This is a genomic window from Leptospira sarikeiensis, from assembly GCF_004769615.1.
Taxonomy (GTDB): Bacteria; Spirochaetota; Leptospiria; order Leptospirales; family Leptospiraceae; genus Leptospira_B; species Leptospira_B sarikeiensis.
Genome location: NZ_RQGF01000011.1, coordinates 1 through 51,008 on the forward strand (window position 1 = coordinate 1; position 51,008 = coordinate 51,008).

A 51,008-nucleotide genomic window follows, 5' to 3' on the forward strand; every position below is an offset into this window, starting at 1 on the left:
AATTTAAATCACATATCTTTGGTTTTTCGCAACCATTATTCTATACTTAGAAACACGGCACGCAAAGGCGCGAAGAATAAGAAGATCATTATCTAAAAGGAAAAAATTTATTTAATCAAAACGAAAATTGAGAATATAATAAAGAAGAATCTTTTTCCCTTCGCGCCTTTGCGTGCCGTGTTTCTAAGTATAGAATAATGGTTGCGAAAAACCAAAGATATGTGATTTAAATTGGATCGAATGAGAGTAAAAGATGAGTAAGACCAATCCGAAGGTGGATGAATTCTTAAATAACGCAGAAAGATGGGGAAAGGAGCTTAAAAAACTCCGAACAATTCTCCTGGATGCTGGATTGACAGAAGAATTAAAATGGAGCTCTCCTTGTTATTCATTCCAAAAGAAGAATATAGCGATCATAGGAGAACTAAAAGAATACTGTGTTCTCAGTTTTTTCAAAGGAGCCTTATTAAAAGACCCAAAGGGGATCCTTCAAAAACCGGGAGAGAATACAAGGTCGGCTAAGATCATCCCGTTCACAAGTGTTTCCGAAATAAATAAGATCGAGCCGGTTATCAAATCCTATATCCAAGAAGCCATCGAAGTGGAAAAGTCCGGCTTAAAAGTGGATTTTAAAAAAGACCGAAACCCGATCCCGGAAGAATTACAAAAGAAGATGGATAAGGAGCCAAAATTCAAAAAGGCTTTCGAAGCTTTAACTCCTGGAAGACAGAGAGGTTATATTCTACACTTTTCAGCACCTAAACAATCTTTAACAAGGGAATCTAGAATTGAGAAATGCAAAGAGAAAATCCTGAAAGGAAAAGGACTGAATGATTGGTAGAAGAAATAGGTTTCCTACAATAAAGGTCTTCAATTCTCCAAAAATAAACCGTATAAAGAAGATATTTAGCAATATTTCTATCTCTGTGTTCTCAGTGAACTCTGTGTTCTCAGTGAACTCTGTGTTCTCAGTGAACTCTGTGTGAACTCAAAGAGTAATAAATTTCGCAGGGAGCCCAGAGAGGGTTTGATTTTTAAGGTTCTAATACTTGAGAGCAGCAACAAGGTCCTTCTCTGTCCTGCCCAATCGACTTGACCATTGCCCAATCCTTTGTTCAATAAAACATATAAATTGTATGTTATAACATACAAAGTTCTTTCCATTCTTCAAAAGGCTCCAAGGATTCAACCCAATCGGTAGGAGAATATTTATGGCAAATACTGTATTTGAAAGCAAAGCATCTTGGGCAGGTGGACTCAAATTGAATCTTCAGTCCAGAGATCATAAATGGGTTGTAGATGAACCTCAAGCATTGGGCGGAACAGATCAGGGACCAAATCCCGTAGAACTTGTGTTAGGTGGACTTGCAAGTTGTGTCGGAGTACTCGTTTCTTTATATGCACCAGCTCATAAAGTGGAATTAAAAGACTTCCAAGTGTTTGTAGAAGGGGATTTGGACCTGGATGGATTTCAGGAACTTGCACCTGTTCGCCCTGGATTCTCACAAATCAGATATAGAGTGGATATTCAAACGGATTCTCCTAAAGAAAACGTAGACTCACTCTTACAACATATCGAAAGAATCTGCCCTGTGAAGGATACATTATCCGGCGTTGGAGTATTCTCTAAAAATTCCAATCCGTCAGTTGCAGCCTAAAGAAAAAACTCCGGGCCGTGTCTTTCTGATCTCGGTCCGGAAATTTCTTTAATCCTTCAAAGTTTCCCCTTTAAAAGAACACCTAGTTGTAATATTCCAGTCATCCGCTTGTTGTAGATAGTACGTAAGCTCTTAGATGTTAAATTTTTTGACATAATATGGTAAGGAAATCCCGGTTTCAGGACGAAACTAATTAAGGAACCGGCGGGTCTTACCTTCCAAGACGAAAAAAGGAGGTTTCGAATGTTTCAATCCGAAAGAGAGAAAAACGAAAAAAGCCAATTCCAATCTTCAGGACCGATCCTGGTTAGAAAAGAATTCTATCGTTCCGAATCTGCAAACTACTCTTCCAAAAAAGCGGAGAGTAAGAATGAAAAGATGATCAGACTTAAACCGGATCTATACGACAAATAGATCCTTCTACAAAATTTCCGAAAGCCTACCCAAGACCAGATCGTTCTGCTCAGGTCTTCCGATCGTGATCCTCAAAGCATTCAATCCGTAACTTTTCAAATTCCTTAATATGATCCCTTCTTTCAGAAGTGTTTCGAAAGTTTGGGTGGAATTCAGTTTTGCTGAATCCAATTTGATCGTGATAAAATTCGCAAAAGATTCGAAGTAGAAAAAACCTTTTTCTTTCGCGAAGTTCTCGTATCTCGACATTTCATTTAGATTGGACTTCAGATAATTTTCCACAAATTCCCGATCTGAAAGAGCTGTAGTCGCAGCCAGTTGGGAAAGTTGTGAAACGTTAAAAGGAGGTCTGAGCTTATAAAAAGCTCGGATCATTTCTTCCGATCCGATCCCATACCCGATCCTCATTCCACCCAATCCATAAATTTTAGAAAATGTATTCGTATACAATACATTCGGGAATTTAGAGATCAACTCTGAGGCAGGAACTTCTTTCTTTAGATCTCTTGTTTTTCCGAATTCCATATAGGCGGCGTCTACGACTACCATTGTGTCCGGAGAGATCTTTTCTAAAAATGAATACAGATCCGATTTATCTAATGCATCTCCAATCGGATTACAAGGAGTGCAGATGAATATGATCTTAGGAGAATGTTTTTTGTATAAATCTAAAAATTGGTTTAGATCATGTGTTTCGGACTCTGTGTGGATTGTTTCCGCACCGCATTGTCCCGCGTAGATCGTATACATGGAGAATGTTTTGCCGTTTTGTAGGATCTTATCCCCGGGATTCAAAACGGATCTGGTAGCAAAATCGAAGATCTGATCACTACCATTTCCTTGTATTACGTTTTTTGCATCTACTCCATGGTTCTTTGCAAGAGCTTCCTTTAGGGCCCTATACGAATCGTCAGGATACAACGGCATCTTATACACCGCGTCTTTGACGACCTGTGAAACCTTGGGAGATACCCCATACGGATTTTCGTTAGAAGCGAGTTTTACTACTTTGTCCGGAGAAATTCCGTATTCTCGTACTACTAATTCGATCGGTTTTCCGGCTTCGTAGGCCGGGATTTTGTCTAAGGCGGGTTGAAAACGCATCTCTCTCCAGAAAAAATCGGGCTTAGGATTCTTCCAATCGTTTTTGTTCTACGAGCCTTTGGTATAAACTCTGGAAGTCCCTGAAAAAATGGGATTCGCTCAAAGCGTATTCCGTTACGATCCTTCTGGTTTCTTCCTGGCCGAGTAAGGCTCTATCGGATGCGAGCATTTTGGCTCCACCATCTAAAAGTAGATCCCTAAAATAATGATTATTGAATATGTTTGGAGTTTCCGTAAAAGATCCCTTGGAATGCCAACCTAATGTATGAACCCCTAAGAGTAGGACAGTATCTCTTACTGAAAATTCCATCATAGAGAAATAATCCAAAGAGTCTTTTATGTTTGGACTATCTACAGGCATAAGCATTCTTCCGCTCGGATAGTTTGAATCCTGTCTTCCTGGAAGAATATGTACCAGAGGGCCTCCCGCTTTTTGAATAGCTAAGGCCCCAGAGAGAGCGACCATATCCGAAAAGGAAGGAACTCCTACTCTTCCTTCTTTTTCCATCTCTTCTCTCAAATGGATAATTGTTTCTAATTGTTTATGGATCCCGCGATTATGTTCGTCGTTTAAGATACTTGGAAAACGGATCGAACCTTCTAATCCTAACCATTCTCCGTCCGCAGAGAATATGGAAGCCGCGTGGAATACCATACGTAACCATGCTCCCGCTTCTGTAGGATCTATTTTATCCCAGATCCTGTATCTGGTTTCTTCCCAAACGCTTCCTTCACAATTGGATTTGGTCCCGAGCACTTCATGGACACGATAGTTCCCGGTTTTACCTTTTAACTTTGTTTCGAAACTTCTTCCTTTCTGGATCCTTTCCTGAACGGACTCATACACTTTTTGTGAAATAAGGATTTTTGCTCCTGCTTTTTTGGTAGTTGTCTCTATTCTACTCGCGGAGTTTACAGTATCTCCGATCGCGGTGAATGACATGCTTAAAGGATGTCCTAACTTTCCAAGGATCGCAGTTCCGTAATTGATCCCGATCCCTATTTCGAATTCGGAACCCAAATGGTTTTGCAAATATTGGTTTAGGCTTTCGAGTTCTCCTCTCATTTCGAGAGCGGAGCGGATTGCATTCAGATTAGTTCGAACAGGATCCGGATCATCTAAACCGAAGATCGCCATGAGTCCATCTCCGATATACTTATCTATCATTCCTCCATACTTCAGGACCTTGTCTCCCATTCTATAGAAGTAGCGGTTCAAAATATGGATCACGTCGTATGGAAGATGTTTTTCAGAAAAACTTGTAAAACCTCTAATATCGCTGAATAAGATCGCAACAGGTCTTTCTATCCCGGAAATAAAATCTGAAAAAGTGGAGGCTAATGTTTGGTCCGCTTCATCGATCACTAATCTGCGGATCACTATATCCCCATTCGTTTTTGTTTGGCAGGCAAGTCTAACGTTGTCCGGAAAACCTTTCTTTTGCGCAAGTGCGGTTTCTTTTTCATTCCTAGGCAGAAGATATTCATCTCCATCTTGAACGATAATCCTACAAGTAGAGCAGCGTGCGTTACCCCCACATGCGTGTATATGAGGGATCCCCGCATCTAAGGAAATTTGTAATAGGGACTTGCTTGAATCGGAAGGTTCTATGAATACTTCTTTGTCATTCTCGAAAATAATTTTTATCATAAATCTGGGAGATCTTTCGGGCTATTTACCTGATCCGCGGTTCTTGGTTTTTGTTCTTTTTTCGTTTGTCTGAAAAATAGGACGAGACTACATTTAGGACCGTTCTATACATTCGTTCAGAATAAAAATATTCGGCCTCGCGGTCCGGATATTCTTTTTTTTGCGTCTAATACCAAGTCCTCCCGAGTATCCGATAGTGAATGCCCAAGAAAATGGATCTTCCGAAGAATTGCCGAAGAGATCGGTAATTTTATGCGTCGATGACGAGCTCATCATATTACGGGGATTAAAGGAACAATTAAAGTCCGCCTTCGGCAAAGAATACCAAATCGAAGCTGCTGATAGCGCCGAACTCGCTCTACAGATAGTGGATGAGTGCAATCAGGCGGGCATTCATATTCCTGCAATATTAAGCGACCAGGTAATGCCCGGGATTAGAGGAGATGAGTTCCTTATCCAGGTACAGGAAACAAATCCGAACACAAGAAAGATCATGCTTACCGGTCAGGCAACTGCAGAGTCTGTGGGAAATGCGTTAAATAGAGCCAACCTTTACAGATATCTTTCTAAACCCTGGGACTCTAACGATCTACTGATGACTGTAAAAGAAGCGGTCCGTTCCTACGAGTCGGATATCTCTCTTTCAGAATTGAATAAAAAGTTAGAAGATGCATTATTATATAATCGAGACTCAGGTCTTCCGAATTTGGAATCACTTCGTAGAAGATTGGATGCTGCTTCTCAAGAAAAAGATGATTCACTGATCGCTCTTATTCGGATCGAATCCACTTCTCTTACTACCAGGGACTTCGGAGTTTCGTTGTATAAAGATTTAATGAAGAAGTTTTTGGACTCCATGAAATCTATTCTCGGAAACTACGGAGAGATCTTTCATGTATACGAAGACGAGGTAGCGATCCTTTCCAAAGTGCCGGAAGAGGAGTTCCTGCCTCATCTGATCGCATTTAGGATCCTACTTCGTTCCGATTATTTTACTGCTTCCGGTATCTCTTTTAGGATCAATGCGACGATTGCGACCGCCAGTGGCAAAAAAGATCTATATTATAAGGCAAGGCTTGCTCTTGTAAAAGCAAGTCAGGAGCCTGAATTCGATTCTGAATCCGGGATTTATTCTTATTCTGAGAAAATGGACGATCAGGATCTGTACAAGATCAATATGGATCTTGGCAAAAGACTGAACCAGGCAATCCACTCCGGAAATGTTGTCCCTTACTTTCAAGGGATCATGGATAATCAAACAGGCAAGGTGGAAAAATTCGAATGCCTTGCAAGGATCGTAGAAGATGGGAAGGTATATGCTCCCGCGAGTTTCTTATATTTGGCAAAATCTACGGGACTTCTGAGAAGGATCAGTCCGATCCTATTTGAGAAAGCTCTTCGAAAATTTGCAGATTCTACGTATTCTTTTTCTATCAATCTTTCAGAAACCGAATTGGAGAGTCCCAGTTTTCCGAAATGGGCTTCTTCTAGAATGGAGTATTACGGGATCAATGCTTCAAGGGTTACGTTCGAAATTTTAGAGACAGCGAGCTTTCATGGAAATCCGGAACGTTTGAAAGTGATCGCCGGATTAAAAGAGCTAGGATCAAAGATAGCGATCGACGATTTTGGAGTGGAGCATTCGAATTTCTCGCGTTTGTTGGAGATCCAACCGGACTTCATCAAGATAGACGGTAAATTCATTCAATCTTTGGAAAGGAATCGAACCGCATTCATTCTAACTTCCGCAATTACGGAACTTGCTCATAGGATCGGAGCGAAGGTGGTAGCAGAATTTGTTTCTACTCCGGAAGAATTGAAGGTAGTACGTTCTCTCGGTATAGAATATTCTCAGGGCTATCTGATCATGCAGCCTTCGCCGGATATTACACCAATCTCGATAAAAATTATTGAATAGGTACTTTGGTCTATTTTTTTCAGGATCTCCTGAAACTCATTCTTTCCCGGAATAAAGTCGAAAATTTGTTGCAAAGAGAATTTACGGTGTAACTATCCTTGTTTTGCTCCGGATTTTGGTCGGGGTTTTGTACTTTTTTGTTCGTCTAATTTACAGGTTGGTACCGGGGGAGCGGTGGAAAAAGCGATTCTTTTTGTTGATGATGAAGCGCTCATTTTGATGAGTATGAAGTCCCAAGTCAAAAGACATCTGGGAGATACTTATCGTTATGAGACTGCGCTTGATGCGTCCGAGGCGATGCAAATCATCGAGGAATTAGTGACCGAAGGGGTCAAAATTCTAATCGTAATTTCGGATTGGCTGATGCCGAATATTAAAGGAGATGAATTTTTAAGGATCGTTCATCAAAGATATCCCGAGATCCAAAAAATTATCATCACTGGCCACGCTGACATTGCATCTGTCGAAGCTCTTAAGAAAGAGATCAATTTATACAGCTACTTGAAAAAGCCTTGGGATGAAAAAGAATTAGTAACCACAATTACATCAGCCCTTAAATAAATAGGGGGGCATATGAGCCTTCGGACGCGCTTCTCTTTATACTGCGCCGCTGTTCTATTTACTTTTTCAGTTCTGCTTACCCTTCTGGTAGCGGTTTCCGCATATTACGATTCTAAAGTTTCTTCCCAAGAAGCTGCATTTGCTAAGGCAGAAACAGCATCCTTTGAGATCCGTAAAATTTTTTCAGACGCAATTTCCAAAGTAGGAGAAGCAAAAACTCGCTGGGAATTGACTCATCCTTCTCGAGCCTCCGTCGAAAAAGATTTAGTAGATCTGTTCCAGAATGATAAAAAGTTCCTAGGTGCAGGAGCTGTATTCGAACCGAATCTTTTTGATGGAAGAGATTCATCTTTTATAGGAAGAAAAGGTTCGAATGCAAACGGTAGGTTCGTTCCATACTTTCATAGAAGTATTAAGGACCAGGATAAGATCAGTTTAGAAGAAAGTGTATATTACGATAATACCGACGAGAGTGGGAACTATTATCAGATCCCTAAGGCGACTCTGCATGATTATGTAGGAGAACCTTATATGTATCCTTTGGAAGGTGTGAACGTATTCATGATATCACTCATACGTCCAATCATTCGTAATGGAAGGTTTATAGGGATCGTTGGATTGGATCTGAAACTTTCGGATCTAGAGGCTGAAATTTTTTCCAAAAGACCTTTCGGAGGAGGATTTCTTTCCTTAATTTCTCCCGGAGGAAAATACGCAGTCCATGGTTCTAAAGGGATCTTACAAGGTAAGAACGTAGGTCCTCCGGAGGTAAGAGAATCAATCCAAAAATCATTAGCGAGCGGTCAGCCTTTCTTCTATCCCGTAGATAGTGGGAACTCCTACATCTTCCCTTTCAGTATGGGAAGTTATAGTAAGAACTGGGCGATAGAAGTTTTCGTACCGGATTCTTTCTTATGGAATGATCTTGGTCCGATCATTCTAAGAAGTCTTTTGATCACCTTCGCGCTTTTACCAGTATGTTTGTATTTTATAGATCGTTTCTTCTGCAAATACGTTTCGGAAGGTCTTTCTTCTGCGGCATCCTTTGCGGATTCTTTAGGTGCAGGGAATTATACTACTCAAATCCCATCCAGGGATATTAAGGACGAGATCCATCATCTTTTTCTCTCTTTGGAAAATATGAAGGAAAAACTACTACTCGCGATCGACCAACAGATCCGTTCCGAAAAGATCCTGAGAGAATCTGCGGAAATTTCCTCTAGGAATGAGATCATCCGACTTCAAAAGGAAGAATTGGAAATCACTCTGGGAGAATTAAAAACTGCACAAGAAACATTACTCCGTAATGAACGATTGGCCGCGATCGGAAGGATCTCGGGTGCAGTAAGTCATCAGATCAATAACCCCCTCGGAGCCATCGGTGCATCCAGAGAAAATATTTCCTATTATGTTAAAAGGATCACCTCTCTTCTGCCATTTCTTCTGACATATCTAAACGAAACGGATGAGGATGAAAGAAATGCATTTAATGAAACTTTCCAAAGAATATTAGGGAACAATAAAGAACTAATCGGTAAAAAATTCAGAGAGACCAGACATTCTATAGAAGCGTTTTTGAAACGCCAGAATGTTGAAAATGCGGGAGATAAGGCCGCGGTAGTCGCAGAACTCGGCTTTCCGGACTGCCCCGATTTTCTATTGAAATTATGTATATGTAATGAATGGAATCGTATCTCCGAATTTTTAATGGCCGTAAGAGGGCTTGAGATATCGGAAGAAGTGATCCATAGATCTACTGATCGAATGTACAAGATCGTTTCTGCATTAGAAACCTATTCCGGGATCACAAGAGAAGATTCCGAAAGATCCGTTAAAATTTCGGATACTATGGAAGCCGTACTTGGAGTGTATGAAGGTGCTGGCGGAAATCGTGTCATAGTAGAACGAAATTATATTTCCGAAGCCAGAATGAAATGTGTCCCCGAGGATCTGGTGAGACTTTGGACACAAATTGTTGACAATGCATACCAGGCCATGTCCGGGGAAGGAAAGCTTAGTATCCGGATTTACGATAGCGAATCCAAGGTTGTATGTGAAGTGGAAGATAGCGGTCCCGGAATTCCGAAAGATATCCGAGAGAAACTGGGAGAAGTCCTTTCTTCCGGAAAAATGGAAGGGGAGGGCGCAGGCATTGGCCTTGCCGTCGCAGCATCCATTTCTAAAAAATATGAAGGAAGTTGGAACTGGGAAAGCGAACCAGGTTGCACGATCTTTCGTTTTTCTTTTCCTAGGTTGGAATAAATTCCAGACGAAATAAGATCCTTTTTTGGATCAAAAAAAATTTATGTATCTTAATTTCTAAGACTTTCTTTTTTCACAAAAATATAAAACTAGCTTGTGAGGGAAGAAGCCTCGAATAACAATTTCGTTTCGCTGTAAAATTCTTTCCAGGCCTTCCCATGAGTATCCGATATAGAATTTCCCTTTATTTGTCGGTCGTTCTTTTGACCGGATCTTTCGTACTTGCAGGTATCAATTCTTTCTCCTCTTATTTCGGTTTAAAAAACCAAGTCGCAGCCGGTTCTTCTATGGCCGGAAAAAGATACGAGTATGAGATCTCCAATTTTTTAAATTCAATTTTAGGATCATTGAGAGGGTTTCAATTCATTCTGGAAACTTCTACCCCAACTAGGACCGAAGGGATTGCAGCTTTAAAAAAATTAGCCGAAACGGATCAGAACTTATTCGGGACTTGGGTATTATATGAACCGAATGCTTTCGATGGGCAGGACGCAAGATATAAGAATACTCCATATCATGATTCGAGTGGTAGATTTATTCCATACTGGAACCGCGCTACTGGGGATCTAAAGATCACTTTTGCTGAATCATACGATGTAGATGATATTACAAGTTTCTACTATAGGATCCCTAAAAAAACTCATAAGGATTTTATTTCCGATCCTTATGTTTATTCCGTGAGCGGTAAAGAGATCTTAATGGTTTCTATGGTGAAACCAATCCTTAAGAATGATAAGTTCGTGGGAACAGTCGGAACGGATATCTCCATGGCAAAACTTCAGGAGCTTTTGGGACCGATCCGACCATTTAGGGGAGAAGGTTATTTGGCGTTGGTTTCGCCTGACGGGATTTATGCGGCAAACGGTGGAGATCCGAGCTTGGTTGGAAAACCGATCCCGGAGGAAGAAGTTCGCTCCAAAGTAAAAGAACTAAGTGCTAAGGGAGAAGAATTCCAGATCGCAGGCTCCGGACACACTAGATACTTTTTTCCCTTTGTATTAGGAAATTATGATAAGAGTTGGGCAGTAGAAGTCTCGATCCCTGATTCGATCTTCTGGTCAGATATGAGAGGAGTGATCTTACAGACGATCTTGTCCTCTCTTGTGATCATGGTAGTGATCCTGCTCATTCTGAATCTGATCTTCAATCGATTGATAACCTCCGGACTTTTGGAAGCGATCGGTTTTTCAGAGAAGATTGCAGATGGAGATTTGACTTCTTCCATTGAGATTGGAAGAGAAGATGAGATCGGTAAACTTCTAAAATCTATGGATTCAATGAAGGGAAATCTTTCTAAGATCATCTTAGATATCAAGACCTCTTCTACCAAATTGAATTCTACCTCGGATAAGATGGCAGAATCGAGTCGTAATTTTTCGGATGTGGCCCAGGCACAAGCATCCGCAGCAGAAGAATCTTCAGCCGCAGTAGAAGAACTTGCAGCCTCAGCAGAGAATGTTCGTAGATCGATGGAGAAGGCCATCGAAAATATGAAAGAGATCGATACGAACGTTGTACTTTTGCGCGAGCAAATCGGAACGATCAATAATGAAATGCAAACCTTGTCACAAGTAGCTTCTGAATCTCAGGAAAGAGCAGTGACTGGTGAGAATGCGATGGGTGCGACCAATCAAGCGATGGATGAGATAGGGGAGAGTGCGAGCCGTATTAACGAGATTCTTTCTATCATTACAGAAATTTCTGAGAAAACAAATCTACTCGCATTGAATGCAGCGATAGAAGCAGCTAGAGCTGGAGAAGCAGGAAAAGGGTTTGCAGTCGTAGCAGAAGAGATCAGTAAACTTGCATCTCAGACTTCGAGTTCAGTCCAAGAGATCGGAGAACTTGTAGAATCTACCAACAATGCGGTTCATAACGGAAACACTAAGGTAAAGGAAGCGAGTGATATACTTCGTAAACTAAGGACCAGTGTGGATTCATTCGGATTATCTGCGAAGAAGGTGCTGGATTCTGTTCGTACCCAAGAGAAGAACACCCAAGACATTCATCAATCTGCGAATTTCTTAATGAGTTTCAGTTTACAGATTGAAGAGGCGGTCCAGGAGCAAAAGAGGGCAACGGATGAGATCACGAAAACAATCGTTAGTATCTCGGAAGGAACTCAGGAAGTAGCGAGTGGAGCAGATGATTTGACTTCTTACTCCGGAGAGATGCACCAACAATCCGAGGGACTCTTAAGATCTGTGGATAAGTTCAAACTTTAAGGGTTCGCACAGAGTTTTGGATTTGTGGGAGGGGAGTCCCTATAGAAAGAACTTCTCAGTGAACTCCGTGGTCTTTCATTCTAGATCTTTGCTTCTATGAATGGTAGTAAGATACGGAAAGTTGTGTGTCCTGGGACCGTTTCTACTTCTATCTTTCCTTCATGTCTTTCCACGATCTTTTTAACTATGTCTAAGCCGAGGCCACTTCCTTCTCCCGGAAGTTTTGTAGTGAAGAATGGTTGGAAAATTTTATCCATGATATTCTCAGGGATGCCTGGACCACTGTCTGTGATCTCCACTGCTACCATATCTGCTTTCTGATAGAGTTTGATCGTGATATCCCCCCTGAATTCCATTGCTTGGAGAGAATTATAGATCAGGTTTGTCCAAACATGAATTAGGTCGTCCGGATAACATAATATTTTTGGAATATTCTCATATTCTTTCGAGATGTTGATTCCTTTTTTAAGCTGGTTTTGATAGATCGTTAAAACAGTTTCGATATTCTCCGAAATAGAGGCAGGGATCTTTTCAGAAGTAGTATCGAAGTGGGAAAAATTCTTCAATGCATAGAGGATTTTAGAAACTCGGTCCACTGCGATTTGGATCGTATTCGTGTTGGAGAAGAAGAATGCTTCCAAGGTGGAGTATTCTAATAATATGTTTGCTCTTTCACAGATGAGGAATGGGATCGCAACTTTTGGCAATTCCCTAAATCCCATATCCACTAATGCTTCTGCAAACGAGTATTGGGACGATATATTCAGTTCTTGTAATTGAGAGACAATATTCTTTTTGGCGTTTCTCTCTTCCATCCCAGCCAATTGTTCTTTTGGTTGTCTTACCAAGACTAAAAATTCCCGGAAGGATAACATTTGATCCGAGTTCATTCCGGTTAATACGTTTTGCACATCTGGTAAAATTGTTTGAAAACGGATCAAACATTCCTGAAGGTTTTGGTTGGAAGCCTGCACCGCTCCGATCGGGTTGTTGATCTCATGGGCAACTCCGGCAATTAACTGACCTAAGGCGGCCATTTTTTCGGATTGGATCAATTGCGCCTGAGCTTTTTTAAGATTTTCTAATGTTTCCTGCAGTTCGTTTTTCTGCATTTCGATGAGTCTATTCCTAACGGAGATCTCGTCGTTGATTACTTTTAGTTCTTCCACTTCTTGGATGGCAGAAGTATCCAATAAACTGATCGCTGCAACATAAGACTCTCTTTCGGTATAAAAATGAACGCTTCCGATTGCGGAGAATACCTGCCCATTCCATCGGATCGCACGCAGCTCTAAATTTTCCGAACTTTCGAAAGAGCGGATCCTGGCATGAAGTGTGGCCCAAGAATCCGGAGTGAATAATGAGATCGGGGAAACGGAATGTAGATCTTTTTGAGTGAAGCCGAATATCCGTAGAAAAGCTGGATTCGTATCTAGAATTCCTTCTGTTCTTGGATCCAAAAAGATAATTGCTTCGTTTGCAAATCTATAGAATGTCTGAAATCTTGCCTCGCTTGCTTTTAGTTTTTCTTCCGATTTTTTTCTATCGGTGATGTCTGCGAGTATTCCTGCCATTCTTCCTGGGATATTTTTTGAATTTCGATAAACCTGTCCTTTTACTTCCAACCAGTGGATGGTCCCGTCTGGATGGAATACTCTATATTCCAGATTGATATCGTTCTCTTTTCCTAAAAAACTATTTCGTACAGACTGGCGTATCAAACTTTGATCATCAGGATGAACTAGATCCATAAAAACGGATGTATTACTTTCAAAATCTTTTAAGTCGATCCCGAAAATGGATGCAGTATCGGAGGACCAATGTGCGGTTCTGTCTTTTAAGTTCCAACTCCAAGTTCCCATCTTGGACGCATTTAAAGCTAGTCTAAGCCTCTCCTCAGATTCCATTAACGCTCTTTGCGCATTTCTTCTTTCGGTGATATCTGCCATTGCACCTAGTAGGCGATTATTCTCGGATTTCTGGTTTTTTAAAATGACTCCTTTGTCTTCTACGATAATATAATTCCCGTCTTTTTTTAAGAATCTATACTCTGCGGAGAAATTTCCCCCGGTCTTTCTTGCTGTCTTGATCCCTTCTTTGACCTTATCTCTATCTTCCGGATGAATAAATTGGATACGCAATTCTTCATCCACATGATTAAATTCCTGGAAAGTGTATCCTGTGATCTCCTCGATCGCTCCTGCCCAAGTGATCTTTCCAGAAGGAAGATCATAATCGTATACGAGTTGTCCTGTCTGTTCTGCGACTTTTCTATATCTTTCTTCGCTTTGTTTTAAAGCTCTTTCTGCAAGTAAAGATTCAGTAATATCTAATACTAGAAAAACTAAGTTTTTGATCTTTCCGGAGCTGTCTTTGATCGGAGCTCCGTTGATGGATAAATATTTTTTATTTCCGAGATGATCTTCTATTGCATGTCTTACGTCGTACACTGGCTGGCCAGTCGTAAGAACTCTTACGAACGGTTGATCCGCGGAAGTCCATTCTCCTCCGTCGATCGCGGTCGCTTTCCATTCGGGCGCATTGTATTTCCTTCTTTGGATTTGATCTAAGGTCAACCCGAGTACTTTTTCTGCAGAAGGGTTTGCGTAGGAAATTTCGCCGTTAGGATTTAATACTGTGATCGCTGCAACGGAGGTCCGCATAATTTCAGAAAGTAAGTCCCTTTCTGCGATCAGTTCGCTATGTTTTCTTTTTCTTTCGATCGCGTTAGTGAGAGTTTCGCCGATCGCTTTTAAATTCGCGATCTCGAATTCTCCGAACCTTAAATTGAGTTCTTGGATCGGGGTCTCGGAAGTCATCCCTAAGCCGCCGATTACTTGTCCTTCGAATGTAAGAGGGACAGCGATCAAGAATTGCACATGTAACTCGTTCATTCGTTGTCGAATCTGAGGGTCTGTGAAATCTTTTCGCTCTATAGTAAGTATCTCTCCTGCTAAAATATTCTTTGTAAGGAAATTATTTAGGTCGATCGGACTTTCAGGGAGCCAACTTGGTTCTTGGTTTTTTGCCTCAGGAACCACGTATTCATATACTAAGGTCCTGGTCAGTTGTTCCATATCATACAGAACCAGGTTCCCCCTGGACATTTTGAAAACCTTAGTGATCTTTTTGACTGCATTCGCAATCGCATCTTCTATTTCTAATATAGGTCTATTTATCAGTTCTGTGGAAATAGAAGAGGTAAGTCTCTCTATATTACGTTTTTCTTCTTCTTCTTTTTCTCTTTCTTTTTCATCCGAGATATCTTGGACGGTTCCTAAAAGTTTGATCACCTTTCCGTCCGAATCTTTTATAAAATCCGTGCGGTTTAATAGATATTTTTCTCTTCCTTCCGGAGTTACCGATCTATATTCTATATCGGTCGCGACACCTTCTTTTACGGATTTAGTAAAATGAGTAGAGATCTTTTCCCTATCTTCCGGATGGATCCTATCCATCGATGTTAGATCCAAAGGAATATCGGATTCTAAGATCTGATATAAACCTTCGGAAGCGGTGATCTTTCCGGAAGGGATATCATATTCCCAACTTCCTATTTTAGCCGTTTTTTGGGCTCTATCTAAGAATAATTTCGTTTCTCTGAGTTCGTCTTCGATTTGTTTTTGTTCGGAAATATCTATGTGGATCCCGATCATTCTTACCGGAGTCCCGTCCGCATTTTTTTCCGCGATCTTTCCTCGGGTTAGGATCCATTTATAACTTCCGTCCTTACATTTTAAACGGAATACGGTGGAATATGTGGAAACATCTCCCCGAGTATAACTTTGCCACGCGGTATTGGTCTTTTCTCTATCTTCCGGATGAAGGCTTTCATTCCAAAATTCGTATGTAGGAACAACTTCTCCTAAACGATATCCGATCATCTTGAGCCAGTTCTCATCTACATGATGTTCGTTTGTCGTAATATTATAATCCCATATTCCTAGATTAGCTCCTTGCACCGCGAGGTCCAAAGTCCTTTCTTTTTCTTCTAGGATCTTTGCGGTTTCCCTTTTTTCGGTAATGTCGATATGTATTCCTAACGCACGGACAGGATTCCCTTCTTTATCTTTTTCCCAGACTTTTCCTCTAGATCGGATCCATTTCCAAGTTCCGTCCTTGCATAACATTCTAAAATCGGTTTCAAAAAGTTCCGCTCTACCTTCTATATGCTCTTTTAATCTTTCTACGATAGAAGGGCGATCATCCGGATGGATCTTGGATCTCCAAAATTCTGAAGTAGTTTCAAACTCTTCCAGAGTGTATCCAAGAATTTCTGCGCATTTTTCATTCGGAGTGATGATCCCATTCGGAATATTCCAATCCCAAAATCCTAGGTCCGCACTTTTTATAACGAGATCTAATTGTTCTTCTCTACTTTTTAAAAGATCTTCTGCAGCAAGTTCTCTACTTAGATCGAATATATTTCCGCGGATAAGATTGTCCGATCCCGGGATTTTCACTAGATGTATTTCGCAAGGAATAATTCTTTTTTCTCTATTACAATGATCCCACTTGAAAAACTGCGGGCCTTCTTGAATTGCTAGAGACATTTTTTCGAGGGCGAGAGATTTGGATTTCTGTTCGCCGGACTGAAATTCAGGAGAAATGTCGGCAGGTCCTAATTGTAAAAGTTCTTCTCTGGTATAACCGAAAAGAGTTTCTGCAGTGGAGTTGACTTCTTCGAAAATCCCTGTTCGGTAGTTAACAATTGTTATAGCTGAGGGGGAGTAATCGAGTAGGGTCCTTAAGAGACGGTTATCCAATTCGGAGCGAGATAGTTTTTCGATCCTTCCTTCGAGTTCAGCGATTTTTTTGTACGCTTCTTTTAACTCTGCTTGGGAATCCTTACCGTTCTTTTTTTTATTTTTAGAATCCACTCTCTATTTAATAGAAAGTGAAAAGCTTCGTTTGAAAACAAAAAATAAGAGTTAGGGTAGGTTTTCATTCGACCTTTGTTGTGATTTTGTGGAAAGAGTAAGGCAAAAAATGCCCTTGGTTCTTTCCAAAGCAAGCTAAACGTTATCAATTCGAAACATTCTAAACGTTATAAGAAATAAATTAACCGATTCTCTTGGATCGAAAATTTTTTGGATGACGAAGAGCCAAAAATATCCGATTCTTCTCGTCTTTCTAAGAGATTCTCGCCTCCGAAGAAGATCTATCTATGTACTCGGGCTTGGATCAAGAGAGAGGGTTTGCCCACCCATTATATTGGAGAGACTATTATGTTCCCTGGACATTGGCCGAAGCGTCTTTTTGCCTATTTGGTAGGACTGTTTGTTTTTTTAGGATCCGGAGAATTATTCTCTGCGGATTTCGTACGTTTAAAGAACGGACAGGTGGTTCGAGGTAAGATCATCTTAGAAGATGAAGAAAAAGTTTTGATAGCAGAGAACGACGAGTATGTTCGCTTCTTGGATAAGGATCTGGTCGCTCAGGTCAGTTATGAAAAAGGAAAACAAAATGTAGGAACTCCTACATTAGATAAAAAGGGGACACCTCAGAAAGTATCGGATGTACCTCAAGGTCATGTGGAAACTGGCCCTCCGAATATGTATGGGCCAAGTCCAGGATCCAGTAATGGGAATGGAGCGGATACTTCTATAGAAGTGATCCATGAGGTGGTCACGGACTTTATTTGGCGGGGACTTAGTTTCTCCGGAGAGATCGCAAATCGTAGGGATAATGAAAGTTATAGGGCTATGACTGTAGTTCCCTCGTATCAACCTACTGTGACTTTTAATACTCCTTTGAAAGGATTTCAAGTTCAGTTTTGGGGAAATTTCCAGCTAACGGATCGGAATGATCGGGATAATGACGGAAGATTTCAATTATATCCTGGAGGCCCCGGGCCTGCATATCCTGGCCAAGGATCTTCTGGTTCTTTGAGTCCTTTCTCTGCACCTTCTCCGGACACTTTAAACTCTGCGTGTCCGTACGATACTCAAAACAATTTTATGGCGGGAAATCCAACCACAGGATCTACTTGCGGTGGGGATGTTCCCGGTTTCAAAAAAGAACAGAATGGTATGAAACGTTCGGACGGACTCTTCTACGCCTTCTATTATAACTTTGAAAAAACAAGTTGGGGAACTTTCACTGCGGGAATTTGGTTCTATAATACTTTTCAAAAAAGTTCCGCGTATCTTTCTCCCGCATTAGGAGGATTTAATTCTCCTGCTGCTCAAGGAGTTTCAGGCGCGAATAATCCTTCTACTCAGATCACACGTTTAGCTTGGCAGGAATATTTCTTCTTTTGGAAATTGCCTTTCTTGCAATGGGTAAACCCTACCATTTCATTTTATACACAGTTCTCACAAGAGAATGCGGGCTTAATGGCAGGTAAAAATTATCTTTCATTAACGATGGGACACGAGTTTTTCGAAGGCAATTTTTTTAGAATACTTCCTCAGGTTAACGTAGGTTATGCGATGAGTAATAATATCGTGGATAATAGATACGGGATCCAGGACGTGACCTCTACGATTACTTTCTTCTTTGGTAAGTTTTTCGTGAAGGCCGCGGATGTTTGGAGACCTAATTTATATATGTACGATACTGATAACTATTACGGAGCTACCGGAGGTTATGTGAATAGTACTTCTAAGGATGGTAGGATCGTGGATCCAGGCAAAGTTAACGGACCTGCAAACCAGTTGGTATTGGATTTTATCAACACTTCTACAACTATACCGGACCAATTAAGGCAATCCGTCAGAGAATCTTATCTGCTCCAAAAGATCCCTGCACATTTGGTTTGGTTCAGTGTAGGTTTCAGTCAAAACTTTTAGATAAAATATAAGGAATAGTTAAAATGAGCATTCGATTTAGAATTTCACTTTATTTATCAGTGGTTCTACTTTCAGGTTCAATCATACTTACTGCGATAAATTCTCTCGGTTCCTACTTCAGCCTGAAATATCAGGTAGAAGACGGATCTAAAATGGCCGGAGAAAGATTTGCATACGAGGTAAAAGATTTTCTGGATACCTCCTTAGGCGCGTTAAGAGGAATGCAATATTTACTCGAGACTGCTAGACCAGGTAGAGAAGAAGTAGTTAAAGCGCTTTGGAAATTGGTAGAATCAAACCAATATTATTTTGGAACATGGGTAGTATTCGAACCCGACGGTTTCGATGGACCGGACCAAAAATATAAGAATAAGCTACCGTATCATGATAAGACAGGTAGATTTGTACCTTATATAAATAAATCGAAGGGTGCAGTGATCGCAGAGCCAGTCATCTATTATGAAAACACGGATGATTCGGGTGCATTTTATGTGATCCCTAAGGGAACTCTTCATGATTTTATCGCGGACCCGTTTTCTTATCCTGTAGGAGGAAAGGACGTTCTTATGGTTTCACTCGTGAAGCCTGTAATGCGAAACGGAAAGTTTGCCGGGGTTGTAGGAACAGATCTCGCAATGGAGAATATTCAGGCACTTTTAGGTCCGATCCGTCCTTTTAGAGGAGAAGGATATTTAACTCTGATCTCTCCGAACGGGACTTACGCTGCCAACGGAAAAGATCCATCCTTAGTGGGTAAAAAACATCCGGATCCTGAATGGTTAAAACAGATCACGGAAGGAATGGCGACTGGAAAACCTTTCTCTCTTCATGGCGGGGGAGAGGGTCATCACTTTTTCCCATTTGTATTAGGAAATTATGATAAGAGTTGGGCAGTAGAAGTCTCGATCCCTGATTCGATCTTCTGGTCAGATATGAGAGGAGTGATCTTACAGACGATTTTGTCCTCTCTTGTGATTATGGTAGTGATCCTGCTCATTCTGAATCTGATCTTCAATCGATTGATAACCTCCGGACTTTTGGAAGCGATCGGTTTTTCAGAGAAGATTGCAGATGGAGATTTGACTTCTTCCATTGAGATTGGAAGAGAAGATGAGATTGGTAAACTTCTAAAATCTATGGATTCTATGAAGGGAAATCTTTCTAAGATCATCCAGGATATCAAGACTTCTTCTACCAAACTGAATTCCACCTCGGATAAGATGGCAGAGTCGAGTCGTAACTTCTCAGACGTTGCCCAGGCCCAAGCATCCGCAGCAGAAGAATCTTCAGCAGCAGTAGAAGAACTTGCAGCATCTGCAGAGAATGTGCGTAGATCGATGGAGAAAGCCATCGAAAATATGAAAGAGATCGATACGAACGTTGTACTTTTGCGTGAACAAATTGGAACGATCAATAATGAAATGCAAACCTTATCCCAGGTAGCTTCTGAATCCCAGGACAGAGCTTTAACTGGTGAGAATGCTATGGGTGCAACCAATCAAGCGATGGATGAGATTGGAGAGAGTGCGAGTCGTATCAACGAAATTCTTTCTATCATTACAGAGATTTCTGAGAAAACCAATCTACTTGCATTGAATGCGGCGATAGAGGCAGCTAGAGCTGGGGAAGCAGGAAAAGGATTTGCAGTCGTAGCAGAAGAGATCAGTAAACTTGCATCTCAGACATCCAGTTCAGTCCAAGAGATCGGAGAACTTGTAGAATCCACCAATAATGCGGTCCATAACGGAAACACTAAGGTAAAAGAAGCCAGTGATATACTTCGTAAGCTCAGGACCAGTGTGGATTCGTTTGGATTATCTGCGAAGAAGGTATTGGATTCAGTTCGCACCCAAGAGAAGAACACCCAAGACATTCATCAATCTGCGAATTTCTTAATGAGTTTCAGTTTACAGATTGAAGAGGCGGTCCAAGAGCAGAAGAGGGCAACGGATGAGATCACGAAGACAATCGTGAGTATCTCGGAAGGAACCCAGGAAGTTGCGAGTGGAGCGGATGATTTGACTTCTTACTCCGGAGAGATGCACCAACAATCGGAAGGACTCTTGAGATCCGTGGATAAGTTCAAACTTTAAGGGTTCGCACAGAGTTCACTGAGAACACAGAGTTTTGGATTTGTGGGAGTTCCGATAGAAAGAACTCCTCCGTGAACTCCGTGGTCTCCGTGCGAAATATGAATCATGGACGGATGATTCTTTCTATAATCTTCCTTTGCTTTAACAAGGAATCCTTTCGGATCCCGTTTTCCATTTTATAAATAGATTTATTATTTTCTAATATTTCCAGCTCCCAAGCTTTTTTGTCTAAGATTACATGTACATAGGAAACAAAGGAATCCGCAAAAAAATCATCTGCGTTTGTGGCGGAATATAACGTAGGGAACGGGGTTTCTGCTAAGACCGGATAGATTTGTTTCCAATTAGGATCCAAGGCAAAAGACTCTGAGTAAAATCTGAGTTTTGGCCTTAGGCTAAAAATATTTTCATCCAAATAGCTAACCTTTTCAGATTTCCAAACTTCTTTATAAAAATCAAAATTGGCAAAGGATCTTTTAGAAGCAAAGAAGCTCGGCCCTATTTTTTCGGTCTCGGAAAGTATATGTCCGAATTCATGCAATAGTATATAGCGAAGCGCATTTGTCTGAGTGTTTTGTTCTTCGGATTCTATCTTAATTTTTATCTTGAGCGATCCTTTTTGAAATGTGGAACTTTCTTTATAACTGATCCATTCGTTTGCTTTTCTGTTTAATGTATTCGCGTCTAAAATTACGAATCCGCCGATAGGATTGTCTGAATCTCGAACGATCCCAGAAACTGCGCTTCCCCCTAAATTCTCACAAACATAGATCCGGATCAATTTTTTCAGTAAAAGAGATCGCACCGGGTCTTCAAAAGAATTGAGAGCTTGGGCTAAAACGGATCTGAATTTTTCGAAATCGTTTACTTGACTAGGTGACTCGTCGAATCCGTCGATCCGGTTCAACTCATTAATATAGTTTTTAGATTCCTCATCTAAATTGAAGATCCTGGATATTAAAACATTCTGTTCCAAGCCGACATAGTATTCCGATTGGGAGAGAGCAGTTTTTGTTAGGACAGGAGCGTATGGATTCGGATCTCCTACTTCTTTGCAAGAATAGAAAGTTTCAAAAATAAGAATGAATAAGACAAACAATCGACATATTTCGGACTTGGGCTTGTATTTAGCTTCGAAAATCATACGGCATTGAGTCTCTAAAACTTGAGTTCGATCGAAAAGTATTTTTCTTTGCAATGCAAAAAATCGAACAGAGAAGGAAAGGGATATTGATTTGCATTTCATAGGCCCTTTGTAAGATTTGTGCCTGTCTCTCATGAAGACCGGCATCCTTTTTTATAACACTTGGATCTCTCCTGGCGATTTACGTAGGAACACAATCCTGTTTTATGCGGCGGCTCTATTTCTTTATGGAACTTCCGTCTTTTCGGATGTTACCAATCCATGGGAACTCCATTGGGATGAAAGGATATTGAATCGTAAGGATGTGATTCATATCGTATTAGAGACAAGACCTGGCGGATTTCGCTTAACTTTACTTGTTAATGAAAGATTTCCGTACAACTATAAATCCAAATCTTCTCCTTTCTATTATTCAAATATTAAGGATGCAAAAGAAGGATTGGAACTGGCGGAAAAATTGGATCGGTATTTAAAATCCGGTTTTAATATGAAAATCCGATTTTACGGATCTGAAATTCACGAATTAATATTAGATGAATCAATCCAATAAAAAAGCGAACGGCATACTAAACCCTTGGTCTTTCCTGGAAACTGAGTTTAATTATAGGGAAGTCAGTGCTTGGAAGGATTTTGTTCGAATAGACCAATCCTTTATCAGGCTTGCATTCGTCCTACATTTCCTGGTTTATTTTTTACTTTTGATCCCGGAAATCCGGAACTCGCCTAGAGGGATCATATATTTCGGATTTATTCTAAGCCTAAACATACTCAGCATTGTTCTCTCCTTCCAAAGGAAATATCTTCCTACAGTAATACACGGTACCAATTGTACGATCACCTTTTTGGTGATGCTTGTATTGAACGAATCATTCTATACATTCGATGATCTGCATAGTTTACAATTGTATAATAACTATTTCTTGCTCGTCGGCTTTTTAGTATTATTTCAAATGTTCCGCTTAAAGGTAAAGGGTTGCCTTTTAACCGCGGTTTATTCGATCGTTTTACATTTAGGCTTTATTTACTTTAAGTTGAAGGACGGGCCTCTTCCCGGATTCCCATTAGTTTTATTAGTTCCGGATGTTGTATATCTGATCTTAAGTTTGATCGGTACAACGATCGTAGTGATCGTTCGTAGACTCGTGCGTATTTCTTCGGAATTGGACTCAGAGTATAGATTCTTACAGCACGAACTTCAGATCGCAAGAAAAGTGCAAGAGACCTTATTCCCGGAAGATATCAGTATCAAAGGATTTAAATACGAGGTATTTCGTTCTACACCAAACGAGATCGGCGGAGACTTTTACGATTTTATTCAATTGAGGGAAGGGAACACCGGAGTATTCTTAACCGATATCGCAGGACATGGGATCGCGTCCGCGTTAGTTGCTTCCTTTATTAAGATCATGGTAGCGACCATGCCTTATCGTTTAAAATTGCATCCGGTCAGATTATTGGAATATTTAGACGAGACCTTGCTTAGGCAGTTCAAGTCCCACCATGCTTCCGCGGTTTATATTTTCTTCGATTTTATATCTAAAGAGATCCACTTCGCTAACGGCGGACATCCCTATTTAATGCATTCTCAAAACGGGAATGACTTTAGGGAAATTGAAACTACCGGAAGTATCCTGGGTTTTGGGATCAAAAGACCGATCGCAGAGCTTGTTTCCTTGCCTATAGCTTCCGGAGAAAGGTTGTTTTTATATACTGACGGTCTCATCGAGAATCGAAATCCGCAAGGAAAACAGCTTGGAAGCGAAGGCCTGATTGAAATATTGAACAGAAATAAGTCATTCGAAGATTTGAAACAGTTTAAGGATGCCGTGCAGGCGGAATTGTCTAACTTTTTCGGAGATGCTGAATTCGAAGACGACACACTTTTTTTGATCATCGAGATGGAGTGAAAATACATGAGTGAATCATTGATCCAAATCCAAAAAGAAGGCAAATTAGCAATTTTAGAGATTAATCGTCCTTCCGCATTAAACGCACTAAATGAATCCGTATTGAAAGAGCTGACTGCGGCCTTTCATAGTTTAGAAAAAGATGAAACGACCCGTGTTGTGATCATTACAGGACAAGGAAAAGCTTTCGTCGCAGGCGCCGACATCGCAAATATGAAAGACTTGGACGTAAGTGGTGCAGAAGAGTTTGCAACCCTTGGACAAGGGACCTTTGATCGGATCCAAAAAAGTAAACTGATCTCCATTGCTGCAGTGAACGGATTTGCGTTAGGTGGGGGACTGGAGCTTGCACTTGCATGTGATATTCGTATCGGATCCGAAAAAGCTAAATTAGGTTTACCTGAAGTTTCTCTTGGACTTATTCCAGGATTCGGAGGAACCCAAAGATTATCCAGATTGATCGGGTATGGAAGGGCAGCGGAACTTATTTTTACCGGAGACATGATAGGTGCAGAAGAAGCTTACCGTATCGGTTTATTAAATAAACTCGTTAAAGACGGAGATGATCTGATCTCTGTTGCGAAAACGATTGCAGAATCTATTTTAAAAAGAGGGCCGATTGCCGTTGCTACCGCTAAAAATACGATCCTAAACGGATTGGATACACAATTCGCTAAAGGGATCGAATTGGAAAAAAAAGAATTTTCTAATCTATTCTACGGAAAAGAATCCAAAGAAGGAATGACCGCATTTCTAGAAAAAAGAGCTCCGAATTTCTGATCTAGTATGAAAATCTTTCGGATTTCCTTATTTTTTCTGATCTTACTTTCGCCGATCGCAGGTTGGGGAGAATACAATTCTCCCCTATACCTTGAAAAGACTACGATTTATATCGGAGATCATCCGCTCTTAGTTGAAGTCGCGAATACGGACGAGTCCAGACAGAGAGGTTTGATGTTCCGGAAAAAAATGGGGGAGAATGAAGGAATGATCTTTATCTTCCCAAATGAGGATTACGTTTCCTTTTGGATGAAAAATACCTTAATCCCATTGAGTATCGCTTATTTTACTCGTGATAAAAAATTAACTGATACATATGAAATGGCCCCGAACCAAACACAGGTATTGTATCATTCTACAAAAAAAGTGATGTATGCTGTGGAAGCGAATCCTCGTTGGTTTGCTAAACGTGGGATCGGAAAAGACGCCGTTCTTAAGATAGAAGGAAGATTTGTAGGGAAGTGAGATCCGCCCTAAGACGGATCCCTTTCGAAGAAATTAAAGAGCTTCAGCAGCTTTTAATTGTAGATCTTGTAAACTTTGTGCTTCCACAACTTTAGAAGATTTTAATTTACCTTGCTCGGTAAGTTTTAAGATCACTTGGGATCCAACCGACTGAGAGGTAACTTCGATCTCTGATAATTTTCCGTCTTTTTCTACAAAAAATTTTCCAGGCTGAGAACGGAAAGCAGTTAAAGTTTCGGATTTTCCTTCTTTAGAAACTGCAGTCATATCCATTCTTGAACCGAAATCAGAATAAACCAGAGTCAGTTTTTCTCCTTCTTGTTCGAATGATTTTGCGTATCTTCCTTCTTTGTCGTACTCGTTTAGTCCAACAGGGTTACTTCCGGACCAGAACTCGATCAGGTTGAAAAGAAGAAAATCGATAAAACCACCGATCGCCATCAAGATCCCGAAAGGAATATAGAATAGGATGGTTTTTACGATTTTAGCAAGAAGGCCACCGCCCACATTAATTCCGTCGTTTGCATTGTAAAAAACTCTTACAAGTGCGAATTTACCGAAACAGTTTGCCAGGGTACCAAAACTGACTCCTACGATTACCAGAGACAGGATGATTTTTTTTAAAACGTTTTTTACCATTTAGAACGGAACTCCTTTGTATAAATGGAATGGAAACTATGAATACAGGATGGAAAAAATCTTGCAAGAGAATTCCATTCAGATCCGAGTTTTGAAAGATAAAATCTTGACTAAGCAAATTCGGACTCTGAGGACCCTCTCGAAACGATGAGAATCCCTTGACCTAGTTCCAGTCCCGGTATTTCTGGACTAAAAAAAGACGGTTTCAATTACAGGATCGTCCTTTAGGCAACTGCCTTTTTATTTAGGGAACCAAAGTGATATTTCCCACACTCGAATTCTTTCTCTTTTTCTCCTTTGTATTTATAATCCATTGGTACGTATTACCTGCGATCTTTCCGGATCATAAACTTAGAAAAACACTGATCCATATTTTCCTGCTTATCATGAGCTATATTTTCTATATGAGCTGGAACTGGAAATTCGGCGGGCTCATACTATTATCCACGGTAATCGATTTCTATTTAGCGGATAAGATCTACGAATCCAAGGATCAGGTTTTTCGCAAAAGAATGATCGTGATCAGTCTTGTTCTGAACCTGGTATTCATTTTAGGATTTTTTAAATATTACGGATTCTTAAGTGAGAATCTAAATGCTCTCTTACATTCTTTAGGATTTCAGGGATTATTCCCTATCCTAAAGATCGTTCTTCCTGTCGGGATCTCCTTTTATACATTCCAGAGTTTGAGTTATACGATCGATGTGTATCGAGGTGCGATCCCTTCCGAGAAAAATTTTATACGATTTGCACTATTCGTTTCCTTTTTCCCTCAGTTGGTCGCAGGACCAATCGTTACTGCGAAAAGTTTTCTTCCTCAGTTAGAGACAGAAAAACGGATAGAAGATATTCCATTCAGAAAGGCGATCCGCTATTTTCTAATGGGTTATTTTAAGAAGGTAGTCTTATCGGATAATATTTCTCCGATCGCAGATCTCATTTTTAAAAATCCGGATTCTTACTCAACAGAAGCATTATGGCTTGCAGCATTACTCTTCTGGGTGCAGGTATATTGCGATTTTAGCGGTTATACGGATATGGCGTATTCTGCTGCACTTCTTCTAGGTTATGAATTGCCTGAGAATTTCAGAATGCCTTATCTTTCTCAGTCTGTTACGGAGCATTGGAGAAGATGGCATATCACTCTTTCTACCTGGCTTAGAGACTATGTGTATATTTCTCTCGGGGGAAATCGTGTAGGATTATTCCGACATAGATTCAATGTTTGGTTCACAATGTTTGTGGGAGGAATTTGGCATGGGGCCAATTGGACCTTCCTCATCTGGGGTTCCATACAAGGAGGCTTTCTTCTTGTAGAATCTATATTAAAAGAATGGAAAGCGAAGTTCTTCCCTGATCTGAAACTTTCTCCTACCTGGGATAAAATTTTAACCCCAACTAGAATTCTTTATGCAAGTATCGTTGCAGTCACCTTTGGAGTGATCTTTAGATCCGCAAATATAGAATCCGCTCTGAAAATGATCCACGGAATGTATGTGTATCAGAGTGGGGAACTTCGCCCTTATATGTTGAAGCAAGGAGTTCCTGCCATTCTCTGTGTGATTTTAGGGCATTACTTGGGATGGTTGATTTACGAAAAAGGAAAGGACTTCAAAATTCCAGCATGGTTAGAATTTTCACTCTATCCGATCGCTGCATTCTGTCTCGCGATCCTAAGTCCGGACGGAGAGATCCCTTTTATCTACTTCGACTTCTGAAAAAGTAAAAGGCTGGACACTTGCAGAATTCGTTTCTATTTTGAATCCCTGCTAATGAGCGATCCCGGTCAAAAACCCAGAAGCCCAAGATTTTATCCCAGAGATTTCGACGAGTACATCGTGCAGGTGGATTCCGGCTTGATCACGTTAGAAGGCAAACTTGGAAATATTTCGGAATCAGGGATCTGTATTTTGATGAGTGGGGAAGATCTTCCAGGCTCATCACCGATAGAAGGTTCCGTGATAGAAAGAAGGACCGGAAAACGTTTGGAATTTCTAGGAGACGTGGTTTGGAAAATCCCAAAACAGGTAGAGGCCAAACAGAAATTTTTATACGGGATCCGTTTTAGAGATCCTCTGGAACTAACGGAGTCGTTAATTCTGATCAACCTTTCCCTCGAAGGCTAATTATCCTTTTTTTTCCGGTGCTTAAGCCGCCATTTTTATTGCAAAGACCGCCAAATAGCAGTCCCATGTCGTAAAGGCTTTTAATGATCGAAACCGACAGTCCTCATCGCAAACAAACAGTCCGAGAAAAGGAAATCCAACTTCTGAAGCAGATCAAGGAAGGGGATGACAAAGCGTATATAGAGCTTACCGGACCTTATAGAGAAAGATTATACCGAAAAGCTGTCTCCATGGTAAAAGATGGGGACGATGCAGAAGATATAGTTCAGGATGCTCTTATCTCAGGATACCGCTCTATCCGCAATTTTAGGGCGGAATCCGGGGTATATACCTGGCTTTACCGCATCGTGGTCAATAAATCCAAGGATCTTCTGGCCAAAAGAAAACGAGCCAGGGAGAATTCTATGGACGATTCGGAGTTCCAGGTCACCGACGACCGGATGGGCTTCGAAAAAAAAGTAGAACTTTCTGACGAGAGCGACTATCTAATCAACAAAATAAGCGAACTCGAGGACATATATAAAGAAGTCATCGAGCTCCGGTATTTCGAGGAAATGTCCTATTCACAAATAGCTGATATCCTCGGAACAAATATCGGGACAGTCAAAAGCCGGCTCTTTAAGGCGAAGGAATTTTTGAAACATCTGATTCTGAAAGATGGTAAGGGCGAAGGCTTTTTTAGGTAGTAAGGTATATGGAAAAACAGACAGGAAAACAACAAGGCTTTGGCACGAAATTCGGTCTCACGAGCATCTTTCAAAAGGAAGATCCGGATCATGTCAAATTGGAAAACTCTCTCGTTAGAGCAGTTTCAGAACTCAGATACGAGCAATTGAAGGAAGTTCGTCTTTCTAAAGATTTTGATCTTCGTTTAGAGAATATGCTTAAACAAGTAAGCTTCGACGAAGAAACTTCTTGGTCCAAGTTCTCCAGAAGTTTTGTTTGGAACCGTTCCTTCCAATATTCCTTAAGCGCTGCTCTTGCGATCTTAGTTCTCGCAGTAACAGTAGGCCGCTTCTCTTCTTCCAATGAAACAAGTGTTGCAGAAAGATCCGGAACTCTTTCGGTTGGGACTGATCGCGAATTCGTGGATCTTCCTTCTTCTGCAAAAGTAGATGTGGACTTAAACTCCCGTCATCTTTTAGAAATCGCTAAAAATCCCCAAGCTTCTAAGACATTAGCTTCTTTAGAGCAATACTTTATCGAAAAAGGCGATTATAGAACTGCACAAGAAATCCGCCACGTTCTAGAATCTACCGGCAAATAAAGATTCCTAATTTTCAAACTTTCGCACGGAGACCACCGAGTTCACAGAGACTTTGGTGGTCTTTTTGTTTCAACTGAGAGCCTCTGTGCTTCTCAGTGTGCTCTGCGAGAAAAGGTTCTTCCCTTACTCTTCATTTCACGTAAAACTCTGAATCCAGATTCATTTGTAGGAGCTCCTACATGGATTGAGCGTGATTAATTTACTTGTAAATTTCTGAATTTTATGTTAGGCGTGTAAGCGCTCTCCCACGGGCAACTCCCCACCACCCGAACTGGGCGGGGGCTGTTTTTAGAAAAATGGTTCGATGAAGGTTGGGCGTGCTGATGCAGAGTGGTCACTCGTTTGACCTTTGGTCATCGACTCGCTTCAAGCGGTCGCCTTCTCGCTTCTATTGTCGCTGCGAAGGGCCGGGGGCCGATTTTACAAATAACCGCTTAAGGTAACATTTAGATTCGAAAGGCAGCTCTGAATAGGGTATTCGAGGAGGCGGTTCCCGAGTGACTTGCGAAGCAAGTTGTATCGAGGGGCCGTAAATATATAAAATCTATCGAACAAGGTTCCTGCGATACGATTCTCACTTCGCTCGAATCACTCAGGAACCGACCTATCTTCCAATCTCCGCGACTCTGCGTGAAAAAACTCTGTGGCTTTTAAGGCTCCGCGCCCTTTTAACTAAACTTTCAATCTTTTATGATATAACCCCGGATCCAATGAATCCAGTATCCGTTTTGCTTCTTGGGCCATTTCTCCGTAAAGGATAGAAGTCCTGGAGTCGAGTAGTGCGCAGCAGAGTTGGATCATTCTGCATTTCACCTTAAATTCAGTTCCACCTTTGCGTAATCCGAGAGAATCTCTAAGTCTGAATAGTTCCGTGCGGATCTGTTCCAATTCCTTGTCGCTCATTTTACGGATCTCTTTGAATACAGCTCTTTCTAAGAGCAGAACGGGAAGTGCTTCTTTGAGTTCACCTTCTTCTTTGAATTCCTCTCTTAAGATATTGATAGCGGAGAGGATCGGTTCGGAGCGAACTGATTCCAGTCGGATCGCACTCGGTTCTTTTAAGAATGCATCTCTGTATAAGAGTAAGCCTTGAGAATGATTTCCTGTTTGGTAGGCACATTCAGCTCGAAAGAATAAAAGTTCTGGGGAGAATTTTTCCAATCCGGAAGAATCTCTTAGGACCTCAGAGGCAAGTTCTGTATCTTCTGCAAGTAATAGGCGATACGCAAGTTCTGCGATCAATGCAGGAGAAAGAGACTGGATCCCTTCTTTTCTAAGAGCGATCCGGACCTGATCCGTGGTTTCCTGCAAGATAGAATTCATTGCGGAATGATAGGAAAGATCTTTAGGGTAAGATTTGGTCTTATATACTGATTCGAAATCTTTTAGGAATTCAAGAAGAAGCCCTGTTCTTTCTCTGCCTTCTTTTGTGAGATGGATCCTGTCGATCCTATGATCCCAAAAGGAAGAAATATAAAACCCCGAGGCATACTCGGGGTTTTCCGGATTTTCCTCCAACAAAGAATCGAAACCGTTACGAGCTAATTCGAATTCTCCTTCGGATAAATGTCTAATTGATTCTTCGTAGGTCCGGTCTTGGTCCATCAATGGGCGGCTTTTTTGTCGTGATGTTTGCTGACCTGTTTTACGATCTTATCTTCCAAACCGTCTATACAGGAATAGATATCTTTGTCTTCGTGTTGTGCATTAAATTTGCTTCCGTCTGCTGCCAAATTTAAATTCGCACTGATCAGTCCATGCACCTGTTCGAATGAAATTTCCATCGAAACTAATTTTTGAATGTATTTAGAGACTCGTTCTAATTTTTTTCCGGCATATTCTTCTGCCGTTCCGGAATGATCCAAATTCTTCCAATTAAAAACGATTTTCATGTAAGCCTCCGCTATTTCTATTTCTGGATTCTCAAAGTTTTATCATAGCACAGATGCAGATCGAAAAAACTAAAGAAACGTATTTTTTGGACGGGAAAAGAAAGGGGCATCCCAACCCAGGAATTCCTGTAAGATTAGGATGGAAAAAATCAGAGTCAAATCAAAAAAAGCGCCCGCCCCGAAAGGGGCGGACCAGGGAAGTTAGAACTAGAGATGGGATGATTTCCTAGCGTTTCTTAGTCCTTGTTTAGAGTCAGGCTTGGCTGTTTCGCAAAAGCCAGGCTGCATGCTTCCTGGTATTTTTTCAGACCTTCTTCCTCTGCGTGAAGAGCAGAATCAAGGTCACCAATCTTTTGGTATACATGGATAACTTCTTTAATGTTCTCTAATGCCTGGCAGGATTTGCCGAGACGGAATTCGGAGATGGATTTTAGGTAAAGGACCAGAGCGTATCCGGAACTTTCTTTATCACCAATTTTCGTTCTCACGGCTAAGGACTGGTCGTAAAAAGCGATTGCACCTTCATAGTCCCTGGTTTTTTGTTTAAGGCTTCCCAGGGCAGTAAGCTTATTTGCTAGCTGGATGTCTGATTCCGGTGTATAACTTTTAAACGAAGCTTCTATCACGTTGGTCTCAGGTTCTGCATAAATTGCAGTGGAGATGCTTAAAATTAAGGCAATTTTAATTAATTTGTTCATCTTTTTAACTCCCAGCCGGGGCTTTGTCTATAATATTGCAAACGCCGTGCCAAGTTTCTAGGAAAAGCTAGATTTTTTTTCAAATTTCGAATCTCGGAATCCGATAAAGGGGAATTTGGGCCCAGTTGGCACGCTGTTTGAAACATGCCCTTACTTTAGCGATTTTGGGCCTGTTTGGGAATGGGTAGAAGCGTCAGGAGTTCCTTCCACTTCGTTAAGATCCTATTAAAAACCAGGGATTTCACGCAGAAGCCGCGAAGCCACAGAGATAAGCGTATCACATAAATTCTCCGCGCCTTTGCGCCTCCGCGTGAAAAAATCTCTGCATCTCCGTGTCCTCTGTGCTCTCCGTGCGAAAATTAAAGTTGTTTAGGTTGGTTTCTCACAGAGTTCACTGAGAATACAGAGCTGGGCTTTGTGGAATCGGGGAAATGTGTGTTTAATATAATTTTGTAGTAACTACAAAATTTTACTTGATATTGTTTTTTAGATCGATTGCGATTAGTCTTAAGGTTAAGGAGAGGATCTTTAAATGGGACTGCGTGAGATTAAAAAGGCGAAAACTAGAAAGCTGATCTCTGATATCGCTCGTGATCTATTTATAGAAAGAGGGTACGAGGCAGTTACAATTGTTGAAATTGCAGAAAAGGCAGAAGTAGCAGTTACCACACTTTTCAATTATTTTCCGACCAAAGAGTCTCTCATCTTTGATCTTGAGGATGAGATAGATACTGATATATTAGAGGCGATCAGAAGCCGAAAAAAAGGCCAATCCATTTTGGATGCACTTCATGGATACTTTCTATCTAGCAAACTGTTCAATCCACCGAATAAAAAGACATTCTCCGGATTTGGAAAATTAATCAGGTCTTCTACCGAATTGAGTTCTTACCTAAGAGGTCTATGGGGCAGATACGAAAATACCTTGGCTAAAGAGATCCAGGACGATTCCGGTGTGAATAAATTGGAAGCGGAATGTTTAGCAAAATTACTTTTAGAAGGCGTAAGCTATGCGTGTAATTCTACATCTCCCAAAGAAACCTTAAATCTCACGTTCAAAATTTTGAAAAACGGTTGGAACAAGTGAATCATTAAAACGGAGAAACATTAAATACTCATGAATAATAATCAAAATAAACCTATTTACGATGTGATCATTTCAGGCGCCGGTCCTGTCGGACTTTTTTTAGGATGTGAATTAGCTTTAGCTAAATGTAAAGTCCTAATACTCGAAAAGGCAGAAGATCCCAATTCTATATTGAAACAAATTCCTTTTGGGATACGAGGGCTCTCTTCTCCTACGATCGAAGCTTTATACCGCCGTGGTTTGTTGGACGAGTTTGAGATCCATAAACGTATGAAGAGCCCTCATCAAAATTCAGGGCAGGGTGGACAAAGGCAAGTGGGACATTTTGCAGGCATCCCATTTCATGAAGGAAATATTAAACATTCTGAGTGGATGTATCGACTCTCTAGCTCGAACGAAACGAATTTAATATCTGAAATGTTGGAGATAGAAACTATACTCTCTCGTCGTGCCAAAACCTTGGGAGTAGAGGTTAAGAGAGGATTTGCGATTACCGATTTTCAACAAACTGAGAACGAAGTAACCGTTCAGTCAAACGATCTTTCTTTCGAATGCAAATGGCTCGTGGGTTGTGATGGAGCCCGCAGTATAGTTCGTAAATTAGGAGGATTTACATTTGATGGAACAGAACCTGAATTTACAGGTTATTCCACAAAAGTTGATATCGCAGATCCGGAGAAGCTTGGGTCGGGTAGAGTCGTAACTCCAAAAGGAATGTATCTGCAGTCTCAGCCTGGTTACGTAATCATTCAGGATTTTGACGGAGGAGCTTTCCATAGTTCTGAAAAACAGATCACCTTGGAACATGTGCAGGATGTATTACGTAAGGTCTCGAATACAGATGTTACGATCAGCGCTTTGCATGCGGCAACTTCTTGGACAGATCGAGCAAGACAGGCCACGAATTATCGAAACGGGCGTGTATTTTTAGCGGGGGATGCGGCTCATATTCATTCTCCACTAGGAGGCCAAGGTTTGAATCTTGGAATTGGAGATGCGATGAACCTAGGCTGGAAACTCTCTTCGGCAATCCGTAACAAAGCTCCGGAAGGTCTATTAGATAGTTATTATGCGGAAAGATATCCGATCGGGGAAAAGGTTTTGGATTGGTCTCGTGCGCAAGTGTCTATTATGAGACCGGATCCATATGGTCGAGCTATGAATTCGATCATTCGAGACTTAATGGATACGAAAGATGGAGCGACTTATTTTGCGGGTCGAGTTTGGGGGATCCATACTCATTACGATCTTGGAGAAGGTCATCCTTTGCTCGGTCATAGTGTTCCGAATTTCGAATTAGAGGATGGAACAAAGATCGGAACACACATGAGAGAAGGACATGGTCTTCTTCTTGAATTTGGAGGAAGCACTTCTCTGAAAAATTTGGCGAGTGAGTATAGAAGCCAACTGGAATATGTTAATGGTCGACCGAAAGAAGATCTAGGTATTCGAGCTGTACTTGTGCGTCCCGATGGCTATATAGCTTGGATCTCAGGCTCTGAGCCTGATGAAAGGTCCATCAGGCTCGCGGTGAATTTGTGGTTTTCACAAGATGCGAAGAAAACCACGGAGAGTTTAACCTAAAATTTCTTCCAACTCAGGGTCGGAAGTTTTTTTACTCTGTTCGAATGGGTATTTGAGATTCGTTAGACTTGCGATCTCATGCATACAATCATGTAGGAAATCTTCCGGATCCATGCTGGAATCAAAATGTCTGAGTTTTCCTGCGCGCACGATAAAACTTGTTCTGCGTAAGAAACCCCGAGGTTTATATTCTAATCCAAGACATAGGACCGGCAGAGGACTTTCCGGTTTTCCTACGATAAAACGAAATCCGCCCGGACGACCTCTTCCCATTTTGTATGGGATTGTGGTTTGTTCCGGAAAGATCACGAGCATATTCCCTTCATTCAAAACCTTTTTGGCGAAGAGTAGATCGTTCTTACTCTTACGAGGTTCTTTTCTGTTGAGAGGGATCCCTCCACATTTTAAGAAATAGTCCATATAGATTGGAGCAGCGAGTGAATCTTTCATGATCGCCCAAATATCCATTCTTACATGATACAAGGCCTTGGATAATCCGAGTGGAATATCGTCGTTTCTTTGGTGTTTGGATAAGACTAAAACTTGGCCGGTCGTTGGCACATTTTCTAAACCGTATACTTCGGTTTTATAGAATAAGGAACCGTATAGCCTTCCGAACCAACGTAGGGCTCTTCTTGCGAGTTCGGAACTTCCTGGATGGGGTTTTTGAACGGATGATTTCTTGGATGACATCATAGGGTAAGAAGTAATTCGGCTAGGAAGGTTGCAAAATAGAGGGCCGATTTTTTTACATTTTTACTACAAAAAATGTTTGGGTATGTTTCGCACAGAGTCCACGGAGATCACAGAGATTTGTATATTTCGGGATCCTCAGTGAACTCTGTGTTCTCCGTGCGGAAGACGCGGGTTTTTGTCCGTTCTAATGCTATGTGTCCGTTTCAAATTTGACTTCGCTTTGCTGCGGCAGGGATCGTAGCGGAAATCCGGCGGTGCGCTATGGAATGGCGAGCCGCTGATTGAAGCGAAGAGCCCGGTCCGAGTGAAACGAGGAGTCGCCCAAATCTTTTCGGAAAAAACGGATAGCCGGGGCACGGTTTTTGTTTATATTCGTTTTGGAAGGTCTGCCGGATGGTCGCGCTTTCTTTTCTGATCGAGTGGATTTTTCCCTCATTCGGGGAGTTTGTGAGGAAAGTCCGGACACCATGGAATCGCGGGACCGGGTAATTCCCGGAGTTCAATTTCGTAAGAGATTGAATATGGAAAGTGCAGCAGAAAATATACCGCTAGTTTTTCTAGTAAGGGTGAAATGGCGGGGTAAGAGCCCACCGCTGCTTTTGTAAATTTGCAGGCAATGTAAACCCTCCCGGGTGCAATCTCGAATAGGCGGCCATCGTTGATTCCGCAGGGCCGCGGGTAGAGAGCAAAGAGTCTTTTCGGCAACTAAAAGACCAAGATAAATGATCATCGCTCGTAAGAGTACAAAATCCGGCTTATAGGTGGATCTTCCAATGCAATATTTTAAATTTCTAAGAGGATTCATCTACCTTCAGGAGCGCAGCGACTATACTCCGACGTTTGGATGCATGCAATTTTTTGAAGTTCATCCGGGTTGTCTTCGTGCGGCCAAGTTCGGATGGCCGTAGGCGGACCTTCCAGTGCAATTGTTTTTCGCACAGAGTTCACGGAGAGCACAGAGTTTTAGCGGTTTGAAATTTTCTCAGTGATCTCTGTGTCCTCCGTGCGAACTTAAAAATCTGAGAGCAGCATTTTAGTATAAAAGCTCATTTTGGGAAACGGGGTTTTAGGATTATTATTATGGAGTGGTTGGAATTGGGAGATGGGATCTTAGCTCTTATTCTTGGATCCGCGTTTGCCGCTTCCATCGCATTTATTATTAATTACTTCATTAAATATACTGATTTGAGGTTAAAAGATAAACGTAGTTTTCTTCGTTTGCCTGTTGCCTATAGATTTGTAGGTTTTCTTTTGCTGTCCATGGTCCCGGTCATATTTATCGGAGATCTTTATTTTTCTTTTCAAAAGAATGGAATTCTTTCTTATCCGGATCCGATCTTATTTTTGGTTTCCGGCATCTTGCTTTTATGCGGAATTTTGCTCATACTCTATTGCAAATATTATGTAATTATCCTAGAGCAGGACGGTATTTTATCTCGGGGAGTTTTTCGAAAGCGTAGGAAAATTTTCTGGAAAGAGATCGAATCCATCGAATTCAAAAAGTCCGCTTTTCTCTTGTACGACGGTAATAACAAGATTGAAGTGGTTACACTTTTATCCGATTTCGAAGTTTTTCTTTTCGCATTAGAAAAATCTGTCCCTTCGGATGTCTGGGAAATTGCTTTTTTAGATTACCAAGCACAATTAAAAAGGTCCGGTGTGTAAGGAAGTTGGGCGATTTTGTGAACACAATTCCTTTGAGTTTAAGGAAAGTTAATCTACTATTTTCTAAAAATTGCAATATAGAGATCGAGAATTATCAGTTAGAAAAAGAAAGTTCCGACTATAACGCCGCTCTCTTTGATCTAAATAAAAAGAAGGTTATTTTTAGATTAGCGAAAATTACTCCTAAAAAGATCGGCTTTTTTGTTACTCTTTGGAAAAGGAATATAAGCGGAGTCACAATACCATTTCAGTCAGATGATAAAATTGATCTGATTATAGTTGAAGTCAGAAAATTAGATCGGATCGGGCATTTTATTTTTCCTAAAAGTATTCTTATTGAAAAAGGAATTATTTCTTCTAGAAGAGAAGGAAAAAGAGGGTTTAGGATCTATCCTCCTTGGGAATCGGCCTTGAACAAACAAGCTACCTTGTCACAACTTTGGCAATCTCAGCATTTCTTTGAGCATAAAAGAATAACTGTAGACGATGCTTTACGTCTCAGAAAATTAATTCATCTTAAATAGTAATAATTGTATTTTTATTATAGAGGCGAATCTTCAACTGGCAGAGTAGTTTTGGATTTCGTGAATATGCGTAAAGATACAGCGATATAATGTGATTGAAGCGGAGGTGCAAAGAAATGGCGCTTAAAAGGATGGATAATGTTAGCATTATCGTAGAGGATCTAGAGGCTACGATTGCTTTTTTTGCCGAGATTGGTTTGGAATTTGAAGGCCAGACAAGAGTAGAAGGGTCTTGGGCGGATAATGTTGTGGGCCTCGAAGGTATGCAAGTCGATATCGCAATGATGAAAACTCCAGACGGTCATAGTCGTTTGGAACTAGCGCGATTTATTCGACCTACTGCGATCAGTCTGGAACCTAAACATGAGCCAGCGAATACTCTTGGAATTCGTCGCATCATGTTTGCAGTTGATGATCTAAGAGAAGTTCTTGCTCGTCTGGAAAAACATGGAGCTAAACTTATAGGCAAGGTGGAACAATATGAGGATAGTTATCTTCTATGTTACCTTAGAAGCCCGGAAGGTTTTATCGTTGCACTTGCTGAAGAGTTGAAATGAATTTGTGGAGCGGTTTTGTTTCTACGTGGCCTTTGCGTAGTGCAAAAAGGCAATTGTAGAATGAAGATTCATTTGTAGGAGCTCCTACATAGATCGAGTGATTTTAATTTGTTTGCCTTTTTCTCGATTTTATGTTAGGCGTGTAAGCGCTCTCCCACGAGCCACTCCCCTCCACCCAAAACAGGGAGGGGGCTGATTTTGGCTTGGAAAGGCTACCTAGTTAAACAAAATTTAGATTCATTTTTTCTGTGCATTTCTTTATAAAATGACCGTTTTTTTTTAAGGCGGTTATATTAGAAAATAACAAAGTATCAGGTGATTATTTGGATTGGAATAGTATTTGGGAACAGATTCGAGCAGAAGTGATTGCTTTTGTAATTGGTGGGATTATTTCCTATTTCATTTATTTTTTGGCAAGAAGGACCAGGCCGAATCAGATCGGGAATAAAATTGTTTTAAAATTTCCTACAGTGTATTGGTATCTTGCGTTTATTCTTCTTTTAGCGCTTCCGATCATTTTGCTCGGAGACTCTTACTCTTTGTATAAACAGAACGGTAAATTCGTTTTACCTGATCCGATCATGTTTTATATAATCGTTCCTTTAATGTTCTTGGCATTGTTTTTAATTTTCTATAGTAAAAATCACGAGATCATTTTGGAGAAAGATTCGATTGTTTCTTACGGACTCACACGAAAAAGAAAAGAGATCCAATGGAAAAGTATTTCGAAAGTTAGATTTCAACAGGGGGCTTTTCGTGTTTATGAACAAAAGAATTATATTGAGATCATTTCCTATTTAGCCGGTTTTGAAATATTTTTGGAGTATTTGAAAAAATACGTTTCGAAGGACCTCAGTGCGGAAGCTTTTCAAAAATATGATAAGTTTTTGAAAAACTCCTAAGTTTGTCTTAGAAGTTGCCTAGAGGACAACTTCACTTCTATTTGAAAGATAAATCAATTTAGGGTATAAATTCTTTCCTTTTCAGATTTAAGGCATTCTAATTTTCTAACATTATGTCCAAACCGGAAAGATACCCATACAGCGTTCAGCAAAAAGTTGCCTGGGGAGACATGGATGCATTCGGCCATGTGAATAATGTAGTTTACGCAAGATATTTCGAGACAGCCAGGGCCTCTTATTTTAATGATATGGGACTTTGGGAATCTCCTCAAAAACCTGCAGAAGGTGGCCCGGTCCTAACTCATATAGAAATGGATTATAGAAAGCAGGTAAGATTTCCCGAAACGATTGATATTTCCGTAAAATTGGAATCCGTAAAGAACAGATCGTTTTCGATCATTTGTTCCATGTGGAATCAGGCGGGGGAATGCGTGTTGACTGGAAAAGCGGAACTGTTATGGTTTAATTTTTCTACCGGTAAACCGGCGGCGATCCCAAATGCCTACAAGGAACAATTTCTCCAACAAAATAGCTGAAGAACCGGCAATCACAAGCGTAAAAGAATTTTTATCCGAGGAATCGCTTTCCAGATTTCGGTTTGCGATGTCTTTGTTCCTATTCTTCGCGGGTTTCGGTCTATTATTCGGGGATCCGGCAGAAAACGGACTTTCTGATCCTAGGTGGATCCGGATCTCTCACGTTACTCTCATTTTTATTTCTATATTCTCAAGTTTTAAATTCGAGAATTTTAAACGATATAGCGAACCCGTTCTTTTATTCCATTTCGCTATCATGAGCCTTCATTCATTTTATCTGTTATACATTAACGGATTATACTTAGGCTATTTATTCGGTCTGATCTTGGTGGTTTTCAGCACCGGAGTTTCCATCAATAATCGAAGGGTGTTAATCCCAGTTCTTCTTCTGTTTATTGCTGTCGCCTTTTTCGTAGGGATCCATGTGGAGAATCCTAAGATAGAAGTCGGAATGTACTATTTCGGATTAATTTCTTCCTCAATTCTTTCGGTTCTCGTAATCGGTTTTAGGATGAAAACCTTCGAAACTCTTTTAGAAGCAGATGTTCAGATGGAAAAATTCCAGGCGAATATCGAAGAGGAATTGGAGCTTGCTCAGACCACTCAGAAAAGTTTGGTGGATCTGGAATTTCCGGAAGCTGGGAATTTTAGGATCTATTCTTACTTTAAACCTTTGGAAAGTGTGGGTGGAGATCTTATTAAAACGGATCTCGCTAAACAAGGAGAACTGGATTTTTTCTTCGCCGACGCAGCAGGCCATGGAGTTTCAGCGGCAATGGTTTCTGCAATGGCAGTAATGGCCTTTAAAACAACTGCACCGATCGCAGAAAGCCCTTCTAAGGGGCTCACTCTCATTCACGAATCTCTTATGACTATGATCGGCGGATTTTTTATCACTGCAGTTTATATGAGACTCGATCGTGAAAAAAGAAGTTTAATTTATTCTTATGCAGGACACCATCCGGCAGTTCTGATCAAGCCGGACGGCACAGTCCAAGAATTAGCAGGAAAAGGAACTGTACTTTTGGCTCTTCCTAAATTATTCAATAAAGATTACGAAATTTTTCTAGAACCGGGAGATCGGGTCTTATTATTTTCGGATGGGCTTTTCGAATTTTACGGAGAAGGAAAAGAATTTTTCGGCTACGAATCATTTTTGGATCTGATCAGAGATTATACTTCTTTCTCGGGTAAAGAGTTTTTAGACTCTTTGGGGGATGCAGTTTTAGGGTTACATGTTTCTCCTTTGAAGGACGATATGACCATGCTTCTTTTAGAAGTTTTATAAAAACGTCTTGCTCTTCTTGTAGGAAGAGTTAGGATTCCGGCCTATGTGTGATACTTTTGTAGCCACCCCGGATGGTACTTCTTCCGGAAAAATGATCTTTGGAAAAAATTCGGATCGAGAGCCGAACGAGCCTCAATGCCTGGTCCGTTTTCCCGAAAAAACTCATAAGGAAAATTTACAGAGGGTCACATTTCGTGATGTTCCTATTTCTAAAAAGTCCAGAGAAGTCCTGATCTCTCGTCCTCTTCATATTTGGGGAGCAGAGATGGGGACAAATTCCAAAGGTGTTACGATCGGTAACGAAGCGGTTTTCACTAAAATCCCGATCGAAAAAAAGAACGACGGCCTGACAGGGATGGACCTACTTCGATTGGCTTTGGAAGGTTCAGACTCCGCTTCTGATGCCCGAGATCTGATCATAGAATGTTTAGAAAAATTCGGGCAGGATGCATGCGGAGGATATTCGAATCGGGACTTCTTCTATCATAATAGTTTTATTATCGCAGACTCGAAAGATGCATACGTTTTAGAGACAGCAGATAGATACTGGGCTTGGAAAAAGATCAAAGGATTCTATTCTATTTCCAACGGTTTGACCTTAGAGTCGGATTATGACGGACTTCATTCTCATGCGATAGATTTTGCAAGAGCGAAGGGTTGGCTTAAAAAAGGGGAAACATTCTCCTTTAGGGAAACTTTTTCGGATTCTCTTTTTACTAATTTAAGTAAATGTAAAATAAGAAGGAAGATCGTTTCTGATGCCGGAAAATTTTTCGGTTCCAAATTGGGTGTTATGGAAGCGATGCAGATCTTGAGATTGGAAGGAAAAGAGAAGGGTAGTGTTCCTATCTCGATTAGCCAAGGAGGTTTTCCTTCTAAAAGTTTAAGATATTCCCCTTCCGATTCAGGAATGGGTTCGGTTTGTTTGCATGCCGGAGGGCCTTTTTCTCCGAATCAAACAACTTCCTCCTTTGTTGCCGAATTGGATCCGAATCCGATCCACTCTCAGTTTTGGGCGACAGGTTGTTCTATTCCTTCCACTTCTATTTTTATTCCTTTCTCCGTTCCTGGAAAAACAGTAATGGAAGGGAATATTGTTCAGCCTGGGGCTACTCCTGATGCTTCCTTATGGTGGAATCATGAGATCTTATACAGATTATGTTTAAAAAATTACGATAAGGCAGTCTCCGTTTTTAGCGCGGAACTAAAGGAAAAACAAGAAAAGTATATTCAAAAAGTAGGATCTATTCTTTCCCAAAAAAGAAATGTTTCCTTAGATCCGATCACTAAGGAAGTTTTGGAGGAAACTTCTAAATTATATTATAAATGGAGAAACCAAGTTTTGGAATTGGCAGTGAATGGGAATATCCTGCCGAATTTTTGGACTTCTCCAGTTTATAATCTAAGTTGGGCGATCTGGAATAGAAAGGCAAGGATCAATTCTAAAGTGCTTAAGGGGATTGATTTGCCTTACGAACCCGCATATTTATGAATTCTACCAAAAGAGAGAATGCCATAGAGAAATAAATATATCCTTTCGGAATATGGAAATGTAATCCATCTGCGAATAACATCACTCCGATCATGATCAAAAAGGAGAGCGCAAGAATTTTCATTGTAGGATGTTCGTTGATAAAGTCGCTGACCTTTCCTGAAAAGATCAACATGATCACAAGAGAGATGATAACTGCTAAAACCATCACGGTTAAATTCCCGGAGAGCCCTACCGCAGTGATGATAGAATCTACTGAAAAAATAATATCTAAGATGATAATTTGTAGGATCACATTCAAAAAAGAAGGGGAAGTTCCGGAGCCTAGATCCGTTTCTCCTTCTTCCATTTTATGATGGATCTCGCTTGTACTTTTGGCGATCAGGAAGAGTCCTCCTCCTAACATGATCAGATCTCTACCTGTCACTACGAAATTCCCGACTTGGAATAATCCGTTTGTAAGACTTGCAAGCCAACTAACTGTAAAAAGTAATCCGATCCTAAATCCGAGCGCAGCGATTAGACCTATGGTTCTTCCGCTTCTTTGTTGTTCTTTCGGAAGTTTTCCTACAACTATGGAAAGAAATACAATATTATCGATCCCTAGAACGATTTCCATTGCAGTAAGGGTCAAAAGAGAGATGATTAGGTCTATTAGATGAAAATCCATTGTAGAAAGAAATTCGTCTAAGGATTAGAAAAGCAATCGATTTCCTTCCCCCCATGGGAGAAGATTTGAATAGAAGAGATGAAATTCCTACCTAAAGAAATTTTGGAAGCTCCGGTCGAAGGAAGAAATTTGATCGGCAAATTTTTAGGAGATAACCTTCCTCAAAAACCTAGCTTAGTCGTTTTTTTGCGTCATTTAGGTTGTATATTCTGCAGAGAAACTGTAGAAGACCTTCGGCTTTTCAGTTCTGAGATGGCGGCCTTGCCTCCTATCTTATTTGTATATCCGGACACTCTTAGAAAAGGAGAAGATTTTTTCTCTAGATTCTGGCCGGAAGCAAAAGTTGTTGCAGATCCTTCTGCCGTTTTATATGGAATGGCAAATGTTCAGGAAGGAAATTTATTAGAATTGGCCGGCCCGGAAGTATGGGTAAGCGCGGTTCGTGCTTTAGCAAAAGGAAATTTTTACGGAGTCCAAGGCCGGCATCTTTTAAGAATGCCTGGAGTCTTTTTGGTGTTAAAGGATCGTATCCTTTGGGAACATCAGTATAGACATATAGGAGACGAACCTGATTGGAGTAAATTACCCGGTTGTACTCCTCTTCCCAATGGGGAATATGATACCGGGATATTACCTGCCTAAGATAAGAACCTTTATTTCATTTTAAAGTAATTCTTATCCAATACCTTTACAGCAAAAATCTGCCATTCGATCCTAGGATTGATACTTGTGCTTTGGTAAGAAGTTTTTTTATCATAACTCGTAGTCGTACTAGTATTAAAAGAATAGCCTTCTTGTGCCTCGAACATAAATACAATTTCTGCACCATTTTCAGAAGCTAATTTTCGAACCCACTCTTCTCTAACTTTATTCCTATAAGTAATAGACTCTGGAAGACTTCCTGCATAATTTTTTGCGCTCGCACAAGGCCAAGCAAATGGATTAATTATATTAAAGCCCGGCAAAGGTAGAATTACTAGAGGAAAACCCCGGCAATATTCTCCAAGACCGTCTTCTTCTTCTGGTCGAATGAAATAAGGGATTGGATGTGAGCCTGGATGATTAATATAACCCTCGCGGAGCTCTACTTCTATTTTTCCGACAATTTCTATTTTATTCTTATATTTGTTTTCCACTTCAAAAAAGCCACTGTAACCCTTTCTAATGCCTAATGGAAGTGATTCTGTGTATATAATTACTTGTTCAGGAAGGATTGGGACTTTTTTGAACATTGTATTTGTCGGTGTGAAATTTCCATAAATACTTGGGGCAGCACAGCGACTGAAAAGGAGAATTCCAATCAAAACGAATAATACTTTTCTCAGAAAAATCATCAAAGAGATCCTTGGAACCGTAAAGATATAGTAAATTACAATCTTTTAGCTCCATTCGATCCGAAAAGCTTTAAATTAGTGGAGATTTCGGGAGAAGTTCATTTCCTTTATACGCATTAGATATGCTTTAAGTTAGAATTCTTTGTATAGAAAAGCCCCGTTCCAAGGGCTTTTCTTATTTCTATTACATTCTAGGGGGTGGAGGAGGAAGCGCCGCTTTACAAGCAGCGGATATTTTGTTTTCATTCTCTTTCAAACATCTCATATGTCCTCTACCTTGTTCCACGTTTTTACAATATTTTTCTTCGTCTTCCGCGCAGGCAGCCTTTACTTTTTCCATGCGAACTATCATGTCGTTGATATGCGTTTTGCAAGTTTCGGAAAGTTTACTAAGATTTTCTTTTAAACAGTTATGAGTTTCAGGACCTGGCCTTGCATCTTTGCAATAGGTTTGTCTTTCGGATTTGCATGGATCTTCTCTATGAGGTCTTTCTCCTTGTCCCGGTCCAGGTTGAGCGGAAATTGATACGGCGAATAATAAGATTAAAGCGCCACTTAAGATGAGTCTTTTCATGATGTTTGTCCTCGTTGCGGAAAGTTCTCTTGTTCTTCCCTTTTGTTTTTTATTGCGACCTGCTAAAGTAAGGTTCGGTTTCATTTTATATTTTTACTTGGTCCGCTTCAAGTAAGTTGCGCACAGAACTCGCGAAGAACGAAAGGAATTTATATATATTAAAAACCTCAGTGGACTCTGTGTTTTCGGTGAGAGTTCATTTATGATTGAATAAGTTGAAACTTTTTTAGATCAGTTCTCTTTTTTCGGGAACATTCCTTTTGGATCGGGTTTATCTATATGTGAATAATATCTTTTGCTCTTGCCGCATTTTATAAGCGAATAGGCAAATCTTTAAGAGGGCTATCATTGAGAAGAAAAGATTTTTTGAAAAGTTTATTCGTTTCCGGAGCGATATTTTCCGGTTTAGGAACATGTAATACGGATAAGAACGGAAGTGCAGCCGATCTAGGGATCCTAGGTGGTGTGCTTATGGATACAGGATCTTGCAATCCGGATGATGTGTCGGTTTCTTCTTCCATTTGTGCTTTGATCCCGGAAGAAGTTAAGGGTCCGTATCCATTGGATCTAAGTTCTAATTCTTCCTATTTTAGGTCCGATGTTACTGAAGGACATGTTGGAACTCCTCTCAGTCTTGTGCTTAAGATACAAAATGTGAACGATAATTGTAATCCGATCGCGAATGCAAGAGTGGATATATGGCATTGTGATAAGGACGGTTATTATTCGGGATATAAACAAACCGGATATCTTGGAACTAAAGATTACGTGGGAGAAACTTTTTGTAGAGGTATACAGCTTACGGACTCATCAGGCATTGTTCGTTTTACTACGATCTATCCAGGTTGGTATCCTGGACGAATCACACATATTCATTTTCAGGTGTATTTGAATAACGGGCTTGTTGCTACTTCTCAGATCGCATTTCCGGAAGATATTACAAAAATAGTATATGAAGGATCTCTGTATTCGGTTCATGGGCAGAATACTTCCGTATCAGGAAATTGCTCCGACGGGATCTTTAAAAATTCGGCAAAAGATCTGAGTTTGGAATTATGCACGATCGCCGAAGATACTTCTTCGGGCGGATATATCGCGAGTTTAACTGTTGGGATCGCGAATTGAAAAGTGATCTGAATTATTTATCAGACAGTTTTATGAGCGGAAATCTTTTTGATTATTTTTTAGCTTCGGTTTTCACGCAGACGCGCAAAACTGCCAAGGGTTTTTTACTCCGTGATCTCTGCGGGCTCCGTGCGAACTTTTTTTTGATTTAGCACAGAGTTCACTGAGGGCACAGAGAGATTACGTTTTCTATCCAATGATTTCTTGAAAAAAAAATCAAAAAAGTTCGTTTTAAATTCCAGTTATAGAATTAACGCGAACCCTTCTAAGTTAATAAGAATGGATGATCGGAACCGAAAAATCGAAATCCGATCATGGCTAAATTATTCGATAAAGACCAAAGACTTATTTCTTCCGTCGAATTCTACTATAGAGAAGGGGATGTCGGCGAATTTTTAAAAGAAGCCTGGGTTTGGGCCTGGAGACTTGCGATGGGCCGGTATGGATTAGATGAGGACGCTTGCGCAGAAGTGGTGTTAAGACTTGTTTTGCGAGCAGAAGAGATCCTTAAGATGTATAGAGAAAGGGAATATTCCAATTTTCCCGCATTTTTCACATCATATGCTAAAAAAATAATATTCAATCAGAGAAGAAGGGAGATCCGATTTGATAGATCCGAGATTTTAGCGGACCGTTTCGAACGATTTTACGATCCGAATTCGGATTTTACGAAGGAAATCCTGAATCAGCACAGGGAAAATACCTACCAGATCCACGATATACTTTCCGAGTTGGAGCCCTTACATTCTCTTATCGTAAAACTAAAACATAGGATCCCTTTGGAACTCTCTGAGCTTAGGATCCTATATTTAAAACTAAAAGAGAAAAACAAAAGTCTTAGAGATTATTACCTGGAAGATTTAGAGGAAGAAAGAAAGATCTGGAAAAAACAAAAGATCCTGAACGATAAACTTTCGAGAATGTATCAAAACGTTTGGATGGATAATTTCAAAAAAGTGGAAAAATGGAAGGTTTATAGAAAGAACTTAAGGGAAACTTCCTTATCCGTTTCGGAAGAAAAAAGTTTCAGAACGATCAGTTCTTATTTAGGAATGAGCCAGTATACAGTAAGAAGGATCTATTATTCCGCAATTACAAAGTTAAAACAAAAGGCAGAGATCCGAGTCATCGGTAGATTGGAAGCGGCTTAGGGTTTAATGTTTTGTATCGTCAGGTTTGATCATCGGAATAAAAAGTTTACTTAAAAGTTTGGATTTACTCTTAAGTCCCGATATTTCGGTAATTAGGTTTGCCACTAGTCTTTGGCCTGCTTCCATTCCTTTTGTTACGGAACGATTAAGCAATTTAGAACTAGTTGTTACCATACTAAGCTCTGATTCTTCCGGAGAGATAACCCTGATCTTTACTCCTTTCGGGGGAGCATGGATAATATGGACAGCGCGATTGTACATCGTATGATGCACTTTACTGATCATATGAGATAATTTTTTATTGGATGGGTAGGAAAGCCAACCTTGGAATTTCGGGATCGGATCGGAAAATTCATCTTCAGGACTATTTAAGACAATTGTAATGTCCTTATATCCTGCTTGGATCACCGATTCAACAGGAATCGGATCCGAGATCCCTCCGTCCCCGTAATATTGCCCTCCTAATTTCCATTTTCCTCTGGTAGCGATCGGCAGAGAGGTCGCAGCTTTCAAAAGATTTAATACGTTGGAAGCAGTTGCTTTCACATACTCGGCTCTCGCTTTGGCAAGATTCGTAACCACAACATAAAAAGGAGAAGTTTCTTTCTTCTCCAAATATTCCGCAGGAAGTCTATACTTTGTCCCGAAAAGATAATCGATCAGATATTCTTGGTCTAAAAAAGTTTTGCCACGAAACGGATTAAGGAAGGAGATCAATTGGTTTCCGGTAAGTTCTTTTCTCCAAATGTCCAAGATACGAAGGCCTTCCGCATGATCCGCTTCGTAGCCGGTAGTATAATAAGCCGCGGCGCAAGAACCGGAAGAAACCCCCAAAATAAGATCGAAAAAAGTAGAAGGCACTGCTTGGTTGATCGCATACAATGCACCACCTGCGAAGGAACCTTTCATTCCACCGCCTGCAACAACTAAGGCTCTTGCTCCTTTTTTGGCCTTTGGCAAACCAATGATCATTCCACTCTGGTCTGGTTGCCCTGGAGAAAAATAAGAACTCATCAAAGATATGATTTCTGATCCTTCTCACTTTGCAAGAAACTTGGAAGTGAAGTCTCAAAATTCGATTTTCTTTTTCTATCGAAAGCAAAACTTTTTTGCAACATTCCGCAGCGACCCATAGGAAGCGAGGAAACGACCGCGTCAGCGAGTCGGTGACTGAAGCATAGCGAAGTCAAATTTGAAACGGACATGTTGCATAAGAATAAACACGAACCCATATTAACTCACAAAACCAGGGCGGCTCCTCACTTCGTGAGGACCAGGCTACTACGGGTTCGCGCAGTTGCGCTCATCCGGCTTCGCCGGACTAAAGCCCTTCGTATCCTTGCCGCAGCGACCCATAGGAAGCGAGAAAACGACCGCGTTAGCGAGTCGGTGACTGAAGCATAGCGAAGTCAAATTTGAAACGGACATGTTGCATAAGAATAAACACGAACCCGCAACCCGTAACCATAAACTCTCTGTGTTCTCCGTGAGCTCAGTGCGAAACCAAAAAAGTTCGCACGGAGCACACAGAGATCACGGAGTAAAAAGAAAAACCCTCCGCGGCTCTGCGTGAAAACTGTAGCTAAAGAATGATCAACAACAAGCTCCGCCTATCGAACCACCAGACAAAGCATCCGGAGCAGAAGGAATACCTTGAGTAGTGATCGCAAGAGAGGCAGGGCTTGGACCACAATCAAAAAGACCATAATGAACTGAAGTATCTCCTACGATCTTAAAATGATCTTTGTATCTAGCCTTGGAAAGCATAGCAGCAGTATTTCCGCAAACAAGCATCGGAAGACCTTTTCTAAGAATATGATGATCATCCAATAGAAAAGCATGAGGATGTTCCGGAATTGTTCCGAGATAAAAAGCGACTTGTCCATAGTCCTCGCATTTATCTTCCAATTCTTTCAATTTGAAAATTCTATAAGTAACCGAATAGAAATCGATCATTCCTACTTTTCTTTCTATATCTTCGTTCTGAAGGGAAATTTTACTCGAAGAGATCACTCTAAAATCTCTGATCCCTAGATCGAAGATCAACCTTCTGAAGTCTTCCGTATAAAGAGCTCCTCCTAAACATTCTCCCAGAAGAACAGGATCATTTTTAAGATTTGTAGGAACTCTTCTGCTAGCGAATACATCGCTGAAGTATAATTCTCCGCCAGGTTTTAAAACCCTGAAGATCTCTTTAAAAACGCTTTTTTTATCCGGAGAAAGATTGATCACGCAGTTGGAAACTACCAAATCTACTGATTCGTCTTCGATCCCAAGGGTTTTCAGATCTTCTATATATCCGTGTCTAAATTCTATATTTGGTTTAGAGTATCCGAATTTTTCCGTATGATAATCCACATATCGATTCGCCAAAGAAATTTGTTCTTCGGTCATATCTACTCCGATCACTTTTCCGTTTTGTCCGACCAGATTAGAAAGTAAAAAGGAATCTCTTCCACTTCCACTACCTAAATCCAGGACTCTAGCACCTTTTAATTGAGGCGGAAAAGGGGAGCCACATCCGTAAAATTTATCCTTCACTTCCTGATGGATAAGTGGCAGGATCTCCTGCACATTTTTAGGAAGGGATTCTGTAGAACAACAGGCCCCCGTTTTTAGGTCCGAACTGGATTGTAGGACTTTTCCGTAATATTGCTGAACGGAATCTAAGGTGGTTTTATCTAGAATTTGCGCCATAAGGATCTCATACTTCGAGAATACGAGGTAGGGCAAAGGATTGTTTCCGAATAAAGGCCAGTTTTTAGGAATACATGTAAAATATTTTGTATATTCGAATAATTTTAACCCATCTCTCTGTGTTCCCCTTGCCTCCGTGCGAAATAAAAAGAGTTCTCACGGAGCACACAGAGATCACGGAGGAGTAAAATTAAATAAAAACTCCGCGGCTCTGCGCCTCTGAGTGAAAAAGAAAGTATCGTAATATGCCAAAAGCCTTAAACCCCTCTGTGACCTCAGTGCTCTCTGTGCGAAACTAAAAACGAAACGGCTCTGCGAGTTGGCCCAGATAATCTTTCGGGAAGATAGTTTCTCTTTCTAAGCCGACTTCTGCACCTTTTACGAAACCTTCTCCGCCTAACGAGCTACCAAAAATCCGATCCCAGAAGGAAAATACTGCTCCGTAATTCACCTGAGTTTCTCTGTATTTCTTTCTATGATGCCAGCGATGTAATTCTGAAACCGAGAATATATATTTTAAGAAACCGCTTTTATAATCCATATTTCCATGTTGGAACATGAGATGAAAACTTAGGATACTCAACCAACCAAGTACTATCTCAGGAGAAGCTCCTAAAATGAAAACGACCAGAACCCCGGGAGTTCCTTCCAAGATCGCATGAATAGGGTGTCTTTTCTCGCCATTTAGCCAATACAATCTTTCAGAACTATGATGAACAGAGTGAAGTTTCCATAAGAAAGGGATCGAGTGGCTCAGCCTATGGATCCAATACATTCCAAGATCAATACAAAGTCCTGCGAGTAAAACCTGGACGAAGAAAGGGAGATGATCCGGCCAGAAACTTAGATACTCGATTTTTGTTTTTAAAAAAGAAATCGATTCATAAGTAAAGAAGATCAAAAGAAAATTTACAAAATTATGAATGATGTCCGTGGAAAGATCTCCCAAGTTCCGATTCCATTCCGGATCATAAGGAAAAAACTTTTCCAGATAAAAAACCACAATCGCTAAGATCGTAAAACATAGAACGGAAGAATAAAATATTCCGAACTTTGAATTCGCTAATATCAAAAACGAAATTGAACTTCCGAAAAAACAAATCGGATAAATAAGAAATCGGATTAAACTCATACACTTCCTCTTTCTTGAGGAGTTTAGCGTAAGTCTTGCTGTAAGTATTGAATGAATGGGCTAGATGAAAAATTATAATCAAAGAAAAGATCGTTACGATCTTCCTTAAGAGCAGAAATAAATTATTAATTTTTAAAACAAAACTCTGTCGGCAATCGGAAGAGAATTATGAATTCAATTCTTCCGGTTCTTTAAAAAAATCTAAGAAAAATCTTCAGAATTTTCTCTGAAAACGAACTAAAATTCGAATCAATTTTTACAAAAGTTATTTGACCGGTTGGGTGACGTAATTAATATGGTCTTTACGCCTGAAGGAATTCACCCGGGAGGGAAAGAGTCCTGAGGGGATCTTAAAAGATCTTTGAAAACATATAGAGTAGCGTGACCCGCGAGATT

44 protein-coding genes and 1 other RNA gene are annotated in these 51,008 nt (G+C 40.6%); 30 read left to right on the forward strand and 15 right to left on the reverse strand.

Features of this window, described 5'->3' with window-relative positions:
* Positions 1-253 precede the first annotated feature (253 nt).
* From EHQ64_RS04135 to EHQ64_RS20150, 3 genes are all read left to right on the forward strand, one after another.
* Complete coding sequence (locus EHQ64_RS04135) at positions 254-841, forward strand: YdeI/OmpD-associated family protein (protein WP_135648251.1); 588 nt, start codon at positions 254-256, stop codon at positions 839-841.
* Positions 842-1,211: 370 nt separating this feature from the next.
* A complete protein-coding gene (locus EHQ64_RS04140) occupies positions 1,212-1,658 on the forward strand; it encodes an OsmC family protein (RefSeq protein ID WP_135648252.1) in 447 nt (148 codons plus the stop codon).
* A 243-nt stretch (positions 1,659-1,901) separates the two neighbouring features.
* On the forward strand, positions 1,902-2,072 hold the full coding sequence (locus EHQ64_RS20150; protein ID WP_167882350.1) for a hypothetical protein: 171 nt from the start codon (positions 1,902-1,904) through the stop codon (positions 2,070-2,072).
* Positions 2,073-2,078: 6 nt separating this feature from the next.
* Here EHQ64_RS20150 and hisC read toward each other — a convergent pair whose 3' ends face one another.
* Both hisC and EHQ64_RS04150 read right to left on the reverse strand, forming a co-directional pair.
* Entirely contained in the window at positions 2,079-3,176 is a 1,098-nt protein-coding gene (gene hisC, locus EHQ64_RS04145) for a histidinol-phosphate transaminase (protein WP_135648253.1), read from the reverse strand.
* Positions 3,177-3,198: 22 nt separating this feature from the next.
* Positions 3,199-4,827, reverse strand: a complete 1,629-nt coding sequence (locus EHQ64_RS04150; protein ID WP_135648254.1) for a peroxidase family protein — start codon at positions 4,825-4,827, stop codon at positions 3,199-3,201.
* A gap of 196 nt (positions 4,828-5,023) precedes the next feature.
* Between EHQ64_RS04150 and EHQ64_RS04155 the strand changes: the two genes are divergently transcribed.
* The 4 genes from EHQ64_RS04155 to EHQ64_RS04170 all read left to right on the forward strand — a co-directional run bounded on the left by EHQ64_RS04155 (position 5,024) and on the right by EHQ64_RS04170 (position 11,793).
* Positions 5,024-6,745 (forward strand): EAL domain-containing protein, encoded by a 1,722-nt coding sequence (locus EHQ64_RS04155; RefSeq protein WP_135648286.1) that lies wholly within the window; start codon positions 5,024-5,026, stop codon positions 6,743-6,745.
* 174 nt (positions 6,746-6,919) lie between these two features.
* Positions 6,920-7,306 carry a response regulator gene (locus tag EHQ64_RS04160; protein WP_008597002.1) on the forward strand — a complete coding sequence of 129 codons (387 nt, stop codon included), beginning with the start codon at positions 6,920-6,922 and terminating at the stop codon, positions 7,304-7,306.
* A gap of 12 nt (positions 7,307-7,318) precedes the next feature.
* Complete coding sequence (locus tag EHQ64_RS04165; protein ID WP_135648255.1) at positions 7,319-9,568, forward strand: ATP-binding protein; 2,250 nt, start codon at positions 7,319-7,321, stop codon at positions 9,566-9,568.
* Between the two features lie 158 nt (positions 9,569-9,726).
* Positions 9,727-11,793: a methyl-accepting chemotaxis protein gene (locus EHQ64_RS04170; protein WP_135648256.1), complete on the forward strand. Its 2,067-nt coding sequence runs from the start codon at positions 9,727-9,729 to the stop codon at positions 11,791-11,793.
* An 80-nt stretch (positions 11,794-11,873) separates the two neighbouring features.
* Here EHQ64_RS04170 and EHQ64_RS04175 read toward each other — a convergent pair whose 3' ends face one another.
* Positions 11,874-16,673 carry a PAS domain-containing protein gene (locus tag EHQ64_RS04175; RefSeq protein WP_135648257.1) on the reverse strand — a complete coding sequence of 1,600 codons (4,800 nt, stop codon included), beginning with the start codon at positions 16,671-16,673 and terminating at the stop codon, positions 11,874-11,876.
* Between the two features lie 348 nt (positions 16,674-17,021).
* Here EHQ64_RS04175 and EHQ64_RS04180 point away from each other — a divergent pair, with 348 nt between their 5' ends.
* Positions 17,022-18,587 carry an LA_0442/LA_0875 N-terminal domain-containing protein gene (locus tag EHQ64_RS04180; protein ID WP_246048586.1) on the forward strand — a complete coding sequence of 522 codons (1,566 nt, stop codon included), beginning with the start codon at positions 17,022-17,024 and terminating at the stop codon, positions 18,585-18,587.
* 23 nt (positions 18,588-18,610) lie between these two features.
* A complete protein-coding gene (locus tag EHQ64_RS04185) occupies positions 18,611-20,680 on the forward strand; it encodes a methyl-accepting chemotaxis protein (protein WP_135648258.1) in 2,070 nt (689 codons plus the stop codon).
* 103 nt (positions 20,681-20,783) lie between these two features.
* On the opposite strand, the gene EHQ64_RS04190 is transcribed toward EHQ64_RS04185, so the two are convergent.
* A complete protein-coding gene (locus EHQ64_RS04190; RefSeq protein ID WP_246048587.1) occupies positions 20,784-21,779 on the reverse strand; it encodes a hypothetical protein in 996 nt (331 codons plus the stop codon).
* A 178-nt stretch (positions 21,780-21,957) separates the two neighbouring features.
* Between EHQ64_RS04190 and EHQ64_RS04195 the strand changes: the two genes are divergently transcribed.
* Genes EHQ64_RS04195 through EHQ64_RS04210 form a run of 4 tightly spaced genes read left to right on the forward strand, consistent with a single transcriptional unit; the run spans position 21,958 to position 24,976 of the window.
* Complete coding sequence (locus EHQ64_RS04195; protein WP_246048588.1) at positions 21,958-22,374, forward strand: hypothetical protein; 417 nt, start codon at positions 21,958-21,960, stop codon at positions 22,372-22,374.
* The gene (locus EHQ64_RS04200; protein WP_135648259.1) at positions 22,358-23,731 is read left to right on the forward strand and encodes a PP2C family protein-serine/threonine phosphatase; all 1,374 of its coding nucleotides are present in this window, start codon (positions 22,358-22,360) and stop codon (positions 23,729-23,731) included. Before EHQ64_RS04195 ends, EHQ64_RS04200 begins: the two co-directional genes overlap by 17 nt.
* Positions 23,732-23,737: 6 nt before the next feature.
* Positions 23,738-24,511: an enoyl-CoA hydratase-related protein gene (locus EHQ64_RS04205; protein WP_135648260.1), complete on the forward strand. Its 774-nt coding sequence runs from the start codon at positions 23,738-23,740 to the stop codon at positions 24,509-24,511.
* 6 nt (positions 24,512-24,517) lie between these two features.
* Positions 24,518-24,976, forward strand: a complete 459-nt coding sequence (locus EHQ64_RS04210; RefSeq protein ID WP_135648261.1) for a DUF192 domain-containing protein — start codon at positions 24,518-24,520, stop codon at positions 24,974-24,976.
* Between the two features lie 33 nt (positions 24,977-25,009).
* Here EHQ64_RS04210 and EHQ64_RS04215 read toward each other — a convergent pair whose 3' ends face one another.
* Entirely contained in the window at positions 25,010-25,615 is a 606-nt protein-coding gene (locus tag EHQ64_RS04215; protein ID WP_135648262.1) for a DUF3332 family protein, read from the reverse strand.
* A 257-nt stretch (positions 25,616-25,872) separates the two neighbouring features.
* Here EHQ64_RS04215 and EHQ64_RS04220 point away from each other — a divergent pair, with 257 nt between their 5' ends.
* The 4 genes from EHQ64_RS04220 to EHQ64_RS04235 all read left to right on the forward strand — a co-directional run bounded on the left by EHQ64_RS04220 (position 25,873) and on the right by EHQ64_RS04235 (position 29,008).
* The gene (locus EHQ64_RS04220; RefSeq protein ID WP_135648263.1) at positions 25,873-27,333 is read left to right on the forward strand and encodes an MBOAT family O-acyltransferase; all 1,461 of its coding nucleotides are present in this window, start codon (positions 25,873-25,875) and stop codon (positions 27,331-27,333) included.
* Positions 27,334-27,387: 54 nt separating this feature from the next.
* On the forward strand, positions 27,388-27,741 hold the full coding sequence (locus EHQ64_RS04225) for a PilZ domain-containing protein (protein ID WP_135648264.1): 354 nt from the start codon (positions 27,388-27,390) through the stop codon (positions 27,739-27,741).
* An 83-nt stretch (positions 27,742-27,824) separates the two neighbouring features.
* Positions 27,825-28,427 (forward strand): RNA polymerase sigma factor, encoded by a 603-nt coding sequence (locus tag EHQ64_RS04230; protein WP_135648265.1) that lies wholly within the window; start codon positions 27,825-27,827, stop codon positions 28,425-28,427.
* Between the two features lie 8 nt (positions 28,428-28,435).
* The gene (locus EHQ64_RS04235) at positions 28,436-29,008 is read left to right on the forward strand and encodes an LIMLP_12425 family protein (RefSeq protein WP_135648266.1); all 573 of its coding nucleotides are present in this window, start codon (positions 28,436-28,438) and stop codon (positions 29,006-29,008) included.
* Positions 29,009-29,680: 672 nt separating this feature from the next.
* On the opposite strand, the gene EHQ64_RS04240 is transcribed toward EHQ64_RS04235, so the two are convergent.
* From EHQ64_RS04240 to EHQ64_RS04250, 3 genes are all read right to left on the reverse strand, one after another.
* The gene (locus tag EHQ64_RS04240) at positions 29,681-30,613 is read right to left on the reverse strand and encodes a tetratricopeptide repeat protein (RefSeq protein WP_135648267.1); all 933 of its coding nucleotides are present in this window, start codon (positions 30,611-30,613) and stop codon (positions 29,681-29,683) included.
* On the reverse strand, positions 30,613-30,900 hold the full coding sequence (gene hpf / locus EHQ64_RS04245; RefSeq protein ID WP_135648268.1) for a ribosome hibernation-promoting factor, HPF/YfiA family: 288 nt from the start codon (positions 30,898-30,900) through the stop codon (positions 30,613-30,615). The genes EHQ64_RS04240 and hpf overlap by 1 nt, the downstream gene beginning before the upstream one ends.
* Positions 30,901-31,136: 236 nt before the next feature.
* On the reverse strand, positions 31,137-31,598 hold the full coding sequence (locus EHQ64_RS04250) for a tetratricopeptide repeat protein (protein WP_135648269.1): 462 nt from the start codon (positions 31,596-31,598) through the stop codon (positions 31,137-31,139).
* 532 nt (positions 31,599-32,130) lie between these two features.
* Here EHQ64_RS04250 and EHQ64_RS04255 point away from each other — a divergent pair.
* Together EHQ64_RS04255 and EHQ64_RS04260 are read left to right on the forward strand one after the other, a co-directional pair.
* Positions 32,131-32,685: a TetR/AcrR family transcriptional regulator gene (locus tag EHQ64_RS04255; RefSeq protein WP_135648270.1), complete on the forward strand. Its 555-nt coding sequence runs from the start codon at positions 32,131-32,133 to the stop codon at positions 32,683-32,685.
* A gap of 30 nt (positions 32,686-32,715) precedes the next feature.
* Positions 32,716-34,269 carry an FAD-dependent monooxygenase gene (locus tag EHQ64_RS04260; protein ID WP_135648271.1) on the forward strand — a complete coding sequence of 518 codons (1,554 nt, stop codon included), beginning with the start codon at positions 32,716-32,718 and terminating at the stop codon, positions 34,267-34,269.
* On the opposite strand, the gene EHQ64_RS04265 is transcribed toward EHQ64_RS04260, so the two are convergent.
* A complete protein-coding gene (locus EHQ64_RS04265) occupies positions 34,261-34,962 on the reverse strand; it encodes a lysophospholipid acyltransferase family protein (RefSeq protein WP_135648290.1) in 702 nt (233 codons plus the stop codon). The two genes, EHQ64_RS04260 and EHQ64_RS04265, sit on opposite strands and share 9 nt — an antisense overlap.
* A gap of 384 nt (positions 34,963-35,346) precedes the next feature.
* Between EHQ64_RS04265 and rnpB the strand changes: the two genes are divergently transcribed.
* From rnpB to EHQ64_RS04305, 8 genes are all read left to right on the forward strand, one after another.
* Positions 35,347-35,739: RNase P RNA component class A (gene rnpB, locus EHQ64_RS04270), an RNA gene on the forward strand.
* Positions 35,740-36,045: 306 nt separating this feature from the next.
* Positions 36,046-36,630 (forward strand): hypothetical protein, encoded by a 585-nt coding sequence (locus tag EHQ64_RS04275; protein ID WP_135648272.1) that lies wholly within the window; start codon positions 36,046-36,048, stop codon positions 36,628-36,630.
* Between the two features lie 17 nt (positions 36,631-36,647).
* A complete protein-coding gene (locus EHQ64_RS04280) occupies positions 36,648-37,154 on the forward strand; it encodes a MepB family protein (RefSeq protein WP_246048589.1) in 507 nt (168 codons plus the stop codon).
* 116 nt (positions 37,155-37,270) lie between these two features.
* Positions 37,271-37,711 (forward strand): VOC family protein, encoded by a 441-nt coding sequence (locus EHQ64_RS04285; protein WP_135648274.1) that lies wholly within the window; start codon positions 37,271-37,273, stop codon positions 37,709-37,711.
* Positions 37,712-38,034: 323 nt separating this feature from the next.
* On the forward strand, positions 38,035-38,613 hold the full coding sequence (locus tag EHQ64_RS04290) for a hypothetical protein (RefSeq protein WP_135648275.1): 579 nt from the start codon (positions 38,035-38,037) through the stop codon (positions 38,611-38,613).
* Positions 38,614-38,726: 113 nt separating this feature from the next.
* Positions 38,727-39,149, forward strand: a complete 423-nt coding sequence (locus tag EHQ64_RS04295; RefSeq protein WP_135648276.1) for an acyl-CoA thioesterase — start codon at positions 38,727-38,729, stop codon at positions 39,147-39,149.
* Positions 39,112-40,437, forward strand: coding sequence for a PP2C family protein-serine/threonine phosphatase (locus EHQ64_RS04300; protein WP_135648277.1), 1,326 nt, complete (start codon positions 39,112-39,114; stop codon positions 40,435-40,437). Before EHQ64_RS04295 ends, EHQ64_RS04300 begins: the two co-directional genes overlap by 38 nt.
* A 43-nt stretch (positions 40,438-40,480) precedes the next feature.
* On the forward strand, positions 40,481-41,929 hold the full coding sequence (locus tag EHQ64_RS04305) for a peptidase C69 family protein (RefSeq protein ID WP_135648278.1): 1,449 nt from the start codon (positions 40,481-40,483) through the stop codon (positions 41,927-41,929).
* Here EHQ64_RS04305 and EHQ64_RS04310 read toward each other — a convergent pair.
* Positions 41,889-42,599: a TerC family protein gene (locus EHQ64_RS04310; RefSeq protein WP_135648279.1), complete on the reverse strand. Its 711-nt coding sequence runs from the start codon at positions 42,597-42,599 to the stop codon at positions 41,889-41,891. The genes EHQ64_RS04305 and EHQ64_RS04310 overlap by 41 nt on opposite strands.
* Before the next feature lie 78 nt (positions 42,600-42,677).
* Between EHQ64_RS04310 and EHQ64_RS04315 the strand changes: the two genes are divergently transcribed.
* The gene (locus tag EHQ64_RS04315) at positions 42,678-43,241 is read left to right on the forward strand and encodes a SelL-related redox protein (protein ID WP_135648280.1); all 564 of its coding nucleotides are present in this window, start codon (positions 42,678-42,680) and stop codon (positions 43,239-43,241) included.
* An 11-nt stretch (positions 43,242-43,252) separates the two neighbouring features.
* On the opposite strand, the gene EHQ64_RS04320 is transcribed toward EHQ64_RS04315, so the two are convergent.
* Complete coding sequence (locus EHQ64_RS04320; RefSeq protein WP_135648281.1) at positions 43,253-43,933, reverse strand: hypothetical protein; 681 nt, start codon at positions 43,931-43,933, stop codon at positions 43,253-43,255.
* A gap of 184 nt (positions 43,934-44,117) precedes the next feature.
* Entirely contained in the window at positions 44,118-44,591 is a 474-nt protein-coding gene (locus EHQ64_RS04325) for a hypothetical protein (protein WP_246048590.1), read from the reverse strand.
* A 282-nt stretch (positions 44,592-44,873) separates the two neighbouring features.
* Between EHQ64_RS04325 and EHQ64_RS04330 the strand changes: the two genes are divergently transcribed.
* Together EHQ64_RS04330 and EHQ64_RS04335 are read left to right on the forward strand one after the other, a co-directional pair.
* The gene (locus tag EHQ64_RS04330; protein WP_135648282.1) at positions 44,874-45,632 is read left to right on the forward strand and encodes a dioxygenase family protein; all 759 of its coding nucleotides are present in this window, start codon (positions 44,874-44,876) and stop codon (positions 45,630-45,632) included.
* A 314-nt stretch (positions 45,633-45,946) separates the two neighbouring features.
* The gene (locus EHQ64_RS04335; protein WP_246048591.1) at positions 45,947-46,783 is read left to right on the forward strand and encodes a sigma-70 family RNA polymerase sigma factor; all 837 of its coding nucleotides are present in this window, start codon (positions 45,947-45,949) and stop codon (positions 46,781-46,783) included.
* 3 nt (positions 46,784-46,786) lie between these two features.
* Here the strand turns inward: EHQ64_RS04335 and EHQ64_RS04340 are convergent, their stop codons facing one another.
* From EHQ64_RS04340 to EHQ64_RS04350, 3 genes are all read right to left on the reverse strand, one after another.
* Entirely contained in the window at positions 46,787-47,797 is a 1,011-nt protein-coding gene (locus EHQ64_RS04340) for a patatin-like phospholipase family protein (RefSeq protein WP_135648283.1), read from the reverse strand.
* Positions 47,798-48,376: 579 nt separating this feature from the next.
* Positions 48,377-49,480, reverse strand: coding sequence for a methyltransferase domain-containing protein (locus EHQ64_RS04345; RefSeq protein WP_135648284.1), 1,104 nt, complete (start codon positions 49,478-49,480; stop codon positions 48,377-48,379).
* A gap of 295 nt (positions 49,481-49,775) precedes the next feature.
* Positions 49,776-50,612 carry a sterol desaturase family protein gene (locus tag EHQ64_RS04350; protein ID WP_135648285.1) on the reverse strand — a complete coding sequence of 279 codons (837 nt, stop codon included), beginning with the start codon at positions 50,610-50,612 and terminating at the stop codon, positions 49,776-49,778.
* Positions 50,613-51,008 lie beyond the last annotated feature (396 nt).

Bases quoted from the DNA above. Each gene is read 5' to 3' on its own strand.
- EHQ64_RS04135 (WP_135648251.1), top strand. From the start codon at position 254: ATGAGTAAGACCAATCCGAAGGTGGATGAATTCTTAAATAACGCAGAA.
- EHQ64_RS04140 (WP_135648252.1), top strand. From the start codon at position 1,212: ATGGCAAATACTGTATTTGAAAGCAAAGCATCTTGGGCAGGTGGACTC.
- EHQ64_RS20150 (WP_167882350.1), top strand. From the start codon at position 1,902: ATGTTTCAATCCGAAAGAGAGAAAAACGAAAAAAGCCAATTCCAATCT.
- hisC (WP_135648253.1), bottom strand. From the start codon at position 3,176: ATGCGTTTTCAACCCGCCTTAGACAAAATCCCGGCCTACGAAGCCGGA.
- EHQ64_RS04150 (WP_135648254.1), bottom strand. From the start codon at position 4,827: ATGATAAAAATTATTTTCGAGAATGACAAAGAAGTATTCATAGAACCT.
- EHQ64_RS04165 (WP_135648255.1), top strand. From the start codon at position 7,319: ATGAGCCTTCGGACGCGCTTCTCTTTATACTGCGCCGCTGTTCTATTT.
- EHQ64_RS04170 (WP_135648256.1), top strand. From the start codon at position 9,727: ATGAGTATCCGATATAGAATTTCCCTTTATTTGTCGGTCGTTCTTTTG.
- EHQ64_RS04180 (WP_246048586.1), top strand. From the start codon at position 17,022: ATGTTCCCTGGACATTGGCCGAAGCGTCTTTTTGCCTATTTGGTAGGA.
- EHQ64_RS04185 (WP_135648258.1), top strand. From the start codon at position 18,611: ATGAGCATTCGATTTAGAATTTCACTTTATTTATCAGTGGTTCTACTT.
- EHQ64_RS04195 (WP_246048588.1), top strand. From the start codon at position 21,958: ATGAAGACCGGCATCCTTTTTTATAACACTTGGATCTCTCCTGGCGAT.
- EHQ64_RS04200 (WP_135648259.1), top strand. From the start codon at position 22,358: ATGAATCAATCCAATAAAAAAGCGAACGGCATACTAAACCCTTGGTCT.
- EHQ64_RS04205 (WP_135648260.1), top strand. From the start codon at position 23,738: ATGAGTGAATCATTGATCCAAATCCAAAAAGAAGGCAAATTAGCAATT.
- EHQ64_RS04210 (WP_135648261.1), top strand. From the start codon at position 24,518: ATGAAAATCTTTCGGATTTCCTTATTTTTTCTGATCTTACTTTCGCCG.
- EHQ64_RS04215 (WP_135648262.1), bottom strand. From the start codon at position 25,615: ATGGTAAAAAACGTTTTAAAAAAAATCATCCTGTCTCTGGTAATCGTA.
- EHQ64_RS04225 (WP_135648264.1), top strand. From the start codon at position 27,388: ATGAGCGATCCCGGTCAAAAACCCAGAAGCCCAAGATTTTATCCCAGA.
- EHQ64_RS04230 (WP_135648265.1), top strand. From the start codon at position 27,825: ATGATCGAAACCGACAGTCCTCATCGCAAACAAACAGTCCGAGAAAAG.
- EHQ64_RS04235 (WP_135648266.1), top strand. From the start codon at position 28,436: ATGGAAAAACAGACAGGAAAACAACAAGGCTTTGGCACGAAATTCGGT.
- EHQ64_RS04240 (WP_135648267.1), bottom strand. From the start codon at position 30,613: ATGGACCAAGACCGGACCTACGAAGAATCAATTAGACATTTATCCGAA.
- hpf (WP_135648268.1), bottom strand. From the start codon at position 30,900: ATGAAAATCGTTTTTAATTGGAAGAATTTGGATCATTCCGGAACGGCA.
- EHQ64_RS04250 (WP_135648269.1), bottom strand. From the start codon at position 31,598: ATGAACAAATTAATTAAAATTGCCTTAATTTTAAGCATCTCCACTGCA.
- EHQ64_RS04255 (WP_135648270.1), top strand. From the start codon at position 32,131: ATGGGACTGCGTGAGATTAAAAAGGCGAAAACTAGAAAGCTGATCTCT.
- EHQ64_RS04260 (WP_135648271.1), top strand. From the start codon at position 32,716: ATGAATAATAATCAAAATAAACCTATTTACGATGTGATCATTTCAGGC.
- EHQ64_RS04265 (WP_135648290.1), bottom strand. From the start codon at position 34,962: ATGTCATCCAAGAAATCATCCGTTCAAAAACCCCATCCAGGAAGTTCC.
- EHQ64_RS04275 (WP_135648272.1), top strand. From the start codon at position 36,046: ATGGAGTGGTTGGAATTGGGAGATGGGATCTTAGCTCTTATTCTTGGA.
- EHQ64_RS04285 (WP_135648274.1), top strand. From the start codon at position 37,271: ATGGCGCTTAAAAGGATGGATAATGTTAGCATTATCGTAGAGGATCTA.
- EHQ64_RS04295 (WP_135648276.1), top strand. From the start codon at position 38,727: ATGTCCAAACCGGAAAGATACCCATACAGCGTTCAGCAAAAAGTTGCC.
- EHQ64_RS04300 (WP_135648277.1), top strand. From the start codon at position 39,112: ATGCCTACAAGGAACAATTTCTCCAACAAAATAGCTGAAGAACCGGCA.
- EHQ64_RS04305 (WP_135648278.1), top strand. From the start codon at position 40,481: ATGTGTGATACTTTTGTAGCCACCCCGGATGGTACTTCTTCCGGAAAA.
- EHQ64_RS04310 (WP_135648279.1), bottom strand. From the start codon at position 42,599: ATGGATTTTCATCTAATAGACCTAATCATCTCTCTTTTGACCCTTACT.
- EHQ64_RS04315 (WP_135648280.1), top strand. From the start codon at position 42,678: ATGAAATTCCTACCTAAAGAAATTTTGGAAGCTCCGGTCGAAGGAAGA.
- EHQ64_RS04320 (WP_135648281.1), bottom strand. From the start codon at position 43,933: ATGATTTTTCTGAGAAAAGTATTATTCGTTTTGATTGGAATTCTCCTT.
- EHQ64_RS04325 (WP_246048590.1), bottom strand. From the start codon at position 44,591: ATGAAACCGAACCTTACTTTAGCAGGTCGCAATAAAAAACAAAAGGGA.
- EHQ64_RS04335 (WP_246048591.1), top strand. From the start codon at position 45,947: ATGGCTAAATTATTCGATAAAGACCAAAGACTTATTTCTTCCGTCGAA.
- EHQ64_RS04340 (WP_135648283.1), bottom strand. From the start codon at position 47,797: ATGAGTTCTTATTTTTCTCCAGGGCAACCAGACCAGAGTGGAATGATC.
- EHQ64_RS04345 (WP_135648284.1), bottom strand. From the start codon at position 49,480: ATGGCGCAAATTCTAGATAAAACCACCTTAGATTCCGTTCAGCAATAT.
- EHQ64_RS04350 (WP_135648285.1), bottom strand. From the start codon at position 50,612: ATGAGTTTAATCCGATTTCTTATTTATCCGATTTGTTTTTTCGGAAGT.